This is a genomic window from Pseudomonas sp. F9001, assembly GCF_013385435.1.
In the GTDB taxonomy this organism is placed as follows: domain Bacteria; phylum Pseudomonadota; class Gammaproteobacteria; order Pseudomonadales; family Pseudomonadaceae; genus Aquipseudomonas.
On the sequence record NZ_JACAPX010000036.1, the window covers coordinates 114,613 to 159,560 of the forward strand.

Consider the following 44,948-nt stretch of genomic DNA (forward strand, 5'->3'; position numbering starts at 1 on the left):
GCTTATTCAGGGTGGCGTTCGGCAACATGAGCCGGTTTACCCCACCTGACAGGCTGAATAATGGATCAACACAATCGCTTTCGAATGGAATCGCTGGGTATTTTCCTTATCGCCTTGCTGCTGTTCACCCTGGGCATCTGGGACCAGCAGCCACAGGGCTTCGACGGCCGCTGGGCCGTGTTCATGCAAGAGATGTTTCGCCACGGTGCGAGCCTGTTTCCTACCACCTACGGTGAGCCTTACCCGGACTATCCGGGCACCGCGACCTACCTCAGCTATCTCTTTGCCCGTTTATTCGGCGCGCCCAACGACCTGGCTAACGTGATGCCCACCGCCCTGGCGTCTGCCGGGGTCATGGCGCTGGTCTACCGCTTGCTGGTGCCGTCCGGTCGGGCGTGGGCATTGCTGACGGTGCTGCTCACCGCATTGACTGCCCAGTTGCTGGAGAAGTCGCGCTCGGTGTGCCTGGACCAGATGATCTCGTTGTTGTGCCTGGGGTGTTTCTACCTGCTGCATAGCGGTGAGCGCCTGGGCTCGCGTCTGCGCCAATATGCGATCTTTCCGTTGTTCGTGGTGGCGTTTGCCATTCGCGGGCCGCTGGGGTTGATCGAGGTGTGCGGGGTGGCCTGTGTCTACTGGGCGCTGGGCACCGCTCGTACGCGGCAAGAGCGGATTGCACTGCTGAAAAAGGTGATTGCCCACGGCGTGGTCGGTTTGATCCTGCTGGCCGGCTGTTGGTGGGCGCTGTTGAAACTGGCGCGGATCAGCGGGGGCGATGCTTTCGTCGATGATGTGCTGCGGATGCAATTCACCGGGCGCCTTGATGAAACCGGTGAGGCGTTCTACTTCTACTTCAAGCTGAGCCTGTACCGCTATTTCCCGGTGGTGCCGCTGGCCCTGGCGACGATGATTGCCCTGCGCCACAAATGGTCGGCCCGCCACGACGATGCCGATGTGCAGTTGATGCTGCGCTTGGCCGCCTGCGGCCTGATGATTTTGCTGGGCTTGTCGGTGCCGCACTTCAAGCGCGCCTACTACATCGTGCCCATGGTCCCGATGTTTGCCGCGGTGGCCGCCTATGGCTTGCTCCAGGCCCAGGGCTGGTTGCTCGGCGTGCGGCGTGGCTATGAGTGGCTGGTGGCGGTCCTGCCGGTGCTGGGCATTGTCGTGGTGTTTGTCTGTCGGCATCTGTGGCACAAGCACGGCTACTGGCCGGACGTTTCAGTGCCGGCGCTGGTGGGTGTGCTGATCGTGCTGCAACTCGCAGCCGTGATTGCCTGGCGCCGTTTGCGGGGCAACGTCGGCCAGCGCCTGGTGGTGCTCAGCCTGATTGCGCTGGCCACCCAATGGCTGGTGCTGGTGAAGGTTGTGGAGCCGGCCAAGGATCTGCAATTCGACACCAGGAACTTCGTAAGCGCGGTGGAAAAGCTGCGTGCCGATAATCCCGGGACCCTGGTGTTCGTCGATCTGGCCAAGGACACCTGGGCGATTCGCTACATCATGAACCTGGATCACGACGAGCAGCCGCTGTTCATCGGGCGCAACCAACCCTTGCTGGTGGATACACTGCCGCGCCCCGCATGGGTGATTGTGGAGCGCAAGCAAACCGCACTGCTCAGCGGCACGCCGCTGGAACACATGGCGCCGGTGTTCAATGGGCGGTTGAATGACAACCCGCTGCTGGTGTTCCTGGTGAAGTGACTCAGTCGCCTTGACATGCTTGTCGGTGGTGACGCCGACAAGAGTGGCGATCACTGGGGAATTAAGGATGGAGCAATGGGGTCGGAATGAGGTGTTGATAACCGGCGCTTTGGATCGTCTTACTGTATGGTCGCCGCCTGGATGACCGGTTGGTCTGATTGGAGCGCTTTGCAGCCTGCCGCAAAACAGGCGCCTGCCAGGCTTGGGTACTTTCGTGGTGATGAGTTTGGGTGCGACATGGAAGCAGTAAAAATGGATTTTGAGTATGCCGGTGCCGAGAGCGTCGGTAGTGCCCACGTGATCGGCCGTTCCTGGCTTGGCGGCCTCAGCATCTGTTTTGACGGAGGCTGCAGCTACCCCTCGATGATCAGCGTGCTGGAGGCTGTGTTCAGGCGCTACGGACGCCTGGTGCGTTTTGGCGAGTCGCTCTCGGCGCAGGATTGGATTGCGCGCGTGGAGGAGAGTGGTTTTCACATCTCCGAGCAGGAGCGGGTTGCGGTGTTGACGTTGATGCGGGGCGGGGGCTGAAGGAGTCAAAAACGCCAGGCAACAAAAAACCCGCACCAGGCGGGTTTTTTGTGTGTTTCAGATGACATTTGCACCACCTGAAACTAATTAGTGGTGCCCAGAGACGGAATCGAACCGCCGACACGGGGATTTTCAATCCCCTGCTCTACCGACTGAGCTATCTGGGCAACGGGGCGCATTAAACGGGTTTTTCAGGGGGTCGTCAAGCAAGTTTTCAAAAAATATTTAATTATTACCGTCGCTTACGGGCCAACCCCCAAATTTGATCAATTATTCAGCAGGTGGCACGTAGCCGTCGGCCTTGGCGTAATCCTCGCCGGAAAAGTACTTGTCCATCTCGCCCTGCAGGTATTTGCGGTCTTCGGCGTTCATCATGTTCAGGCGCTTTTCGTTGATCAACAGGGTCTGGTGCTTTTGCCAGTCAGCCCAGGCCTTGGCGGAGACGTTGTCGAAAATGTCCTGGCCCTTGGTGCCAGGGAACGGGGCGCGCTCCAGGGCGGGCAGTTCTTCGTGGTACTTGCGGCAGATGATGGTGCGGGTCATGACGGAACTCCTGCGTTCAATACTTCAGCCGCGCGCTTCAGCAGTTTTTTCACCGGGGCGGCAAGGCCCAGGCGCGGCGGGGTGGCGAGGTTATACCAGAGCCAGTCAGCCTCGGCCACGTGATGGGCAGACTCCTGGACCTGGACCAGCCAGGGTTCGATAGCCAGTTGGAAGTGGCTGAAGGTGTGGATCAGGCTCGGCAGCTCCTGGTGTTTGCCCAGCGCCAGCGAGTGCTGGTTGGCCAGGTGTTCCAGGTCTGCCAGGTCATCCAGCTCCGGCAGGCTCCACAAACCGCCCCACAGGCCCGTGGAGGGGCGACGGTAAAGCAGGATCGCGCCCTCGCCATTGGCCAGCAACGGCATCAGCGTGCGCTTCTGGGGCACGGTCTTGCGTGGCTTGGGGATCGGGTAGCGGGTTTCCAGGCCGAGCAGGTGCGCTTCGCAGCCCTTTTCCAGCGGGCACAGCAGGCAGCTGGGCTTGCTGCGGGTGCAGAGGGTGGCGCCCATGTCCATCATGGCCTGGGTGTAGGCGTTGACGCGGTCATGGGGCGTAAAGCGCTCTGCGGTGGCCCACAGCTGTTTGGCGACCTTCGGCTCGCCCGGGTAACCCTCTTGCGCGGTAAAGCGCGCCAGCACGCGCTTGACGTTGCCATCGAGGATCGGCGCTCGCAGGCCCATGCTAAGGCTGGCAATCGCACCCGCGGTGGACAGGCCAATGCCGGGCAGTTCGGTGAGTTTTTCGACATCACGGGGAAACTCGCCGCCATATTCGGCAACGACGATCTTCGCGGTCTTTTGCAGGTTGCGCGCCCGGGTGTAGTAACCCAGCCCGGTCCACAGGTGCAGCACTTCGTCTTCCGGCGCGGCAGCCAGGGCTTCGACCGTTGGCAAGGACGCCATGAACCGGTCGAAGTAGTTCAGCACGGTGCTGACCTGGGTCTGCTGCAACATGATCTCCGAGACCCACACCCGGTAAGGCGTGATGCCCTGTTGCCAGGGCAGGTCATGGCGACCGTGGCGGTCGTACCAGTCGAGCACCGCCGTTGAAAACTGCTCGTTTCTCATCGTTTGAACAGGCCTTTAAGCGCGTCTTTCAGCTGTGGATTGACCTTGTCGAGCTTCTGTTCAAGCTTCTCGCCGAGCTTGTTGCCTGCCGCCTTGATGGCGACCTGGCTCAAGCCGTCCTTGTCCAGGCGGCAGGCCTTGGCGCCCAGTTCCAGCGGGCCACGGCAGCGCAGCGGGACTTCGATGTTCTGGAAGTTGGAGCCCACCTGGCAAGCCGGGTCCGGCACGTCGCGCTGGTCGCCTTCGACGATAATGCCGACGCGGTAGTCCATGCCCAGCACGCGCAGGTCGACGTCACCGTCGCCGTTGACGGTCAGGCCCGGGATGCGCACTTTCAGGTCGGGGTTGCTGGCCACGCCATTGCGCAAGGTCAGGTTGCCCTTGAGTTCCTGGAACGGGGTGTCCTTGCCGCGCTGGTCGCCGCTGAGGGTCTTGCGGTTGAGCAGGGCGATGCCGGTGCACAGCTGTTGCTCGATGTTGGCGTTGAGCAGCACGCCGTTGTTGATCGCGAAGCTGGCGGTACCGTTGAGGCTGTCGATCAGGGCTTTCTGGCTATTGCCGCGGCCGTTGAGGTTGCTGTCGAGGGTGAGCTGGCCCTTCACCGGCGGGTTCTGCCCCTGGGCTTGCAGGATGCGTTCGACCGGTACCTGCTTGATGCGGGTTTGCAGCGCCAGCAGCGGGATGTCCTGGCGCACGTCAAGGTTGCCGTTGGCCTGGAAGGTGCCGTTGTAGAGGCCGCCGCTCAAGGTTTCGAGCTTGAGCTGGCCATCGAGGCCGGAGGCTTTCAGGGCGGCATTCTGGATCGGCAGCTTGCTCAGGGTCAGTTGGCCAAAGGACAGGTCGGCGTTTACGTCCAGGGTGCGCAGGCGGGTCAGCGGCAGCAGCTTGTCGGTACTCCACGCGGCTTTGGTCGGGGCGTCCGGCAACGGTGTGGTGCCACCGGCCGCCATGGCGCCGGCTTCGCTGTTCTGCACTTCAGCCTGGCGCGCGGCCGCAGCGCCCTTGGCGGCTTCGGACTTGGCCGGCAGGTAGTTGTCGGCGTTGAACGTATCGGCCTTGAGCTGCACCCGCAGGGATTGCCTGGCGAAATCATCCACGGCCACGCGACCGGTGAAGGTGCTGTCGTCGAGTTTCAGGTTGAGGTCTTCAAGCGCCAGGCTGGTCGGCGTGCCCTTGAGGCGGCTGACCAGTTCGACCTTGCTCAGGCTGCCGGCGGCCATCGGTGGCAGCGGGTTGCCGACGCTGTCGAGGAACTTGGCCAGGTCAAACTGGGCAATCGACAGGGCGCCGCTGAGCTGTGGAGTCTTGTCCAGGTCGTTGACCTTCAGCTCGCCCAGGGCGCGCAGTTGGTTCAGCGACAACTTCATGCCGGTCCATTCGGCGATATTCGCAGACTGGTCCACCAGCAATTGGCCCTGGGTCGAAAAGGTCACAGTCTTGCCTTGCAGCGGCTCGCCGGTGGCTTCACCAGTGACCTTCATGTCTTCGAACTGGTAGCGCTTGAGGGCGCGCTGAATGCGCAGGTTGCCGTTGACCTCGGTCTTGACGCGCATCAGCGGCTGGTTGGTGCCGAAGAACGCGGTGAGTTTGACCGGGATGCTTGCACCTTCGTGCACGGCGCCGGCGCTCAGCTGGATGCTTTCGGCGCTGAACTGCTTGCCGGTCTGCTCGTCGTTGTATTCGACGCGGGCGTTGTTGATGGTCAGGCTGTCGATGTCCAGGCGGATCGGCTGCGGCGGCTTTTCAGGCTTGGGCGGTATGGCCGCTTCAGCCACGGCAGGCGTGGTGGCGGCGGTAGCCGGGTCCGGCACATTCTTGCCGATGTCTTCCCAGTTGCCGTGGCCATGCACGTCTTTGTTCAGGCGCAGGTTCAGGCCTTCGACACGTACATCGCTCATCTGCACTTCACGGCGCAGCAGCGGCAGCACGCGCACCGACAGGCCGAGCATCTGCAGATCGGCAAACGGTTGGCTCGGATTGGTCAGGGTCGCAACGCTGGCCTCGTGCAATTCAAGACCGAGCCAGGGGAACAGGCTCCAGCCGATGTCGCCATTGAGCGTCAGCTCGATGTGGGCCTTGTCGCGGGCAATCTGGCGAATCTCGTCTTTGTAGTCGTTGGGATCGAAGAGATGGGTCAGGGCAAAGCCTAGAGCCACAATGATCAGCAACAGCCCGAGAAGTACCAGACCCAGGATTTTGCCGAACGCTTTCATGGGCGAGTCCTTGTATGTCGATTTTAAAATTTAGCCGAAGAGTATAACGCTCGTAGCCCTATGGCTGTTTAGGGATCGTTACATGGCGTCAAACAAATCAGATAACTCCAGAAAGGTGATATCAGTTTGGTTTTTCTGTCATCCACAGATGCTAATCTGCGCATGTTCGTCTGCCGTCTGCGACTAAACGTCGCGTTTAAAAGGAGCTTTACTCAACAAAACGGCCACGCCTTGCGTGTAAGGCCGAGGGAGAGAGCGCCCGACGGACACATACTAATAACTGGGGGAAACACCAATGAGCACTAGCACTGCGGCGGGTAATACTGCTGCACAGCCTGCGTTCCTGTCCAAGGAACGCATTATCGCCAAGCCCGGGTTCAACCGTTGGCTGGTACCACCGGCCGCCCTGGCGATCCACCTGTGTATCGGCATGGCCTACGGTTTTTCGGTGTTCTGGCTGCCGTTGTCCAAGGCGCTGGGGATCACCGCACCGGTCGCCTGCGCGCCGGACATGAGCTTCATCAGCCAGGTCTTCTCGTCGCAATGCGACTGGCCCATCTCCATGCTGGGCTGGATCTACACCCTGTTCTTCATCTTCCTCGGCTGCTCTGCGGCGATCTGGGGCGGCTGGCTGGAACACGCCGGGCCACGCAAGGCTGGTGTCGTTTCGGCCTTGTGCTGGTGTGGCGGCCTGCTGATCTCCGCGCTGGGGATCTACACCCACCAGATCTGGCTGATGTGGATCGGCTCCGGGGTCATTGGCGGTATCGGCCTGGGCCTGGGCTATATCTCGCCGGTCTCGACCCTGATCAAGTGGTTCCCGGACAAGCGCGGCATGGCCACCGGCATGGCGATCATGGGCTTCGGCGGCGGCGCGATGGTGGGTGCCCCGCTGGCAGCCGCCCTGATGGGCCACTTCGCTTCGCCGACCAGCGTGGGCGTGTGGCAGAGCTTCGTGGTCATGGCCGTGATCTACTTCGTGTTCATGATCGGCGGCGCCTTGTCCTACCGTGTTCCGCCTACCGGCTGGAAGCCTGAGGGCTGGACTGCCCCGGCGAAAAAAGCCAGCAATGCGATGATCACCCATCGTCACGTGCACGTGAACGTGGCCTGGAAAACCCCGCAATTCCGCCTGGTGTGGCTGGTGCTGTGCCTGAACGTGTCTGCCGGCATCGGCATCCTCGGCATGGCTTCGCCGCTGCTGCAGGAAGTGTTCGGCGGCAAGTTGCTGGGTAACGGCCTGGCATTTGGCCAACTGGATGCCGGCCAACTGGCTTCCATCGCGGCCATCGCAGCCGGCTTTACCGGTCTGTTGAGCCTGTTCAACATCGGTGGCCGGTTCTTCTGGGCATCGTTCTCCGACTACCTGGGCCGTAAAAACACCTACTTCGTGTTCTTCGCATTGGGCTTTGCCCTGTACGCGCTGATCCCGAACCTGGGTCACCTGGGCAACGTCGCGCTGTTCGTGGCGGCGTTCTGCATCATCCTGTCGATGTACGGCGGTGGTTTTGCGACGGTGCCGGCTTACCTGGCGGACCTGTTCGGTACGCAAATGGTAGGTGCGATCCATGGTCGCCTGCTGACCGCTTGGGCGGCGGCGGGCGTACTGGGCCCGGTGCTGGTGAACTACCTGCGTGAGTATCAGTTGAGCATCGGCGTTGAACGCGCTGCCGCCTACGACATCACCTTGTACATCCTCGCCGGCCTGCTGGTGCTGGGCTTTATCTGCAACCTGCTGGTACGGCCGGTGGCAGACAAGTACTTCATGACCGACGCCGAACTGGCTGCCGAGCAGGCGCTGGGCCATGACAAGGGCGCCGATTCCAGCACCGTGCTGGAGTGGAAAGCCTCCTCCGGCAGCGTGCCATTGGCGGTGGCTGCCTGGCTGGCGGTGGGCATTCCGTTGGCGTGGGGCGTGTGGGTCACCCTGCAGAAAACTGCGGTACTGTTCCACTAACACCGCGTAACCCTTGTGGGAGCGGGCTTGTGTGGGAGCGGGCTTGCTCGCGAATGCGATGGATCAGTCAGCACATGTATTGGCTGACCCACCGCCTTCGCGAGCAAGCCCGCTCCCACGCAAAGCTGCTCCCACACTTGTACTGACATGTCTATCCCCGACACTCCATCAGTCTTATCCCCTCCGATGTTTCTGTTTAGCGCCCGCGCCCCTATAATGGCTGCCTTTTTCGCCCAATGATTTTGCGGAGCTGGTGATGGCCGAACGTAAGGCGTCCGTCGAGCGCGACACTCTGGAAACCCAGATCAAAGCCTCGATCAACCTGGATGGCACCGGAAAGGCCCGATTTGATATCGGTGTACCTTTTCTTGAGCACATGCTGGACCAGATCGCCCGTCACGGGCTGATCGACCTGGATATCGTCAGCAAGGGCGACCTGCATATCGACGACCACCACACGGTGGAAGACGTCGGTATCACGTTGGGCCAGGCATTTGCCAAAGCCATCGGCGACAAGAAAGGCATCCGTCGCTACGGCCACGCCTATGTCCCGCTGGATGAAGCGCTGTCGCGTGTGGTCATCGACTTCTCCGGCCGCCCGGGCCTGCAGATGCACGTGCCGTACACCCGCGCCACCGTGGGCGGCTTCGACGTCGACCTGTTCCAGGAATTCTTCCAGGGTTTCGTCAACCACGCCCTGGTCAGCCTGCACATCGACAACCTGCGTGGCACCAACACCCACCACCAGATCGAGACCGTGTTCAAGGCTTTCGGCCGTGCCCTGCGCATGGCCGTGGAGCTGGATGACCGCATGGCCGGGCAAATGCCGTCGACCAAGGGCGTCCTGTAATGCAGACGGTCGCGGTTATCGACTACGGCATGGGTAACCTGCACTCGGTGGCCAAGGCCCTCGAGCACGTAGGTGCCGGCAAGGTGCTGATCACCAGCGATGCCGACGTGATTCGCGAAGCCGACCGGGTGGTGTTCCCGGGGGTTGGCGCGATTCGCGACTGCATGGCCGAGATTCGCCGCCTGGGCTTCGACAGCCTGGTGCGTGAAGTCAGCCAGGACCGGCCGTTCCTCGGCATCTGCGTGGGCATGCAAGCCTTGCTCGACAGCAGTGAAGAGAACGACGGCGTCGACTGCATCGGTCTGTTTCCGGGCCAGGTGAAGTTTTTCGGCAAGGACCTGCACGAAGACGGCGAGCACCTGAAGGTGCCGCACATGGGCTGGAACGAAGTGCGCCAGACCGTGGATCACCCGCTGTGGCACGAAGTGCCGGACCTGGCGCGTTTCTATTTCGTGCACAGCTATTACATCGCCGCCGGTAACCCGCGCCAGGTGGTGGGTGGCGGGCACTATGGCGTCGACTTCGCCGCGGCCCTGGCCGACGGTTCGCGCTTTGCCGTGCAATTCCACCCGGAGAAGAGCCATACCCATGGCCTGCAATTGCTGCAGAACTTCGCCGCGTGGGACGGGCGCTGGTAATGGCCAAGAAGGTCAAGCCGCCGATCTTGAACCTCACTCCCCAGCAGGAGAGTGAGGCCACCGACAAGATCAAGCGTTTCATGGAAGACCGCTTCGAGCTCAAGCTCGGCTCGTTCGAGGTCGCAGAAATCCTCGAACTGTTCACCACTGAAATTGCTCCGCACTATTACAACAGGGCGATTTTCGATGTGCAGACGCACCTTAAAGAAAGGTTCGAAAGCATCGAAAGCGACTTGTGGGCGCTCGAGAAACCCTGATTTCCCGAGCAACGCTGAATATCGAATAAGGTTTGCCAGATGCTGATTATTCCCGCTATCGATCTCAAGGACGGCGCCTGCGTACGTCTGCGCCAGGGCCGCATGGAAGATTCCACGGTGTTCTCCGATGACCCGGTGAGCATGGCTGCCAAGTGGGTGGAAGGCGGTTGCCGTCGTCTGCATCTGGTGGACTTGAACGGTGCGTTCGAAGGCCAGCCGGTCAACGGTGAAGTCGTCACGGCGATCGCCAAGCGCTACCCGAACCTGCCGATCCAGATCGGCGGCGGTATCCGCTCCCTGGAAACCATCGAGCACTACGTGAAAGCGGGCGTGAGCTACGTGATCATCGGCACCAAGGCCGTGAAAGACCCGGCCTTCGTCGCCGAAGCCTGCCGTGCGTTCCCCGGCAAAGTGATCGTGGGCCTGGACGCCAAGGACGGCTTCGTCGCCACCGACGGCTGGGCCGAGATCAGCACCGTCCAGGTGATCGACCTCGCCAAGCAGTTTGAAGCCGACGGCGTCTCCGCCATCGTTTATACCGACATCGCCAAAGACGGCATGATGCAGGGCTGCAACGTACCGTTCACCGCTGCGCTGGCCGCCGCCACCAGGATCCCGGTGATCGCTTCCGGCGGTATCCACAACCTGGGCGACATCAAGTCGCTGCTGGACGCGAAGGCGCCGGGGATCATCGGCGCGATCACCGGCCGGGCGATCTATGAAGGCACCCTGGACGTCGCTGAAGCCCAGGCTTACTGCGACGCCTACAACGGCTGAGGACTGACCATGGCGCTGGCCAAACGCATCATCCCTTGCCTGGACGTCGACAACGGTCGCGTGGTCAAGGGCGTCAAGTTCGAGAACATCCGTGACGCCGGCGACCCGGTGGAGATCGCCCGTCGCTACGACGAACAGGGTGCTGACGAGATTACCTTTCTCGACATCACCGCCAGCGTCGATGGTCGCGACACCACGCTGCATACCGTGGAGCGCATGGCCAGCCAGGTGTTTATCCCGCTGACCGTGGGCGGTGGCGTGCGTACCGTGCAGGACATTCGCAACCTGCTGAATGCCGGCGCGGACAAGGTTTCGATCAACACCGCGGCGGTGTTCAACCCGGAATTTGTCGGCGAAGCCGCACAGCACTTCGGTTCGCAATGCATCGTGGTTGCCATCGACGCCAAGAAAGTCTCCGGCCCGGGCGAAACCCCGCGCTGGGAGATCTTCACCCACGGCGGGCGCAAGCCGACCGGGCTGGATGCCGTGCAGTGGGCGATGAAGATGGAAGCCCTGGGTGCCGGTGAAATCCTGCTGACCAGCATGGACCAGGACGGCATGAAAAACGGCTTCGACCTGGGCGTGACCCGCGCCATCAGCGACGCACTGGGCATCCCGGTGATTGCTTCCGGCGGCGTCGGCAACCTGCAGCACCTGGCCGACGGCGTGATCGAAGGCCACGCCAGCGCAGTGCTGGCGGCGAGTATTTTCCACTTTGGCGAATACACCGTGCCTGAGGCCAAGGCCTACATGGCGGCGCGCGGTATCGTCGTACGCTAAACGTCACTGGACACCATGGCAGGCTCGCGGCACTCTCTGGGCTTGCCATGGATTCCGGTAACTTTCATGTTCAAAGACCTGCTGCTCGCCCTCGCCAGTACCACCGTTCTGCTGACGGGTTCGGCTTACGCTGATGAACCGTCCGACGGCGCTTCCCTGGTGTTGCTGACGGAAAACTTCCCGCCGTACAACATGGCGAAAAACGGCAAGAACTTCGCCAAGGAAGAGAACATCGAAGGCATTGCCGTGGACATCGTCCGCGAGACGTTCCAGCGTGCCGGTATTTCCTACAACCTGACCCTGCGGTTCCCTTGGGACCGGATCTACAAACTCGCCCTGGAAAAACCCGGTTACGGCGTGTTCGTGATGGCGCGCTTGCCGGACCGTGAGGCGCTGTTCAAATGGGTCGGCCCCATCGGCCCGGACGATTGGGTGCTGCTGGCCAAGGCTGACAGCAAGATCCAGCTGAGCGACCTTGAGCAGGCGCGGCGCTACAAGATCGGCGCCTACAAGGGCGACGCCATCGCCGAGAGCCTGGAGAAGCAGGGGCTCAAGCCGGTGATCGTGTTGCGGGATCAGGACAACGCGAAAAAGCTGGTGGATGGCCAGATCGACCTGTGGGCCACCGGGGACCCGGCGGGCCGTTATCTGGCACGCCAGGTCGGGGTGACCGGGCTCAAGACTGTGTTGCGTTTCAACAGCGCGGAGCTGTACCTGGCGCTGAACAAAAACGTGCCGGATGACGTAGTGGCGAAACTCCAGGCGGCCCTCGATCAGTTACGGCAGGAGGGTGTCGTCGATGAAATCATGGGGCGTTATCTCTAGGTTGTTTTCTGTGGGCTCGGGCACCTCTGCTGGTACTTCCTCTGGCTCCTCAACAGCAGTAACCGCCGCTTCAGGTTGCAGCAGCTCGCTGAAGTAGACGTTATCTCCGCTGGCATAGGTCAGGGTTGGCCCGAGCTGGCTGCCGTCAGCCCGCAATAGCTCGTATCGGCTTTTGACCAGGTAGGCAGCGATGGATTTATTCGCCGGGATGTAAGCCATCACATCCGCCACGCCCTCCCGTTCCCAGCCTTGTGCGGTCAAGCCCGTATGCGTGAAGTCGCGATTGAGGTTGGCACTGATACTCAACGGATGCCGGGGTGCCCAGGCAGCCTTTATATCGACGCCGGTCAAGGAGCGCAGGCCCATGGAGAAGTCACTGATCTCTCCTTTTGCGAATACCCAACTGAAGGTTTGGCTTGCTGGCGTGGTGTTTTGACCGCTGGCCACCAAGCTGTACTGGTCGATTCTTTTCAACCGATATACCGGGCAGGTTTGCAGTTTTTCCAGGGGCGTCAGGGTCGGGTCGTTCACGGTAAACCAGGGCAGTTCGCACACATGAATGCCCTCTGTTACCTGCTCCGGCATCGTGCGTCCTGGTGCCATTTCGGGTGAAAGTGGCGGCAAATCTTCGGAATGAAGCGCAAGGTCCAGCCGCAGGGCGTGCACCGGGCTTTGCCTGGTTGGCTTGGCATAGCCCTCGGCGCCGGTAAAGGTGCCCGGTGCCAGGTAGGCTTGGCCAGGAGCTGCTTGCGACGGGGAGACACCCCAGGCGCTGAAGTCCCGGTGGGCGCCGCTGCCTTGGTCGCTCCAGATCAATTGGTCGACATAGGCCTGAGTCACCAGGTCTTCTCTGACACAGCGGATGGTACTGCGTGGTGGTTTGTCGTTACCGAGGCCACAGACCAGCCCCATCGCCACATAACCTTCTGGAGCGGTGGGCCGCCAGATTGAGAAATTGGCGCGTGCCCTTGGTCCCGAGTGTTCCCAGACTCTCTCGAAGTCGACGGGGGGACGCAAGGCGGTGCCATTCTCCCGGTCAACTTCGCTGACAACAGCGACGATGTTCAGTTGATTGATGTTGTGGTAGCCCGCTACCGCCACATCACCCAGCGGGACGAAGTTGCCCAGCGCGTCGGAGGATGTGCTCGGGCGCCAGAAGGTCACGGGTTTCTCGGCGCGAGTGCCTTTGTCGTTCCATACAGGAACGAACTCGGTGGTGAAGTTGATCAGCAGGTCTTTGTATTGCAGTGAGTTCATCTACAGACTCTCCAGTGGATACGAAGATCCACTATCGAAGAGTCCGCTCGGTCAGGCGCGGTAGCTATATAGCACTAGCGGTAAGTGCCGTTTTTTCCGTGCCCGGCCATGGCCTGGTTGCTGCGCAGGCTGATCATCAACTTGATATCGATCCACTCGACGCCCTGGGCCTTGAGCTTGGGCAGCTCACGTTCGAGTACCGCCAGGGTCTGTGGATAAGGGTGGCCGATCATCACCGCCGAACCCTGTTTGTGGGCCAGCTTGATCGCGGTCTGCAGCTGGGTGGTGATGGCCGCTTCGGTGCGTTCGTCGTCGAGGAACACATCCCGCGAGACGCTGGCCAGGCCAATCTTTTGCGCCTCGGCGGCGGCGACGGTTTTAGCGCTGGTGCGGCTGTCGACGAAGAACTTGTGGCGTCGTTGCAGCTCACCCATCAACCAGGCCATGGCCTCCGGCTGGGCGGTCATGCGGCTGCCCATGTGGTTGTTGATGCCGGCGGTGTAGGGCACTGCCTTGAAGGCCGCGTCCAGGCGTTTGCCCAGCTCTTCGATAGGCAGGTCGGGGTGCCAGGCGAACGGGCCGGTGGCCGGGTCCATGGGCATGTGCAGGATGACGATCTTGCCGGCCTTGTGGGCTTCGCGGGCGAATTCGGCGGCGTGGGGGGTGTCGGGCATGATCGCCGTGGTCACCGGGCCGGGCAGGGCGAGCACACGACGATCCCGGGGCAGGTTTTGCCCGAGGTCGTCGATGATCAGGGTCAGGTAGGCTTTGTGTTCAGCGGGGGCTGCACTGGCGGGGTTGCCTTGGGCGACACCCGCCAGACAGCACAGCAAAGCGATGATCAGTCCACGGCGCATATCAACGGCTGCGCGTAATGCTCAGGCCCTTGAGCAGGCTCAGCGCCTGGGCCAACTGATAATCGTCGTCCTGCGGCATCGGCTTGGCTTTCGAGCCGCTGCCGGTCGGCTGGTCGGCGCCGCCGTTGCCATTGCCCAGGTGGCCTTGCAGGTCCGCTTCCTTGTAGAACTCGCTGTCGGCTTCGTTGGTGATCTTGGCCTTGCGCACTTCGATGTCCGGCACGATGCCCTGGGCCTGGATCGAGCGACCGTTCGGCGTGTAGTACAGCGCCGTGGTGATCTTCAAGGCACGCTCGTTGTTCAGCGGCAGCACGGTTTGCACCGAGCCTTTGCCGAAGCTGGTGGTGCCCATCAGCACGCCGCGTTTCTGGTCTTGCAGGGCGCCGGCGACGATTTCCGAAGCCGAGGCGCTGCCGCCGTTGATCAGCACAACCATCGGCACGCCTTCGCTGAGGTCGTTGCCGGTGGCCGAGAAGCGCAGCTCGGAGTTGGCGATACGGCCCTTGGTGTAGACGATCAGGCCCTTGGTGATGAAGTGGTCGACCACTTCCACAGCGGCCTGCAACACGCCGCCCGGGTTGTTACGCAGGTCGAGCACGATGCCGCTGAGTTTCTTGCCGTTGTCTTTGCGCAGCTTGGCGAGGGCCTTGGCCACTTCGTCGCCGGTCTTGACCTGGAACTGGGTGATACGGATGTAGCCGTAGCCCGACTCCAGCAGCTGGCTCTTCACGCTCTTGACCGTGATGGTGGCGCGGGTCAGGGTCACGTCGAACGGCGTGCCGCCGTCGCGAACCAGGGTCAGGGTGATTTTCTGGCCGATCTTGCCGCGCATCTTGTCGACGGCTTCGGTCATGGTCTGGCCGCGGGTCGGCTGGCCGTTGATCTTGACGATAAAGTCACCGGCCTGGATGCCGGCCTTGGACGCAGGGGTGTCATCGATCGGCGAAACGACCTTGATGTTGCCGTCGTCGGCGCCGACTTCAATGCCCAGGCCACCGAATTCACCACTGGTGCTCTCCTGCAGCTCGGCGAAATCTTCCGGGCCCAGGTAGGCGGAGTGCGGGTCAAGGTTGCTGAGCATGCCCTTGATGGCATTTTCCAGCAGGGTCTTGTCGTCCACAGGTTCGACATAAGCGGCCTTGATCCGGTCCATGACCTCGGCAAAGGTGCGCAACTCGTCCAGCGGCAGCGGGGCCTTGGTGGTCGCGGCCGTGGCCGACTGGGCGGTCTGGTCGGCGAATGCCAAAGGCGCGCCGATCACCAGAGCGATCGTCAGGGCCAGCGATGTGAGGCGGGACAAATGCAGCATGTCGAACGAACTCCTAATGTAGATGCGACCCTTATCCTTGGGTACGGCACCATTGTGCCGGGTCGCTCGGGCGGCCCTGCTGACGAATAGCGAAGTACAGCGCCGGGGTGTCCTGGCCACCACTGTTACCGACAGTGGAGATGGATTCACCGGCTTTTACAACATCACCTGCCGCTTTAAGCAAAGTTTGATTGTGGCCGTAAAGGCTCAAATAGCCATTACCGTGGTCAAGAATCACCAACAAACCTGCGCCACGCAGCCAATCGGCGAATACCACACGGCCGCCGTGGATAGCGTGGACCTGGGTGCCGGCACCGGCACTGATCATCACACCGTCCCACTTGGCGCGGGTGTCATCGCCACGGGTTTCACCAAAGCGTGCCAGTAATCGACCATCAACTGGCCATGGAAGTTTGCCCCGAGCTGAAGCAAAAGGTCCGCCGAAGGATTCGCCGGCGCTGGAAACCAGCGGGCCAGGCGCTGCACGCGCCGGTTTACGCGGGGCCGGGGCGTCGGTAGTGGCGCTGGCGACTGCCTCGGCGGCTTCACGCTCGCGCTTTTTTTCGGCTTCCTGCTGGGCAAGCAGCGCTTTTTGCCGCGCCTGCTCTGCCTCACGGGCCTGGCGAGCGAGGGTTTCCTCGATGGTTTTCAGGACTTTGCCCAGGTCGGCCTGGTCTTGCTCGCGGGCCTGGAGCTTGGCGTCACGGGCCTTCACGTCGTCATTCAGCTTGGCCAGCGCCTGCTGGCGCTCCTTGCGGACCTTGTCCAGTTCGTCGCGCTGGCTGTCGAGGGCGGTTTTCTGGTCGAGCAGCTGCGACTGCTGGTTGGCGATTTCCTGCTCGACGTTGGCCAGCTGGCGCAGGGTCTCGTTGAAGCTTTTCAGTTGCTCCAGGCGGGCCTTGCTCAGGTAGTCGTAATAGGTAAGGGTGCGGGCGAACTTTTCCGGGTTCTGCTGGTTGAGCAGCAGCTTGAGGTATTCCTGGCGGCCGTTCTGGTAAGCGGCGCGGGCCTGGATCGCGATCAGGCGTTGCTGTTCAACGCGGGCGCTCTGGAGTTTTTTTTTCTCAGCGTCGAGTCGCTCCAGTTCCGACTCGCTCTTCTTTAGTTCTTTTTGCAGCTCCTGGACCTGCTTCTCCAGCTTGCCCATCTCGGTTTCCGTGCCGCGCAGGTCTTTCTGCACGCCGGACTTCTCTTCCTGGAGCTTGCCGAGCAGCTTCTTCAGCTCGGTAATGTCCTGACGCGTAGCGTCCAACTGTTGTTGGGTTTGTGCGCGCTCATCGGCAAACGCCGGTTGGAGCAGGCAGACAAGAGCAAGGGTAATCAAGGCGCGAAGCATAGAGGCGGGCGACACCAGGGAAAGGGACGGCCTAGTATGCCCGCCAAGCGCTGCAAAAAAAACGCCCAATTCGGCTTGGCAGGCAAGTTAGGTGCCCAGTGGCCGCATTCTGCAAGCAATTGTGGGCAAGTCCCATAGCCCTTTGAAGGCGACGAGCGGTAGAGAGCGTCGTGTCGTGCTTCTGCAGTTGTTTTGTGTGCTTCGCGAAATGCCTTGAAATGCTCCACCCTGAAGGTGCATTTGCGCTCGGAATAGACTCTTCGGCCCTGTTAATCCGACGGTCGGCATAGTCAGTAATGCCTTGTATTCACGAGTCAAAAGGCCAGCAAACGTGGCTTGATTATGGGCTTCCCGACCTTCGTAGTCTGGATCGGGCCTTGCGAGCGCGTCCACTTGAGGAAGTGGCCGCCGGCAACGATGTCGAAGCGGCCATCGATATAGTCGCAATGCATTTTGGCATTGCCCATTCGAGCTGTTCGGAAGTGGAAGTTGCCTCGCCTTTGGGGCAAATAGCGATCAGGCGCAGTTGTCTGCAGCACATTGTTGAAAAGCGGCAGGACGCCAGAGAGCGTTATGTCAGGTTCGCCTTGGACACATTGACGGGGCCTCTGGAAATATGGCGTGTTGCTTATAGCGATTGCTCCGCTCGTTTAGCATTCATTGGGGCTTATGAATCCAGGAGGCAGATGCTGGTGGTGGTCAATATTCAGGCTGGCAATGTGCTGTGGAACTTCATGCAGACAGACGCCAAGGCCTTGAACAAGCATCGTCATGGTGAGTTGCTCTACAAGCGTTACGAGCTTTTGTGACGCCCAAAGAAAAGGGCAGCTCTTTCGAACTGCCCTAAGTAGTGCTTGCTTGATATTCATATACACACCCTCAAGCAGGGGTGTGGAGGTCTCACCCTACGCGGATATCCAGCCATCTGCGGGGTTCCTACGCCAGTTATCGCCGCTGGAGGCAACTGGTTTCGCGCTCGAGTCCATTATTGACGGGCTGCCTGTTTTGAGCAACCCCTGAACTGTGTCAGACCAGAATCGAAGTGCCAGTCATCTCTTTCGGCTTCTCCAGCCCCATCAGCATCAACATGGTCGGTGCCACGTCGGCCAGCACGCCGCCATCACGTACTTTAAAGTCACGTTTGCCGACGTAGATGAACGGCACCGGCTCGGTGGTGTGGGCGGTGTGGGCCTGGCCGGTGGATTCGTCGGACATTTGCTCGCAGTTGCCGTGGTCAGCGGTGATCAGCGCTTCGCCGCCCACCTTTTCCAGCGCGTCGACGATGCGGCCGACGCACAGGTCCAGGCATTCCACGGCTTTTACCGCCGCTTCCAGGTTGCCGCTGTGGCCCACCATGTCACCGTTGGCGTAGTTGACCACGATCACGTCGTAGCGCTGGTGTTCGATGGCGTCGACGATCTTGTCCGTGACTTCCGGGGCACTCATCTCCGGCTGCAGGTCGTAGGTGGCGACTTTCGGCGACGGGATCAGGATGCGTTCTTCACCCGGGAACGGTTCTTCACGACCGCCGGAGAAGAAGAAGGTCACGTGGGCGTATTTCTCGGTTTCGGCAATGCGCAGTTGGGTCTTGCCGTTTTTCGCCAGGTAATCCCCCAGCACGTTTTCCAGGCTGCCCGGGGCGAATGCCGACGGGGCCGGGATGTTGGCGGCGTATTGGGTCAGCATCACGAATTCGACTTTCGGCTGGCGGGCGCGCTCGAAGTCCTTGAAGCCGGCATCGACGAATACGTGGCTCAGCTCGCGGGCACGGTCGGCGCGGAAGTTCATGAACACAACGGCGTCGCCATCTTCGACCTTGACCGGTTCGCCGATGGTGGTGGCCTTGACGAACTCGTCACTCTCGCCACGGGCGTAGGCGGCTTCCAGGCCTTCCTGGGCGGTGGCGGCGTTGAATTCGGCCTGGCCGTCGACGATCAGGTTGTAGGCCTGTGCCACGCGGTCCCAGCGGTTGTCGCGGTCCATGGCGAAGTAGCGGCCAACCAGGCTGGCGATGCGGCCTTTGCCGAGGGTCTTGAAGGTTTCATCCAGCAGTTCGATGGAGGACTGGGCACTTTTCGGCGGGGTGTCGCGGCCGTCGAGGAACGCGTGCAGGTAGATCTTCTCGGCGCCGCGCTTGAAGGCCAGTTCGGCCATGGCGATCAGGTGGTCCTGGTGGCTGTGGACGCCGCCGTCCGACAGCAGGCCCATGAAGTGCACGGCCTTGCCGGCCTTGACCGCTTTATCCACTGCCGCGCAGATGTTTGGGTTCTCGAAAAACTCACCGTCGCGGATCGCTTTGGTCACGCGGGTGAAGTCTTGATAGACCACTCGTCCGGCACCGAGATTCATATGGCCGACTTCCGAGTTGCCCATTTGGCCGTCCGGCAGGCCAACATCCATGCCCGAGCCCGAGATCAGGCCGTTCGGAACGGTAGCGCTCAGACGGTCCAGTACTGGCTTGCTGGCCGAGTACACGGCGTTGTCGTGGTGGCTTTCACTGTGTCCGAAGCCATCGAGAATTATCAGGACCAAAGGTTTAGGCGTAGTAGTCATAGATCCTCTCGCGGCGGTAATGAATGAAGGGAATAGAAAAGGGAGTGGCAGTTTAAAGCGAAGTTCCGACCACGTCACCGCTTTACGGGGGTTGGCCGACCATGACGGCTGTGTATACTTACCGCCATTTTAACGCCCTGGAACCTCCTTGATGGTTGATCACCTGATTGCATTTGCCACTACCCACTATTTGCTCGCTGGTGCGTTCGTCGTACTGCTGGCGCTGCTGATCGCTCACGAATTGAGCCGCGGTGGCCGCAGCCTCAGCACGTCCGAGCTGACCGCCCTGGTCAACAAGGATGAGGCCGTAGTGGTGGACATTCGTCCCGCCAAGGATTTCGCCGCCGGTCACATTGTCGGCGCGCTGAACATTCCCCAGGACAAACTGATTTCGCGCCTGGCCGAGCTGGAAAAGCACAAGGCCAAGACCATTATCCTGGTCGACGCCCAGGGCCAGCACTCCGGCACCCACGCCCGCGAGATGCTGAAAACCGGCTTCAACGCCGCCAAACTGTCGGGTGGTATTTCCAGCTGGCGTGGCGATAACCTGCCGCTGGTGAAGTGATATGAGCCAGGTTGTCGTTTATTCCAGCGATTATTGCCCTTATTGCATGCGGGCCAAGGCCCTGCTTGTGAAAAAGGGCGTTGTCTTCGAAGAGATCAAGGTTGATGGCAAGCCCCAGGTGCGCGCCGAGATGACCAAGAAAGCGGGACGCACGTCCGTGCCGCAGATCTGGATCGGTGACAAGCATGTCGGTGGTTGCGATGACCTGTTCGCACTCGAGCGCGCCGGTAAACTGGATGCGCTGCTTCACGTCTGACTCCTAACCCCTAAAAGACCCCAAGATCACGAAGGATCTGCGATGACTGACCAACAGAACACCGAAGCGGCAGCAGAAGAAGCTCAAGGCCCACAATTTTCCCTGCAGCGTATTTACGTACGTGACTTGTCGTTCGAAGCGCCGAAAAGCCCGGCCATCTTCCGTCAGGAATGGACCCCGAGCGTTGCGCTGGACCTGAACACCCGTCAGAAGGCCCTGGAAGGTGACTTCCACGAGGTCGTGCTGACCCTGTCGGTCACCGTCAAGAACGGCGAAGAAGTGGCCTTCATCGCTGAAGTGCAACAGGCCGGTATCTTCCTGATCCAGGGCCTGGACGAAGCGTCCATGAGCCACACCCTGGGCGCGTTTTGCCCGAACATCCTGTTCCCGTATGCCCGTGAGACCCTGGACAGCCTGGTCACCCGTGGCTCGTTCCCGGCGCTGATGCTGGCTCCAGTGAACTTCGATGCCCTGTATGCGCAAGAGCTGCAGCGCATGCAACAGGAAGGCTCGCCAACGGTTCAGTAAGCTGTTCTGAGCAACGACGCCGATCCAATGTGGGAGCGGGCTTGCTCGCGAAAGCGGTACTTCAGTCGATATCTTCGTTGACTGGCACTCCGCTTTCGCGAGCAAGCCCGCTCCCACATTCGTTATGCAGTGTTACTTGAACCCCAGTTGCCGCCAACCTTCGTAAACCGCGACGGCCACGGTATTGGACAGGTTCAGGCTGCGGCAGCCTTCGCGCATCGGCAGGCGCAGGCGGTGGCCGTCTGGCAGGGCGTCCAGCACGTCTGCCGGCAAGCCGCGGCTTTCCGGACCGAACAGGAAGGCGTCGCCTTCGGCAAAGCTGGCATCATGGAACGGCCGCGAACCCTTGGTGGTAAACGCGAACAACCGTGGGTGGTTCAGGCTTTCCAGGCAGCTGGCAAGGTCGGCGTGGCGTTGCAGGGTGGCGTACTCGTGGTAGTCCAGCCCGGCGCGGCGCAGGCGCTTGTCGTCCATGTCGAAACCCAAGGGCTCGATCAAATGCAGGTGGCAGCCACTGTTGGCGCACAGCCTGATAACGTTGCCGGTATTCGGCGGAATTTCTGGTTGAAAAAGGATGACGTGAAACATGCACGGCTCCGAAGGCAAAGATGCGCTGCATTCTACCCCTGAAGAAGACCCCAGGCCGAAGCTATTGCCACGGGTTTTAGGCTCGTTGGCGATTGTCGGCTTGATGGTAGGCCTGATGATCGGCCGGCTGACCACGCCAGACCCGGTTGAGCTGCAGCAGGTAGAGCCCGCCGCCGATGGCCTGGTGGTGTGGTTCAACAGCGAACCCAAGCTGCACGGCGAGCATATCGACGGCACCGTGGCGCTGCTGTTCGATGCGCTTGGCAAGGCCCAGGGCGGCCAATTGAAGGTCAATGACAAGGATGTGAACTGGCGCGTACGCAAGACCGATGGCGGCTTGCTGCTGAACCTGGTGGCGGCTCGGCCGTTGCGCGGGGAGTGGTCGGGAGAGAAGGCCGATGGACGCTGGCGGGTGGAGATCCATCTCCAGGAGCAATAAAAGAGGGAATCCCCGGCCTGCCTGTACCAAGGTTCCCAAAACGGGCTGGGGCTATGGGCGCGTTGCCTCATAAGCCCCGGGTGTAAAGAAGGGAGTTCCCGGCCTGCCTGTACCAGGGCTCCCAAAACGGGGTGAAGCCAAAGGCTTCGGTGTTAAAGAGGGAATCCCCGGCCTGCCTGTACCGAGGTTCCCGAAACGGGTGTGGGGCGCGACGCAATCCGCATCAAGCACCCCGGGTGTTAAAGAGGGGATTCTCGGCCTGCCTGTACCAAGGTCCCCGAAACTGGGTAGTGACAGGGTTATTGCAGGGCGCGTGCCAGAATTGCGAAGTGGCGCCAAAAAATTTCTTCAGAAAGCGCAAAGCCCCGGAATACGGGGCTTTGGCTTTTTTGGGTTTTAATATTTTCTTAACAAGGCATGTGTTTCAGGCGTTGGATAAGTGCGCGATGCCGGTTCGTGGTGCATTGAAGCGGTGCACGGTCGTTAGTCTGGTACAAAACAAATGTGGGAGCTGGCTTGCCTGCGATGGCGCTGTGTCAGTCGATAAATCCAGTGACTGACACAGCGCCATCGCGGGCAAGCCCGGCTCCCACATTAGATCTTCAGTGGATCAGGCCTCATCACCTTCATCATCATCCCCACCGTCGACCTTCATCCCCAGCTCCTTGATCTTGCGTGTCAGCGTATTGCGGCCCCAGCCCAGCAGCACGGCGGCGTCGCGACGACGTCCAGCGGTATGCTTGAGGGCGGTTTCGATCATGATCCGCTCGAAAGCCGGCACAGCGCTGTCCAGCAGGTTCGACTGGCCACGTGCCAGGGCCTGGTCGGCCCATTGGCGCAGTGCCTGCTCCCAGTTGGTCACCGGTGCCGAATCCTGCGGCAGGCTCAGCAGCTCAGGCGGCAGGTCGCTGATATGCACTTCGCGCCCCGAAGCCATCACCGTGATCCAGCGGCAGGTGTTCTCCAGCTGACGCACGTTGCCCGGCCATGGCAGGTTCTTCAGGTATTCCTCGGTCTCGCTTTTCAGCAGCTTCGGCTCGACGGCCAGCTCCTGGGCGGCGCGGCTGAGGAAGTGACGGGCCAGGGTCGGGATGTCCTCGCGACGGTCCGACATCCGTGGGATGTGGATGCGGATCACGTTCAGGCGGTGGAACAAGTCTTCACGGAATTTCCCGGCGTGCACCAGGGTTTCCAGGTTCTGGTGCGTCGCCGCGATGATACGTACGTCGACCTTGACTGGCGTGTGCCCGCCTACCCGATAAAACTCGCCGTCGGCCAGGACCCGCAGCAAGCGCGTCTGGGTGTCGGCCGGCATGTCGCCGATTTCATCGAGGAACAGCGTGCCGCCGTCGGCCTGTTCAAAACGGCCACGGCGCAGGTTGGCCGCACCGGTGAACGCGCCTTTTTCATGGCCGAACAGTTCCGACTCCATCAAGTCTTTCGGAATCGCCGCCATGTTCAGCGCAATGAACGGCGACGCCGCCCGTGGGCTGTGACGGTGCAGGGCGTGGGCCACCAGCTCTTTACCGGTACCCGACTCGCCGTTGATCAGCACGGTGATGTTGGAGTGGCTCAAACGCCCGATGGCGCGAAACACTTCCTGCATCGCCGGCGCTTCGCCGATGATTTCCGGGGTACGGGTCAGGGCCGGCGGGGCTTCCTGGTTCTGCTGTTCCTGGGCGTGCTGGTTGGCGCGTTTTACCAGCGCCACCGCTTCGTCCACGTCGAACGGTTTTGGCAGGTATTCAAAGGCGCCGCCCTGATAGGACGCGACAGCGCTGTCCAGGTCCGAGTGCGCGGTCATGATGATCACCGGCAGGCGCGGGTGCTGCTCGCGAATCCGCGCCAGCAAGTCCAGGCCGCTGGCGCCGGGCATGCGGATGTCGGAGATGATCACATCGGGCTGCTGGCGAGCCAGGCGGCTCATCACCCCGTCGGCGCTGTCGAAGCTCTGGGTGGTCATGCCTTCCTGTTGCAAGGCTTTCTCCAGGACCCAGCGGATAGAACGGTCGTCATCGACGATCCAGACAGTTTCACTACGGCTCATGTCGATGGGGCTCCTTGTTCCAGTGGCAGAAAGATCGAGAAGGTGGTGTGACCGGGATGGCTCTCACATTCGATCAAACCCTGGTGCTGGCTGATGATGTTCTGGGTAATGGCCAGGCCGAGCCCGGTACCGTCCGGGCGGCCGCTGACCATTGGGAAAAAGATGGTTTCCTGCAGTTCTGCAGGGATGCCGGGGCCGTTGTCGATGATCTCGACCTTAGTTACCAGGCGATGGCGCACGTGGCCAATGGTGAACTGGCGCAGGGCACGGGTGCGCAGGCTGATGCGGCCCAGGCGCAGCTCGTTCTGGCTGCTGATGGCCTGCATGGCGTTACGCACGATATTGAGCACCGCCTGGATCATCTGCTCGCGGTCGATCAATACGTCGGGAATGCTCGGGTCGTAGTCGCGCACCAAGGTGATGCAGCCCTGGCTTTCGGCCTCCACCAACTGGCAAACCCGCTCCAGCACTTCGTGCACGTTGGTCATTGCCAGCGACGGCAGCTTGTTGGAGCCGAGCATGCGGTCTACCAGGTTACGCAGGCGGTCGGCTTCTTCGATGATGACGTTGGTGTAGTCCTTGAGGTTTTCGTCCGGCAGCTCGCGGGCCAGCAGCTGTGCGGCACCGCGAATCCCGCCCAGGGGGTTCTTGATCTCATGGGCCAGGCCGCGCACCAGCATCTTGCTGGTTTCCTGCTTGGACAGCTGCGCCTCTTCCTTGGTGATGCGCAGCAGGCGATCGCGGGGATGCACCTCCAGCAGCAACAAGGTGGCGCCGTGGCTGAGGATCGGTGTTACCGCGTAGTCGACGGTGAGGGTCTGGCCGGTGAGGGCGGTGAGCATCGCTTCGCGCTTGGTGAACGGGTGCGCCTGCTCCACGGCCTGGCGCAACGAGCTCAAGGCCTCGGCCGACTCAGTGAACAGCTCACTGATGAATTGCCCATGGCTGCGCTGCCCGCTGATGGCCAGCAGCATCTCCGCCGCCGGGTTCATGTACTCAAGGCGCAGTTCGTCATTGAGCAGAATGGTCGCGGTGGTCAGGTTGTCGAGTAACAGGCGGTGCAGTGCGTCGCTGATGGTCATTAGGACCTCTTTTGGAGCAAGGCGCGGGCTTGAGGCACACGCTGATACAAGGAAAATGCAAAAACCAAACCAAAGCTCCGAAAAGAAGCGTTAAAGCCCTGAAATGGGGGCTTAAGGCGCGAAACTGTGGCGTTCTGCCAGCTTGGACGGGAAGTTTCGAACCAAAATGGGTTGCGTAAGTGGGAAGGGTGCAGCGTATCGCACCAATATAGTGCGGTTTTGAAAAGTCTGTTCAGGAAGCTGGTGGCAGCGACTGATTGGCTGAATGGGTCGGATCTAAATTGTGGGAGCGGGCTTGCTCGCGAAGGCGGCGTGTCAGTCATGCATATATCAACTGACACACCGCCTTCGCGAGCAAGCCCGCTCCCACATTTTGATGGGGTTCGCAATTTTAGATTTTATAGAGGCACAGCTCGGCGGTGGCGCGGATCATTGCCAGCTGGTGCAGCGCGTCTTTGGCAGGTGCGTGATTGGCCTGGGCCAGCCATTGCGGGCATTGCGGGTTGGTGCGCTCCGGGGTGAAGTCCGCCAGCTGTTGCAGCAGGCGTTTTTGCAGCAGGTCCAGTTTAGGGCGGATCTGGCCGACCAGATCCGGGCGTGGGTCATTCGGCGCCTTGCCTTGCAGCTGCCAGTCGGAAAGGTGGGCGTACTGCACCAGTTTGTTCGCCTCGATCTGGGCCGAGAAAAACTGCTCGGCCTGTGCCGGTGCCAGTTTGTAGCTCGGCGCCTGGGCGACGACGCTGGCGATCACGTCCTGCTCCCGTGGGCGGTCCTCGACGGGCTTGTGGCTGTCCCATTTGCTCAGGGCCACCTGGTCGGCAATCGCCAGGCGTTCGGCAATGCTGTCGAGCAGCGGGGCGAGGGTGGGTGGTGCTGCGAATACATTGGCGCTGATGGCCAGCAAGATGAACCCAATTTTGAGTTTCAAGGCAGATCCCTCTTCTGTAGGGGCGAGCTTGCTCGCGAAGGTCGTTAACGATAACGCGTAAATATTGAAGAAATGCGGCGCCTTTGAATTTTTCGCGGGCAAGCCCGCTCCCACAGGGTTTTGCGGGCAAAAAAAAGACCTCCCGAAGGAGGCCTTTTTCATCACGCCACGTTACGCAGCGCTACCGGATCAGCAGCTGTAGTACAGCTCGTATTCCAGTGGGTGTACGAAGGTGCGGACCTTGATTTCTTCTTCGCTTTTCAGGGCGATGTAGGCATCGATAAAGTCGTCGCTGAACACGCCGCCTTTGGTCAGGAACGCACGGCCCTTGTCCAGCTCTTCCAGGGCTTCTTTCAGGCTGCCGCATACTTGTGGGATCTCTTTGGCCTCTTCAGGCGGCAGGTCGTACAAGTTTTTGTCGGCGGCATCGCCAGGGTGGATCTTGTTCTGGATACCGTCCAGGCCGGCCATGACCAGAGCAGCGAAGGCCAGGTACGGGTTGGCTGCCGGATCCGGGAAACGGGCTTCGATACGGCGAGCGCGAGGGCTGGACACGTAAGGAATACGGATCGAAGCGGAACGGTTGCGAGCCGAGTAGGCGAGCATTACCGGAGCTTCGAAACCTGGGACCAGACGCTTGTAGGAGTTGGTCGACGGGTTGGTGAAGCCGTTCAGGGCCTTACCGTGCTTGATGATACCGCCGATGAAGTACAGGGCAGTGTCGGACAGGCCGGCATAACCTTCGCCAGCGAAGGTGTTCTTGCCTTCTTTGGCGATGGACAGGTGAACGTGCATACCCGAACCGTTATCGCCGTACAGAGGCTTAGGCATGAAGGTAGCGGTACGGCCGTAGGCATCAGCCACGTTGTGTACGCAGTACTTCAGGGTCTGAACTTCGTCAGCCTTGGCAACCAGGGTGTTGAACTTCACGCCGATTTCGTTCTGGCCGGCAGTCGCCACTTCGTGGTGGTGAACTTCGATGACCAGGCCCATCTCTTCCATGGCGTTGCACATGGAGGTACGGATTTCGTGGTCGTGGTCGAACGGAGGAACCGGGAAGTAGCCGCCTTTGATACCTGGACGGTGGCCTTTGTTGCCGCCTTCCACGTCCTGGTCGGACATCCACGAACCTTGTTCGGAGAAGATCTTGAACATGGAGCCAGAGATGTCGGACTTGAACTTGACCGAATCAAAGATGAAGAATTCTGGTTCCGGACCTACGAATACGGTGTCGCCGATACCGGTCGACTTCAGGTATTCCTCGGCACGCTTGGCGATCGCACGTGGGTCACGGTCGTAGCCCTGCATGGTCGAAGGCTCGATCACGTCGCAGACGATGATCAAGGTTGGGTCTTCGGTGAACGGGTCGAGTACGGCAGTGCTGTCGTCCGGCATCAGGATCATGTCGGACGCTTCGATGCCTTTCCAGCCGGCAATGGAGGAACCGTCGAACATTTTGCCTTCTTCGAAGAAGGCGTCATCCAGCGCGTCGCGAGCCGGCATGGTCACGTGGTGCTGAGTGCCTTTGGTGTCCGTGAAGCGCAGATCAATCCATTTGACGTCATGATCTTTGATGAGTTGAACCGACTTCGACATAGTGTCCTCCGGGTGGCTTCGGGCTGGGGTAGTGGAGTAGCCCTTAGAATGTGGGTGATGCCGGCGCGAATACTCGACCAAGGCAACCTGCCTCACAAGAGAGCAAATTGCATGCCAGTGCCCCGACATGGGTTTTTTGCCACAAAAACGCCCCTATAAAGGTGCAATCCGCTGAAACGGAAGAAATTGCGCACCGCAATGTAGCGCTTATTTTGGTTTATGACCCGTTTTGGTGCGCGAAAGGTCAGTTGCATATTAACTGGTTAAACCTTGAGCGATTTCCGCTATAATCCGCGCCCCCCTTTTTCGGCTGGGCCTGCGCGCGCTGTTTTCATGAAATTAATCGTTAAAGTCTTCCCCGAGATCACCATCAAGAGCCGACCGGTACGGATGCGTTTCATCCGTCAATTGGCCAAGAACATCCGTGCCGTGCTCCGCGATCTGGACCCGGCTGTGGTGGTGAATGGTGTGTGGGACAATCTCGAGCTGGAAACCCGCCTCACAGACCCCAAGGCCCTGAAGGACATGACCGAGCGCCTGAGCTGCGTGCCGGGCATCGCGCATTTCCTGCAGGTCGACGAGTACCCGCTGGGCGACTTCGACGACATCACCGAAAAGTGCAAGCAGCACTACGGCGATGTGCTGGCAGGCAAGGTGTTTTCAGTGCGTTGCAAACGCGCCGGCAAGCACCCGTTCAGCTCCATGGATGTCGAGAAATATGTGGGCAGCAAGCTGCGTCGCGAGTGCGGCGCTGCCGGAATTTCCCTGAAAGAGCCGCAAATTGAAGTGCGGATGGAAATTCGCGACCAACGGTTGTTTGTGATCCACAGCCAGCACGACAGCATCGGCGGCTACCCGCTGGGTGCCCTGGAACAGACCCTGGTATTGATGTCCGGCGGTTTCGATTCCACTGTCGCGGCCTACCAGATCATGCGCCGCGGGCTGATGAGCCACTTCTGCTTCTTCAACCTGGGCGGGCGTGCACACGAACTGGGCGTGATGGAAGTCGCGCATTACATCTGGAAGAAGTACGGCAGCTCGCAACGGGTGCTGTTTGTCAGCGTACCGTTCGAGGAAGTCCTGGGAGAAATTCTCGGGAAAGTCGATAACAGTCATATGGGCGTAGTATTGAAGCGTATGATGTTACGCGCTGCGTCCCGAATCGCGGATCGGCTGGAAATCGACGCACTGGTCACCGGTGAAGCGATTTCCCAGGTGTCCAGCCAGACTCTGCCGAACCTGTCGTTGATCGACTCTGTGACCGAGAAGCTGGTACTGCGCCCGCTGATCGCCAGTCACAAGCAAGACATCATCGACCTGGCGACCCAGATCGGCACGGCGGATTTCGCCAAGCACATGCCGGAATATTGCGGGGTCATCTCGGTGAACCCCAAGACCCACGCCAAGCGCAACCGCGTGGAGTACGAAGAACAACAGTTCGATATGGCGGTGCTCGAGCGTGCGCTTGAGAACGCCAAGCTGGTGCCGATCGATCGGGTTATCGACGAATTGGGCCAGGATTTGCAGATCGAAGAAGTCAGCGAGGCTCTGGCCGGTCAGATCATCATCGACATCCGTCACCCGGATGCCGCTGAAGACGAGCCGCTGGAAATTGCTGGCATCGACGTACAAACGCTGCCGTTCTATGCATTGAATGCGCGTTTCAAGGAACTGGATGACAGCCGTCAGTACCTGTTGTATTGCGACAAAGGCGTGATGAGTCGCCTGCATGCCCACCATTTGCTCAGTGAGGGGCATGCCAATGTGCGCGTTTATCGACCGAGCTAAGAGCCCGGGGCTGTTTGCCTGTGGCCTGCGTCACCGGCCCCCCGACTCTGCCGTCAAGCTGTAACGGCAAGGCCTGACTCTACTGTTAATCGCTGCCACGACCTGTCAGCACACCGAATCCTCTGATCGAGATACACAAGTGATCGAAAATCTACGCAACATCGCCATCATTGCTCACGTTGACCATGGTAAGACCACCCTGGTAGACAAACTCTTGCGTCAATCCGGCACCCTGGAGCGCAACGAGCTCAACGACGAGCGCGTGATGGACTCCAACGACCAGGAGAAAGAGCGCGGTATTACCATTCTGGCGAAAAACACCGCCATCAACTGGAACGGCTACCACATCAACATCGTGGATACCCCGGGCCACGCCGACTTCGGCGGCGAAGTTGAACGCGTAATGTCGATGGTTGACTCCGTTCTGCTGCTGGTTGACGCTCAAGACGGCCCTATGCCGCAAACCCGTTTCGTGACCAAGAAGGCTTTCGAAGCCGGCCTGCGTCCGATCGTGTGCATCAACAAGGTTGACCGTCCAGGCGCGCGTCCGGACTGGGTTCTGGACCAGATCTTCGACCTGTTCGACAACCTGGGTGCCACCGAAGAACAGCTGGACTTCAAAGTCGTCTACGCCTCGGCCCTGAACGGCATTGCCGGTCTGGAACACACCGACATGGCTGAAGACATGACCCCGCTGTACCAGTCGATCGTCGACAACGTACCGGCTCCGAAAGTTGACCGTGAAGGCCCGTTCCAGATGCAAATCTCGGCACTGGACTACAACAGCTTCCTGGGTGTTATCGGTGTTGGCCGTATCGCTCGTGGTAGCGTCAAGCCGAACACTCCGGTGGTCGCCATCGGCGCCGACGGCAAGAAGCGCAACGGTCGTATCCTGAAGCTGATGGGTCACCACGGCCTGCACCGCATCGACGTTGAAGAAGCGTTTGCCGGTGACATCGTGTGTGTGAGCGGTATGGACTCGCTGTTCATCTCCGACACCCTGTGCCAGCCGGACAACGTCGAGGCGATGAAGCCTCTGACCGTTGACGAGCCAACCGTTTCCATGACCTTCCAGGTAAACGACTCGCCTTTCTGCGGTAAAGAAGGCAAGTTCGTGACTTCCCGTAACATCAAGGAACGTCTGGACAAAGAGCTGCTGTACAACGTTGCTCTGCGCGTTGAAGAAGGCGACTCGGCTGACAAGTTCAAGGTTTCCGGCCGTGGTGAGCTGCACCTCTCGGTACTGATCGAAACCATGCGTCGCGAAGGCTTCGAAATGGGCGTTGGTCGTCCTGAAGTGATCATCCGTCAGGTTGACGGCGTGAAGCAGGAACCGTTTGAAAACGTCACCATCGACACCCCTGAAGAATCCCAGGGCAAGGTCATGGAAGAGATGGGCCTGCGTAAGGGCGACCTGACCAACATGGTGCCGGATGGCAAAGGCCGTGTGCGTCTGGAATACAACATCCCTGCTCGTGGTCTGATCGGTTTCCGTAACCAGTTCCTGACCCTGACCAACGGTGCTGGCATCCTGACCTCGATCTTCGATCGCTACGACACCATGAAGTCCGGCGACATGTCCGGTCGTCAGAACGGTGTTCTGGTATCGGTAGAAACCGGCAAGGCGCTGACCTACTCCCTGGAAACCCTCCAGGCGCGTGGCAAGCTGTTCGTTGAACACGGTCAAGAGATCTACAACGGTCAGATCGTTGGCCTGAACAGCCGTGACAACGACATGGGCGTCAACCCAACCAAAGGCAAGAAGCTCGACAACATGCGTGCTTCGGGTAAAGACGAAACCATCGCTCTGGTTCCACCTGTTCGCTTCACCCTGGAACAGGCTCTGGAATTCATCCAGGACGACGAGCTGTGCGAAGTTACGCCTAAGTCGATCCGCCTGCGTAAGAAGATCCTGGACGAAGGCGAGCGTACCCGCGCTGCCAAGAAAGCCAAGAACTGAGTTAACTCAGGCTGAATGAAAAACGCCCCCGGTCGAAAGGCCGGGGGCGTTTTTTTATGCCTGCAATATCTGTAGTGACTGTGCGGGCCCCTTCGCGAGCAAGCCCGCTCCCACATTCGACCGCGTTTTTTCAGGATGAGTGAGGTCAAGTGTGGGAGCGGGCTTGCTCGCGAAAGCGGTAGTTCAAGCAATAAAGAATCTGGATCAGAACTTGTCGAGGGTCTTGAGCCTGGTCTCGCGCACCACTTCCTTCGGCTTGTACGCGCAATACCCCGGGCGCGGCCCGATTTTCGGGTGATTGCGGCAAGTATCCGGGCGCTTGTCATAAATAGTGCAGAAGCGGCTCTTACGATCCAGGTACAGGCAATCGTTGTTGCTCATGCGCTGCAGGGTGAAGATCTCGGATTTGGCGTTGAAGCGCTCGACGATGCCTTCCTTCTGCAAGCGCTTGGCGATGTTCTTCGGCGGGTCGCCACGCTCGAACTCATCGACGATGCCGATGCGGATCAGGTCCTTGATCTTCACCTCAACCGGCAGGGTGCAGCAGCTCGACACACAGCCGCCACACATATGGCTTGAGTATTTCTGCCAGGTCTCGAGACGGTCGAGTTCCGCGGCGGCGATCAGTTGAGGCTTCATCAGGTTTCCAAGAGGGGTGTTATCCGGCGCGGGATCATACCGGAACTGGTGGTTTTTTGAACAATATCTTCCAGCTTTCAGCTCGAAGGCTGTGCCGGGCCACAAACGGGCACGGCCCCTGCATCAAATTCCCGCAAAGGTGAATGAGTTAAAAAACTGCCGAACCAGAGCGTCTACCGTCTGTCAGACCGTCTAGGCTCTAGCAACTCCTTCTATCTCGCCCGAGGTCGCATCGATGTCTCAGGAACCGCTTGTACGAGAAGCAGAGGTAGCCGCATTTCGCGATGCCGTCTTGACCAAACTTACCTATGCGGTGGGCAAGGACCCCGACCACGCCTTCGACCACGATTGGTTTGAAGCCATCGCACTGGCCGCCCGCGACCACATGGTCGACCACTGGATGGACCACACGCGGCACATCTACCGCAAGGGACAGAAGCGGGTCTATTACCTCTCGCTGGAATTCCTGATCGGCCGTCTGCTCTACGACAGCCTGAGCAACCTTGGCTTGCTGGACGTGGCCCGTGAGGCCATGAGCGAGTTGGGTGTGGACATGGAGCGCATTCGCCTGCTGGAGCCCGACGCGGCCCTGGGCAACGGTGGCCTTGGCCGCCTGGCAGCCTGCTTCATGGAAAGCATGTCGACCCTGGGCATCGCCGGCCATGGCTATGGCATTCGGTATGAGCACGGGCTGTTTCGCCAGGCGATTGTCGATGGCTGGCAGCAGGAGCAAACCGAACGCTGGCTGGATTTCGGCAACCCCTGGGAGTTCGAGCGCGCCGAAGTGATCTACCCGATCGGCTTTGGCGGTGGTGTGGAAACCGTGCTGGATGCGTCCGGCAAGTCGATCCAGGTCTGGTCGCCGAATGAAACCGTACGCGCGGTGGCGTATGACACCCCGGTCGTCGGCTGGCGCGGCGCCAGCGTCAACACCCTGCGCTTGTGGCGCGCCCGGGCCGTCGAAGACCTGCACCTGGAACGCTTCAACGCCGGTGACCACCTGGGCGCCGTCGCCGAAGTGGCCCGCGCCGAAAGCATCTCCCGAGTGCTTTACCCGGCCGACAGCACCGAAGCAGGGCAGGAGCTGCGCCTGCGCCAGGAGTACTTCTTCGTCTCCGCCTCGTTGCAGGATCTGCTGCGTCGCCACAAGAACATGCACGGCTCGGTATTGAGCCTGGGCGAGCACGCGGCCATTCAACTCAACGACACTCACCCGTCGATCGCGGTGGCCGAGTTGATGCGTCAGTTGGTGGACCTGCACGACATCCCGTGGGATGCCGCCTGGGACGTCACCGTCGAAACCCTTTCGTACACCAACCACACCTTGCTCCCCGAGGCGTTGGAAACCTGGCCAGTCGGCCTGATGGAGCGCATGCTGCCGCGGCACATGCAGATCATCTACCTGATCAACGCCCAGCATATCGACTCGCTGCGGGCCAAGGGCATCCATGACTTCGACGTGCTGCGTGCCGTCTCGCTGATCGAAGAAGACAACGGTCGCCGCGTACGCATGGGCAACCTGGCGTTCCTCGGCTCCCACAGTGTCAACGGCGTATCCGGCCTGCACACGCAACTGATGCGCAGCACGGTGTTCTCCGAACTGCACAAGCTCTACCCGGACCGCATCAACAACAAAACCAACGGCATTACCTTCCGCCGCTGGCTGTACCAGGCCAACCCCAAGCTCACGGCGATGCTGGTGGAGGCACTGGGCCCGGACGTGCTGGATAACCCCGAACAGCGCCTGGCAGACCTGGAACCGTTTGCCGAGAAGCAAGCCTTTCGCAAGGCCTTCGCCGAACAGCGCCTGCACAGTAAGCGGGCACTGGCCGACATCATTCACGAGCGCCTGGGGATTTCGGTCAACCCGGCGGCGATGTTCGATGTGCAGGTCAAGCGGATCCACGAGTACAAGCGCCAGCTGCTGAACCTGATGCACACCGTCGCGCTGTACCAGGCGATCCGGGCCGAGCCGGGCACCGACTGGGTGCCGCGGGTGAAGATCTTCGCCGGCAAGGCCGCGGCCAGCTATCACCAGGCCAAGCTGATCATCAAGCTGACTAACGACATCGCCCGTACCGTCAACAACGACCCTACCGTGCGCGGGTTGCTCAAGGTGGTATTCCTGCCCAACTACAACGTCAGCCTGGCGGAAAGCATCATTCCGGCGGCCGACTTGTCGGAGCAGATTTCCACCGCCGGCTTTGAAGCCTCGGGCACCAGCAACATGAAATTCGGCCTCAACGGCGCGCTGACGATCGGCACCATGGACGGCGCCAACGTCGAGATGCACGAGCGCGTGGGTGCCGACCACATGTTCATCTTCGGCCTCAGTGCCCAGCAGGTGGAAGCGCGCAAACACGCGGGCGAGTTCAACGCCGGGCCAGAGATCGCCGCGTCCCATCGCTTGAATGATGTGCTGCAAGCGATTCGTGGCGGGGTGTTCTCACCGGATGATCCGGGCCGTTATGCCGGGTTGGTGGATTCGCTGATCGACTACGACCGCTTCCTGGTCTGTGCCGACTTCGATTCCTACTGGGATGCCCAGGCGCGGGTCGAGGCCCATTGGCACGACTCCAAGGAATGGTGGCGTTCGGCGGTGCTCAATACTGCGCGCATGGGCTGGTTCTCGTCGGACCGGACCATCCGCGAATACGCGACGGAAATCTGGAAAGCGTTGGATTAGAGACCGCAATACAAAATGTGGGAGCGGCGGTGCGACGATTCGACTTGCTCGCGAAGGCGGTGGATCAGTCACAAATTTTTTGACTGATCCACCGCCTTCGCGAGCAAGCCCGCTCCCACATGGGGTCCGTGTCGATATACTGAGCATCGCCTTTGCCCGCTTCGGGCTGCTTAGGGATATCGACCATGCAATGGATTTTCATGCTGATTGGCCTGGTGCTCGGCTGGACACTCGACGAGTCGTTCAGTGATGCGGGCATTGGTGCGCTGCTCGGTTTGGGCATTGGCCAGGCGATTCGCCTGTCGATGCTCGCCTCGCGTACGGAGGAACAAGGCCGTCAGCTGGAGTCTGCCCGCAACGCCCTGAAAGTGGTCGAGCAACGCCTGGCCTTGCTGGAAAGCCCTGCCGCCGTTGAAACCGCCGGACCTGTGTTTGTCGAAGAGCCGCTGCCGGTAGCGGCGCCGCCTGAACTCGTCTGGGAATTACCCGCCGAACTGGAACCTGCCTACTCAAGCGTGGTGGCCGAACCCAGCCAGCCATTGCCGGCTGATGTGTGGCGGGCCGAACCGAGCGCGAAAATCCCTGAACAACCTGCCGCGCCTGCGGTGCCTCGCGGCCCCAACTTTATCGAGCGCGCAATCAGCGGTGCCCGCAACTGGCTGTTCGGTGGCAACACCGTGCTGCGGGTCGGCGTGGTGTTGTTGTTCCTCGGCCTGGCCTTCCTGCTGCGCTATGCCACTGAAGGCATGGTGGTGCCAATCGAGTTGCGTTACGCAGGTGTCGCCGGTTGCGCATTGGCACTGCTGGGCCTGGGTTGGTGGCTGCGGCTGCGCAACAGTAATTATGGGTTGATGCTGCAAGGCACCGGCATTGCGGTGTTGTACCTCACGGTGTTCGCCGCGATGCGCCTGCACCCGCTGCTCGACCCCGGCGCGGCACTCGGCTTGCTGGTGGCGGTCACCGTTTTCTCGGCGATCCTGGCGATTACCCAGGACGCCCTCGGCCTGGCCTGCGCCGCTGCACTCGGCGGTTTTGCGGCACCGATCCTCACGTCCACCGGCGCCGGCAACCATGTGGCGCTGTTCAGCTATTTCGCCCTGCTCAACGCAGGCATTCTCGCCATCGCCTGGTTCAAGGCCTGGCGCCTGCTCAATTTGATCGGTTTTGTCGGCACCTTCGGCATCGGCTTCGCCTGGGGCATGCGCTCCTATACACCGGAGCTGCTGTGGAGCACCGAGCCGTTCCTGATTCTATTTTTCCTGATGTACCTGGGCATCGGCCTGTTGTTCGCCCGGCGCAAGTTGCTGGAGATGCGCGACGCGCCGGACGATGACAGCCGTGGCGCGTTGCTGCGCTGGTCGGCGACCAAGGGCGATTATGTCGACGGCAGCATGCTGTTCGGTCCGCCGCTGGTGGGCTTCGGTTTGCAGTTTGCGCTGGTGCAGCACCTGGAATTTGCCGCTGCGTTCAGCGCGCTGGCCCTGGGCATTATCTATATGGGCCTGGCTCGTCTGCTGAGTGGCGGGCGCGCCTTGCTGCTGGCGGAAACCTGCCTGGCGCTGGGTGTGATCTTCGCCAGCCTGGCGATTCCGTTGGGCCTCGACGCACGCTGGACCGCGGCGGCCTGGGCCGTGGAAGGCGCCGGGATTTTCTGGCTCGGCCTGCGTCAGCAGCGGCCTTTGGCGCGGGCGTTTGGCTTGCTGTTGCAAGTCGGTTCGGCGCTGGCGTTCCTCAGCGAATTGCGGATTGGCGAGACCAGCCTGCTGGACGGTGCACCCTTGGGTGCGTTGTTGCTGGGGGCGGCCTTGCTGTTCAGTTTCGACCAATTGCGCAAGGCGCCGGTGGAGCACGCGGCGCAATGGGAGCGTCGAGGCTTGCCGGTATTGGCCAGTGTGGGCCTGGGCTTCTTGTACCTGCTCGCACCGTTGCTGCTGTGGACCCAGGGCACGGCCATCAGTTGGGCGCTTGCCGGTCTTGCGACCTTGCTGGTGGGTCTACGCATCGGCTCGCGCACGTTCCTCTTCACCGCGTTTGCCGTGCAACTGCTGGGTGGTGCGCTGTTCCTGCTGCGCCTGCAAGCGGGTGGTGATTCAGGCGCGGTGTTCAGTGCGGGCTGGAGCGGCTTGCTCACCGCATCGCTGATTGGCCTGGCATTGATCGGCGGCATGCTGCTGGCCGCGCGAGACGCCATGGTGCGCAGCGATGTGCGGTTGTTGCGTGGCCTGTCGGTGGTGTTGCTCGCCGGGTTGGTGCTGATCAACCTGGCGGTGCTGTTTGTGCTGCCGTGGGAGACCGCCAGCGGCGTGTGGGCGGCCAGTGGTTTGTTGATCATCTGGCTGAGCCTGTACCTGCAACAGCGCGTCAGTTTTGTCTTCGGGTTGTCGCTGCAAGTGATCGGCGGCGCTTCGTTCCTGATCGCGGTGCCGGACCTGCTCGGGCCGCTGGCCAGCGAGGGTTTGCGTCCTTTGGGCCATAGCGGTTTCTGGACGCCAATGGTGCTCGGGCTGGCGGCGCTGGTCGGTGCCTGGCGCTTGCAGCGCAGGCCTCATGCGCCGGTGTTCGAGGCGTTGAGTTTGCAGCGGCTGTCCGATGTGCTGCTGGTGTGGGGTGCGGGTTGGTGGACGCTGGCGTTGGTCAGCGAAGTGCTGCGTTTTGCACCATCGATGCTGCAAGGCACCTGGCTGTTGGCGGTAGCGGCGGTGAGTGTGGCGATCTGGGCGGTATTGGCCCTGAGGCTGCAATGGGCGTCGCTGGGCTTGCTGTGCGCGCTGTTGATGCCGGCGGTGGGCGTGGTGTTGCTGGGCGCGTGGGGCTCGCGTTATCACCCGGCGGCGAACTTCGCCTGGCTGGCCTGGGCGGCGGTGTTTGCGGTGCACTTCGTGTCGCTGCGACGCCTGGCTTCGGTCATTCCGGAGAAAGCCCTGAGCGCCGCGCATGTGCTTGGTTGCTGGCTGCTGATCGGCGTGCTGGCGCTGGAGCTGCGCTACGGCCTGTTGTTGCTGTCCGAGGAATACAACGCCTGGCGCTGGCTGGGCTGGGCGATTCTGCCAAGCCTTTACCTGGTGCTGGCCGCCGCGCCGCGCAGTTGGCCGTGGCCGGTGTCGGCGTACCCGCGCGAGTACCGGTTGTATGCCGTGTTGCCGCTGGCGGTGTTGATGCTCGGCTGGTTCTGGCTGGCGAATATCTTCAGCGACGGCACCGCCGAGCCGCTGCCGTATGTGCCGCTGCTTAACCCGCTGGATATTGGATTGCTATTCGCGCTGCTGGGTGTGTACCTGTGGTCCCGCAGTGCCGCACCGCAACGCGGGCCGCGCGCCGAACTGGTCGCCCAGGCGGTCGCCGGTGTCTCGTTGTTCGCCTTCTTCACCGCGCTGGTGATGCGCACGGCTCATCACTGGGGTGGCGTGCCGTTCCATCTGGATGCGTTGCTGGAGTCGATGCTGGTGCAGGCCGGGCTGTCGATCGTGTGGACCCTGATTGCCCTGAGCCTGATGATCGGCGGCCATCTGCGTCATCGGCGTGAGGTGTGGCTGATCGGTGCGGCATTGATTGCCGTGGTGGTGGCCAAATTGTTCTTCGTCGAATTGAGCAACCGTGGCGGGCTGGCGCGGATCGTATCGTTTATCGGTGTGGGCGGGCTGTTGCTGGTGGTGGGCTATTTCGCCCCGCTGCCCCCCAAGCGCCCCGAGCCGGTGGTTGAAACTGAAGGAGTGGCCTCTTGATGGGCAAGCTGAGTGTGGCGCTGTTGGGGTTGTGCACGACGTTATCGGCCTGGGCCCAGGAGACGCCCGCCGATTTCACCACGCGCGTGCCGCTGACGGTCAGTGGCGAAGGCCCGTGGTACCGCCTGGAACTGCCGCTGGCGGTGCAATTGAGCGCCCGTCAGGCCGACCTGGGTGATGTGCGGGTGTTCAACGCCGCTGGCGAGCCCCAGGCTTACGCGCTGGCGCGGCAGTCGGCGCAAAGCACCGAAAGCCGCAGCCTGTCCAACGTGAAGTGGTTCCCGTTGTACGCTGCGGCTGACTCCTCCGAAGCCGTGCCCAGCGTGCGTGTGCAATCCACGTCCACCGGCACGCTGGTGCAAGTGCAGCCGCCGAGCCAACTGGAGGCCGGCGAAGAAGTGCTGCGCGGCTGGTTGCTCGACGCGAGTGCGATCAAGGCCCCGTTGCAGCAACTGATCCTCGACTGGACGAGCGAGCGCGACGGCTTCCAGCGTTTCAGCATCGAAGCCAGCGACGACTTGCAGCACTGGCGCGCCTGGGGCGAAGGGCAGGTGGCGCGGTTGTCGTTTGCCGATGAGCGCGTCGAGCAGCATGAAGTGAGTTTGCCGGGGCAGTCGGCGCGGTATCTGCGTCTGCTGTGGAAAGGCCAGGCGGCACCGGCGCTGACGTCGGCGCAGTTGGAGAGTGTCAGCGCCCACAACCTGCCGTTGCCGCTGGTGTGGTCGCAGCCGTTGTCGGGCAGCCGGCTCAAGGCCGGGGAATACAGCTGGCAGTTGCCCAACGCACTGAACGTCGAACGCTTGCGAATCGACTTGAGCCAACCCAACAGCCTGGCGCCGGTCACCTTGTCGGGCCGCCGGGAAAGTAATCAGGCCTGGCAGCCCATGAGCAGCGGTTTGCTCTACCGGTTGACGCAAAATGGCCAGGACGTTTTACAGAACGAACTGCAGTTGCCGGGCCAGGCTGTTGCGCAGCTCAAGCTCGACGTGGACGAGCGTGGTGGTGGCCTGGGCGTGGAGGCGCCGACCTTGAGCTTTGCGGTGCGGGCCACGCAGTTGGTGTTCCTGGCGCGGGGCGAGCCACCGTTCACCCTTGTGCTCGGCAATCCGTCGGTGAAAGGCGCGAACTTGCCGCTGTCGACCCTGATTCCGGACTACAGCGCCGAACGCCACGCGGGGCTTGGGCAGGCCAAGGTGGCGGGCGAGGCGGTGGTCACATCGCCTGCGGTCGCGGCCCCGGTTGATGCCGGGCCGAACTGGAAAAAGCTCGGTCTTTGGGCCGTGCTGCTGCTCGGTGTGGCGGCCCTGGGCGCCATGGCCTACAGTTTGCTGCGCAAGCCACCGGTGGCACGTTAAATAAAGTCCATGAACTCTATTGGGTTTAAATCCTCTGATAGGAGGAAATACGCCCCGACTCGCGTTAAACTGCGCGGGTTTTTAGCCCCCCATTTCCGGAGCCTTCCATGTCCCGCGTTACCCTGAGTCGCTATTTGATCGAGCAGACCCGCAGCAACAACACGCCTGCCGATCTGCGCTTCCTTATCGAAGTGGTGGCGCGTGCTTGCAAGGAAATCAGCCACGCCGTGTCCAAAGGCGCGCTGGGTGGTGTCCTGGGCAGCATGGGCACTGAAAACGTACAAGGCGAAGTGCAGAAGAAGCTTGACGTGATCTCCAACGAAATCCTGCTCGAAGCCAACGAGTGGGGCGGTCACCTGGCCGGCATGGCGTCCGAAGAAATGGACAATGCCTACCAGATCCCGGGCAAATACCCGAAAGGCGCGTACCTGCTGGTATTCGACCCACTGGACGGTTCGTCGAACATCGACATCAACGCGCCAGTCGGCACCATCTTCTCGGTACTGCGTTGCCCGAACGAATACCTGAGCCAGAACGAAGCCCTGAACGAAAAGGCCTTCCTGCAGCCGGGCACCGAGCAGGTAGCTGCCGGTTACGCGATCTACGGCCCACAGACCATGCTGGTGCTGACCCTGGGCGACGGCGTCAAGGGCTTCACCCTGGACCGCGAAATGGGCAGCTTCGTGCTCACCCACGAAGACATCACCATTCCTGCGTCCACCCAGGAATTTGCAATCAACATGTCCAACCAGCGTCACTGGGAAGAGCCGGTTACCCGCTACGTGGGCGAGTTGATGGCCGGCGAGGAAGGCCCGCTGAAGAAGAACTTCAACATGCGCTGGGTGGCTGCGATGGTTGCCGACGTGCACCGCATCCTGACGCGTGGTGGCCTGTTCATGTACCCACGCGACAGCCGCGAGCCGTCCAAGCCAGGCAAGCTGCGCCTGATGTACGAAGCCAACCCGATGTCGTTCCTGGTTGAGCAGGCGGGCGGTGCGTCCACCGACGGCCACCAGCGCATCCTCGACATCCAGCCTGAAGGCCTGCACCAGCGCGTAGCGGTGTTCCTGGGTTCGAAGGAAGAAGTTGAGCGTGTGACCGGCTACCACAAGGCGTAAGTCCTTGCGGTAAGCAAAAGCCCCGAAACGTTTCAGCGTTTTCGGGGCTTTTTTGTTTTCGCTCGTCGGGAACCAGACACCTCTTTTCCCTTCTAAGCTTCTGGCAGACCCCCAAGCTGCTTCGTCTCTCCAGGAGTTTTTCCATGTCGTTACGCCGTCTCGCCCTGTTGTCGTTTTGCGTGCTTCTGGCCGCTTGCAGCAAGGTCACTCAAGAAAATTACGCAAAACTGTCGGCCGGCATGCCAAAGGCCGAGGTGGAGTCGTTGTTGGGCAAGCCGACTGATTGTTCTGGCGCGCTGGGTATGTCCAGTTGCACCTGGGGCGATAAAAACAGCTTTATCAGCGTGCAATATGCCGGTGACAAAGTACTGATTTTTTCCGGGCAAGGCCTGAAGTAAACCGGGGCGAAAGCCTGCGGGAGAAAAACAACATGATGCGTTTCGTTCTATACCTCTGCGCCAGCCTGTTTTTGGCGGGCTGCGCCAGCCATTCTGGCGATGATCTGCAACCCAAGACTGTTGGCAGCGTCAACCTCAAGCGTTACCAGGGCACCTGGTATGAGTTGGCCCGTTTGCCGATGTACTTCCAGCGCAATTGTGCGCAGTCCGAAGCCCGCTACACGCTGTTGCCCGATGGCAACATGTCGGTGTTCAACCGCTGCCTGACCCCTGAGTGGAAGTGGCAGGAAGCCAAGGGCACCGCAACGCCGCAGGTCGCCGGCAAGACCGACAAACTGTGGGTCGAATTCAATAACTGGTTCACCTCGCTGTTGCCGGGCGTGGCCAAGGGCGATTACTGGGTGCTGTACGTCAGCGATGACTACAAGACCGCCATTGTCGGCAGCCCGAGCCGGCGCTACATGTGGTTGCTGTCGCGCACGCCGACGGTCAGCGCCGACACCCGCGAAGACCTGCTGAGCAGGGCGCGGCAGCAGGGGTATGACACCACGCGTTTGATCTGGCGTACGTCGGACAAGCAGATGGCGAAGACCTCGCAGTAATACGAAACAGCGCCAATCCAATGTGGGAGCGGGCTTGCTCGCGAAGGCGGTGTGACAGTCACCAGATGTATTGACTGATCCACTGCTTTCGCGAGCAAGCCCGCTCCCACATTTGTTATGTGTCGTCTGTCAGCCCAGCAAATCCCGCAGGACCTGGGTAAACGCCCGGCTGCTGTCTTCTTCGGCGGCGTGATGCCCGTCGCGCACCACCCACTTCCCGTTGACCAGCACATCGCGCACCTGGCGATCACCACCGGCAAACAACCAGCGATTGAGGATCCCGTCTTCGTTCGCTGTCGCCAGGTACGGATCGTTGCCGTCCAGCACCAGCCAGTCCGCACGCTTGCCAACTTCCAGGCGCCCAATCGGCTGCCCCAACGCTTCGGCACCGCCGTCCAGCGCGGCATCGAACAGCGTACGCCCAACCATCGGCTGATCGCTGCGATACAGCCGGTTGCGCCGCTGGTCCCGCAGCCGCTGCCCATATTCCAGCCAGCGCAATTCTTCCACCACGCTCAGTGACACATGGCTGTCGGAACCAATCCCCATGCGCCCGCCCTGGGCCAGGAAGTCCACCGCCGGGAAAATCCCGTCGCCCAGGTTGGCTTCAGTGGTCAGGCACAACCCGGCAATCGCCCGGCTCCTGGCCATCAACGTCACTTCTTCCGGATTGGCGTGAGTGGCGTGCACCAGGCACCAGCGCTGATCCACTTCAACATGGTCATACAACCATTGCAGCGGGCGCTGGCCGCTCCAGGCCAGGCAGTCGTCGACTTCTTTCTGCTGCTCGGCGATGTGGATATGCACCGGGCACGCCTTGTCGCTGGCGGCCAGCACTTCGCTGATCTGTTGCGGTGTGACGGCGCGCAGCGAGTGAAAACACAGGCCCAGCCGTTGTGCCGGTTGCGCGGCCAGAATCGGTTGCAGGCGTGATTGCAGGCTCAGGTAATTTTCGGTGCTGTTGATAAAGCGGCGCTGGCCTTCATTGGGTGCCTGGCCGCCGAAACCGGAGTGGCTGTAGAGCACCGGCAACAACGTCAGGCCGATACCGCTGCTGGCGGCGGCCTGGCTGATTTGCCGCGACAGCTCCGCAGGGTCCGCATAGGGCTGGCCGCTGACGTCGTGGTGCACGTAGTGAAATTCGGCCACCGAGGTGTAGCCGGCCTTGAGCATTTCGATATACAACTGGCGCGCGATGACCTGCAACTGGTCGGGGCGGATCTTGCCGACCATCCGATACATCAGGTCGCGCCAGGTCCAGAAACTGTCATTCGGGTTGCCGGCCACTTCCGCCAGCCCGGCCATCGCGCGCTGGAAAGCGTGGGAATGCAGGTTCGGCATGCCCGCCAGCACGGGGCCCCTGAGCCGTTCGGCACCGTCTGCACTGGTGTTGGGCTCAACCTTGGTCAGCAGGCCATCGGCGCTGACTTCAAGACGTACATCGTTGGCCCATCCATTAGGCAGCAGCGCGCGTTCGGCAAAGAAAGCGGACATGATTCAGGCACCCCAGTCGTGTGTTTATTTGTATATACATATACAGACGTTTGCCTGCTCGGTAAACTCCGGCAAGCTATGCTTCTTTTTCACCTACAAGGATTTCCTGTGTCGACTCCGCCCGCCAAGTCTCCACTGGCTGCCCACATGGACGAAAGTCCGGCGCCCTTGTATGCCCGCGTCAAACAGATGATCAGCCAGCAGATTCTCAACGGCAACTGGCCGCCGCATTATCGCGTGCCTTCGGAAAGCGAACTGGTCAACCAGTTGGGCTTCAGCCGCATGACCATCAACCGCGCCCTGCGCGAGTTGACTGCCGAAGGCCTGCTGGTACGTATGCAAGGTGTGGGCACCTTTGTCGCCGAGCCCAAGAGCCAGTCGGCGCTGTTTGAAGTGCACAACATTGCCGATGAGATCGCCTCCCGCGGTCATCGCCATACGTGCAAGGTCATTACCCTCGGTGAAGAAGCCGCCGGCTCCGAGCGCGCCGTCGCGCTGGAAATGCGCGAAGGCGGGCGGGTGTTCCACTCGTTGATCGTGCACTACGAAAACGACATTCCGGTGCAAATCGAAGACCGTTTCGTCAACGCCCTGGTAGCACCGGAATACCTGCAGCAGGATTTCACCCAGCAAACGCCCTATGCCTACCTCAACCAGGTGGCGCCGCTGACCGAAGGCGAGCACGTGGTCGAGGCGATCCTGGCCGACGCCGACGAATGCAAGCTGCTGCAAATCGAAACCAGCGAGCCGTGCCTGCTGATTCGCCGCCGCACCTGGTCTGGCCGCCAACCGGTCACGGCCGCACGTTTGATCCACCCCGGTTCCCGTCATAGCCTGGAAGGACGTTTCAGTAAATGAGTTCGATGAAAGTCTGGCGCGCTACCGATTACATTCGCATGCCGTGGAAAAACGGCGGCGGCAGCACTGAAGAAATCACCCGTGACGCGGGGGAGGGCCTTGACGGTTTCGGCTGGCGCCTGTCGATTGCCGATATCGCCGAGTCGGGCGGATTCTCCACCTTTGCCGGGTACCAGCGCATTATCACCGTGCTGCAAGGCTCGGGCATGGTGCTGACGGTGGATGGCGAGGAACAGCTCGGGTTGTTACCGCTGCAGCCATTCCCGTTCAAGGGTGACAGCCAGGTGTCCTGCCGCTTGATCGGCGGGCCGATCCGCGATTTCAACCTCATCTATTCGCCGCAGCGCTATCAAGCGCGGTTGCAATGGATGGACGGCACGCAGCGTTTCTTCAGTGCCGCGCACACCGTGCTGGTGTTCAGCGTGGCCGATGAAGTGAAGGTGCTCGGTGAGCGGCTGAACCGTCACGACTGCCTGCAACTGGACGGTAACACCGGCCTGCTGGACGTCAGCGTGACTGGCCGTTGCTGCGTTATCGAATTGACTGCCGCCGCCTGAACAGGTGGGGGTTTCTTCCCCCACATTTTGTTTCCCTCTTCCCGCACCAACTTGTTACCGAACGCCCCAGCATGGCGCAAAGCCCTGCCTCGATGACAAGTCTCCCGCACTGTAAAAATCCCCCGTAAGAAAATTCATCATGCTGCGAAGCCTTGTTTTCCAAGGCTTCCACCCTCGTCCCGGAAAAATCTTCAAACCTTGCGCGCAAAGTTGGCCGCTTGATTGCATATGCTTGTATGTACAAGTAAAGATGTGTGCGTAAGAGTCCGTGAACTTCCTCTTCGCACCCATCAATGT

The 44,948-nt window shown here is 60.9% G+C and carries 39 protein-coding genes and 1 tRNA gene; 24 read left to right on the forward strand and 16 right to left on the reverse strand.

Going from position 1 to position 44,948, the window contains the following annotated elements; translation table 11 throughout:
* Positions 1 to 60 precede the first annotated feature (60 nt).
* Together HX818_RS26895 and HX818_RS26900 are read left to right on the forward strand one after the other, a co-directional pair.
* Positions 61 to 1,701: a glycosyltransferase family 39 protein gene (locus HX818_RS26895; protein ID WP_177021040.1), complete on the forward strand. Its 1,641-nt coding sequence runs from the start codon at positions 61 to 63 to the stop codon at positions 1,699 to 1,701.
* Between the two features lie 126 nt (positions 1,702 to 1,827).
* Positions 1,828 to 2,229 (forward strand): hypothetical protein, encoded by a 402-nt coding sequence (locus tag HX818_RS26900; RefSeq protein WP_003218048.1) that lies wholly within the window; start codon positions 1,828 to 1,830, stop codon positions 2,227 to 2,229.
* A 91-nt stretch (positions 2,230 to 2,320) separates the two neighbouring features.
* Here the strand turns inward: HX818_RS26900 and HX818_RS26905 are convergent.
* From HX818_RS26905 to HX818_RS26920, 4 genes are all read right to left on the reverse strand, one after another.
* Positions 2,321 to 2,396, reverse strand: a tRNA-Phe gene (locus HX818_RS26905).
* Positions 2,397 to 2,499: 103 nt separating this feature from the next.
* Entirely contained in the window at positions 2,500 to 2,772 is a 273-nt protein-coding gene (locus HX818_RS26910) for an oxidative damage protection protein (protein WP_177021041.1), read from the reverse strand.
* On the reverse strand, positions 2,769 to 3,836 hold the full coding sequence (gene mutY, locus HX818_RS26915) for an A/G-specific adenine glycosylase (protein ID WP_177021042.1): 1,068 nt from the start codon (positions 3,834 to 3,836) through the stop codon (positions 2,769 to 2,771). The genes HX818_RS26910 and mutY overlap by 4 nt, the downstream gene beginning before the upstream one ends.
* Entirely contained in the window at positions 3,833 to 6,049 is a 2,217-nt protein-coding gene (locus tag HX818_RS26920; RefSeq protein WP_177021043.1) for an AsmA family protein, read from the reverse strand. The genes mutY and HX818_RS26920 overlap by 4 nt, the downstream gene beginning before the upstream one ends.
* A 295-nt stretch (positions 6,050 to 6,344) precedes the next feature.
* Here HX818_RS26920 and HX818_RS26925 point away from each other — a divergent pair, with 295 nt between their 5' ends.
* The 7 genes from HX818_RS26925 to HX818_RS26955 all read left to right on the forward strand — a co-directional run bounded on the left by HX818_RS26925 (position 6,345) and on the right by HX818_RS26955 (position 12,133).
* Positions 6,345 to 8,006 carry an OFA family MFS transporter gene (locus HX818_RS26925; protein WP_003218039.1) on the forward strand — a complete coding sequence of 554 codons (1,662 nt, stop codon included), beginning with the start codon at positions 6,345 to 6,347 and terminating at the stop codon, positions 8,004 to 8,006.
* Positions 8,007 to 8,262: 256 nt separating this feature from the next.
* The gene (gene hisB / locus HX818_RS26930) at positions 8,263 to 8,856 is read left to right on the forward strand and encodes an imidazoleglycerol-phosphate dehydratase HisB (protein WP_003218037.1); all 594 of its coding nucleotides are present in this window, start codon (positions 8,263 to 8,265) and stop codon (positions 8,854 to 8,856) included.
* A complete protein-coding gene (hisH, locus tag HX818_RS26935) occupies positions 8,856 to 9,494 on the forward strand; it encodes an imidazole glycerol phosphate synthase subunit HisH (protein WP_003218034.1) in 639 nt (212 codons plus the stop codon). Before hisB ends, hisH begins: the two co-directional genes overlap by 1 nt.
* The gene (locus HX818_RS26940; protein WP_003218033.1) at positions 9,494 to 9,751 is read left to right on the forward strand and encodes a DUF2164 domain-containing protein; all 258 of its coding nucleotides are present in this window, start codon (positions 9,494 to 9,496) and stop codon (positions 9,749 to 9,751) included. The genes hisH and HX818_RS26940 overlap by 1 nt, the downstream gene beginning before the upstream one ends.
* 39 nt (positions 9,752 to 9,790) lie before the next feature.
* A complete protein-coding gene (gene hisA, locus HX818_RS26945; protein ID WP_008435688.1) occupies positions 9,791 to 10,528 on the forward strand; it encodes a 1-(5-phosphoribosyl)-5-[(5-phosphoribosylamino)methylideneamino]imidazole-4-carboxamide isomerase in 738 nt (245 codons plus the stop codon).
* Between the two features lie 9 nt (positions 10,529 to 10,537).
* The gene (hisF, locus tag HX818_RS26950; RefSeq protein ID WP_003218030.1) at positions 10,538 to 11,308 is read left to right on the forward strand and encodes an imidazole glycerol phosphate synthase subunit HisF; all 771 of its coding nucleotides are present in this window, start codon (positions 10,538 to 10,540) and stop codon (positions 11,306 to 11,308) included.
* A 66-nt stretch (positions 11,309 to 11,374) separates the two neighbouring features.
* On the forward strand, positions 11,375 to 12,133 hold the full coding sequence (locus tag HX818_RS26955; protein WP_003218028.1) for an ABC transporter substrate-binding protein: 759 nt from the start codon (positions 11,375 to 11,377) through the stop codon (positions 12,131 to 12,133).
* On the opposite strand, the gene HX818_RS26960 is transcribed toward HX818_RS26955, so the two are convergent.
* The 4 genes from HX818_RS26960 to HX818_RS26975 form a co-directional block, all read right to left on the reverse strand.
* Positions 12,086 to 13,390: a Vps62-related protein gene (locus HX818_RS26960; protein WP_177021044.1), complete on the reverse strand. Its 1,305-nt coding sequence runs from the start codon at positions 13,388 to 13,390 to the stop codon at positions 12,086 to 12,088. The two genes, HX818_RS26955 and HX818_RS26960, sit on opposite strands and share 48 nt — an antisense overlap.
* Before the next feature lie 74 nt (positions 13,391 to 13,464).
* A complete protein-coding gene (locus tag HX818_RS26965; RefSeq protein ID WP_008435686.1) occupies positions 13,465 to 14,247 on the reverse strand; it encodes a divergent polysaccharide deacetylase family protein in 783 nt (260 codons plus the stop codon).
* Position 14,248: 1 nt separating this feature from the next.
* A complete protein-coding gene (locus HX818_RS26970; RefSeq protein WP_003218023.1) occupies positions 14,249 to 15,556 on the reverse strand; it encodes a S41 family peptidase in 1,308 nt (435 codons plus the stop codon).
* A 31-nt stretch (positions 15,557 to 15,587) separates the two neighbouring features.
* Positions 15,588 to 16,892, reverse strand: coding sequence for a murein hydrolase activator EnvC (locus tag HX818_RS26975; protein WP_003218021.1), 1,305 nt, complete (start codon positions 16,890 to 16,892; stop codon positions 15,588 to 15,590).
* 377 nt (positions 16,893 to 17,269) lie between these two features.
* On the opposite strand from HX818_RS26975, the gene HX818_RS26980 reads away from it, so the two are divergent.
* Positions 17,270 to 17,701 carry a PBECR2 nuclease fold domain-containing protein gene (locus HX818_RS26980; RefSeq protein WP_256344182.1) on the forward strand — a complete coding sequence of 144 codons (432 nt, stop codon included), beginning with the start codon at positions 17,270 to 17,272 and terminating at the stop codon, positions 17,699 to 17,701.
* Positions 17,702 to 17,918: 217 nt separating this feature from the next.
* Here the strand turns inward: HX818_RS26980 and gpmI are convergent, their stop codons facing one another.
* Positions 17,919 to 19,445, reverse strand: coding sequence for a 2,3-bisphosphoglycerate-independent phosphoglycerate mutase (gene gpmI, locus HX818_RS26985; protein ID WP_003218015.1), 1,527 nt, complete (start codon positions 19,443 to 19,445; stop codon positions 17,919 to 17,921).
* A 151-nt stretch (positions 19,446 to 19,596) separates the two neighbouring features.
* Between gpmI and HX818_RS26990 the strand changes: the two genes are divergently transcribed.
* The 3 genes from HX818_RS26990 to secB are packed head-to-tail and all read left to right on the forward strand — an operon-like array spanning position 19,597 to position 20,794.
* Positions 19,597 to 20,010 (forward strand): rhodanese-like domain-containing protein, encoded by a 414-nt coding sequence (locus HX818_RS26990; protein WP_003218014.1) that lies wholly within the window; start codon positions 19,597 to 19,599, stop codon positions 20,008 to 20,010.
* A 1-nt stretch (position 20,011) separates the two neighbouring features.
* Positions 20,012 to 20,266, forward strand: coding sequence for a glutaredoxin 3 (grxC, locus tag HX818_RS26995; protein WP_003218011.1), 255 nt, complete (start codon positions 20,012 to 20,014; stop codon positions 20,264 to 20,266).
* A gap of 42 nt (positions 20,267 to 20,308) precedes the next feature.
* On the forward strand, positions 20,309 to 20,794 hold the full coding sequence (secB, locus tag HX818_RS27000; RefSeq protein ID WP_003218009.1) for a protein-export chaperone SecB: 486 nt from the start codon (positions 20,309 to 20,311) through the stop codon (positions 20,792 to 20,794).
* A gap of 132 nt (positions 20,795 to 20,926) precedes the next feature.
* Here the strand turns inward: secB and HX818_RS27005 are convergent, their stop codons facing one another.
* A complete protein-coding gene (locus HX818_RS27005; RefSeq protein WP_003218007.1) occupies positions 20,927 to 21,382 on the reverse strand; it encodes a tRNA (cytidine(34)-2'-O)-methyltransferase in 456 nt (151 codons plus the stop codon).
* On the opposite strand from HX818_RS27005, the gene HX818_RS27010 reads away from it, so the two are divergent.
* Complete coding sequence (locus tag HX818_RS27010) at positions 21,381 to 21,821, forward strand: hypothetical protein (RefSeq protein WP_003218005.1); 441 nt, start codon at positions 21,381 to 21,383, stop codon at positions 21,819 to 21,821. The genes HX818_RS27005 and HX818_RS27010 overlap by 2 nt on opposite strands.
* A 610-nt stretch (positions 21,822 to 22,431) precedes the next feature.
* Here HX818_RS27010 and ntrC read toward each other — a convergent pair.
* From ntrC to glnA, 4 genes are all read right to left on the reverse strand, one after another.
* Positions 22,432 to 23,868, reverse strand: a complete 1,437-nt coding sequence (gene ntrC / locus HX818_RS27015) for a nitrogen regulation protein NR(I) (RefSeq protein ID WP_008435682.1) — start codon at positions 23,866 to 23,868, stop codon at positions 22,432 to 22,434.
* A complete protein-coding gene (gene glnL / locus HX818_RS27020) occupies positions 23,865 to 24,950 on the reverse strand; it encodes a nitrogen regulation protein NR(II) (RefSeq protein WP_003218001.1) in 1,086 nt (361 codons plus the stop codon). The genes ntrC and glnL overlap by 4 nt, the downstream gene beginning before the upstream one ends.
* Before the next feature lie 391 nt (positions 24,951 to 25,341).
* A complete protein-coding gene (locus HX818_RS27025; RefSeq protein WP_102367926.1) occupies positions 25,342 to 25,878 on the reverse strand; it encodes a chorismate mutase in 537 nt (178 codons plus the stop codon).
* A gap of 189 nt (positions 25,879 to 26,067) precedes the next feature.
* On the reverse strand, positions 26,068 to 27,474 hold the full coding sequence (gene glnA / locus HX818_RS27030; protein WP_003217999.1) for a glutamate--ammonia ligase: 1,407 nt from the start codon (positions 27,472 to 27,474) through the stop codon (positions 26,068 to 26,070).
* A gap of 333 nt (positions 27,475 to 27,807) precedes the next feature.
* Here glnA and thiI point away from each other — a divergent pair, with 333 nt between their 5' ends.
* Positions 27,808 to 29,262: a tRNA uracil 4-sulfurtransferase ThiI gene (gene thiI / locus HX818_RS27035; protein WP_023659343.1), complete on the forward strand. Its 1,455-nt coding sequence runs from the start codon at positions 27,808 to 27,810 to the stop codon at positions 29,260 to 29,262.
* A 139-nt stretch (positions 29,263 to 29,401) separates the two neighbouring features.
* Positions 29,402 to 31,222, forward strand: coding sequence for a translational GTPase TypA (gene typA, locus HX818_RS27040; protein WP_003217997.1), 1,821 nt, complete (start codon positions 29,402 to 29,404; stop codon positions 31,220 to 31,222).
* A 204-nt stretch (positions 31,223 to 31,426) separates the two neighbouring features.
* Here the strand turns inward: typA and HX818_RS27045 are convergent, their stop codons facing one another.
* Complete coding sequence (locus tag HX818_RS27045; RefSeq protein ID WP_177021045.1) at positions 31,427 to 31,861, reverse strand: YkgJ family cysteine cluster protein; 435 nt, start codon at positions 31,859 to 31,861, stop codon at positions 31,427 to 31,429.
* A 235-nt stretch (positions 31,862 to 32,096) separates the two neighbouring features.
* Between HX818_RS27045 and HX818_RS27050 the strand changes: the two genes are divergently transcribed.
* The 6 genes from HX818_RS27050 (at position 32,097) to HX818_RS27075 (ending at position 41,742) form a co-directional block, all read left to right on the forward strand.
* Positions 32,097 to 34,547, forward strand: a complete 2,451-nt coding sequence (locus HX818_RS27050; RefSeq protein ID WP_003217995.1) for a glycogen/starch/alpha-glucan phosphorylase — start codon at positions 32,097 to 32,099, stop codon at positions 34,545 to 34,547.
* Positions 34,548 to 34,732: 185 nt separating this feature from the next.
* Entirely contained in the window at positions 34,733 to 38,269 is a 3,537-nt protein-coding gene (locus tag HX818_RS27055) for a DUF2339 domain-containing protein (protein WP_177021046.1), read from the forward strand.
* On the forward strand, positions 38,269 to 39,624 hold the full coding sequence (locus HX818_RS27060) for a DUF3999 domain-containing protein (protein WP_177021047.1): 1,356 nt from the start codon (positions 38,269 to 38,271) through the stop codon (positions 39,622 to 39,624). The genes HX818_RS27055 and HX818_RS27060 overlap by 1 nt, the downstream gene beginning before the upstream one ends.
* Before the next feature lie 107 nt (positions 39,625 to 39,731).
* Entirely contained in the window at positions 39,732 to 40,742 is a 1,011-nt protein-coding gene (locus HX818_RS27065; RefSeq protein WP_003217989.1) for a class 1 fructose-bisphosphatase, read from the forward strand.
* A 143-nt stretch (positions 40,743 to 40,885) separates the two neighbouring features.
* On the forward strand, positions 40,886 to 41,140 hold the full coding sequence (locus HX818_RS27070; protein ID WP_003217986.1) for a hypothetical protein: 255 nt from the start codon (positions 40,886 to 40,888) through the stop codon (positions 41,138 to 41,140).
* Between the two features lie 32 nt (positions 41,141 to 41,172).
* A complete protein-coding gene (locus HX818_RS27075) occupies positions 41,173 to 41,742 on the forward strand; it encodes a lipocalin family protein (RefSeq protein WP_003217984.1) in 570 nt (189 codons plus the stop codon).
* A gap of 129 nt (positions 41,743 to 41,871) precedes the next feature.
* On the opposite strand, the gene HX818_RS27080 is transcribed toward HX818_RS27075, so the two are convergent.
* Positions 41,872 to 43,236, reverse strand: a complete 1,365-nt coding sequence (locus HX818_RS27080; RefSeq protein ID WP_177021048.1) for a formimidoylglutamate deiminase — start codon at positions 43,234 to 43,236, stop codon at positions 41,872 to 41,874.
* A 78-nt stretch (positions 43,237 to 43,314) separates the two neighbouring features.
* On the opposite strand from HX818_RS27080, the gene hutC reads away from it, so the two are divergent.
* On the forward strand, positions 43,315 to 44,094 hold the full coding sequence (gene hutC / locus HX818_RS27085) for a histidine utilization repressor (protein ID WP_173406113.1): 780 nt from the start codon (positions 43,315 to 43,317) through the stop codon (positions 44,092 to 44,094).
* On the forward strand, positions 44,091 to 44,651 hold the full coding sequence (locus HX818_RS27090) for a HutD family protein (RefSeq protein ID WP_003217978.1): 561 nt from the start codon (positions 44,091 to 44,093) through the stop codon (positions 44,649 to 44,651). The genes hutC and HX818_RS27090 overlap by 4 nt, the downstream gene beginning before the upstream one ends.
* Positions 44,652 to 44,948 lie beyond the last annotated feature (297 nt).

Excerpts from the sequence above, each read along its gene's own strand:
- HX818_RS27070 (WP_003217986.1), top strand. The coding sequence starts at position 40,886 with ATGTCGTTACGCCGTCTCGCCCTGTTGTCGTTTTGCGTGCTTCTGGCC.
- HX818_RS27080 (WP_177021048.1), bottom strand. The coding sequence starts at position 43,236 with ATGTCCGCTTTCTTTGCCGAACGCGCGCTGCTGCCTAATGGATGGGCC.
- HX818_RS26920 (WP_177021043.1), bottom strand. The coding sequence starts at position 6,049 with ATGAAAGCGTTCGGCAAAATCCTGGGTCTGGTACTTCTCGGGCTGTTG.
- hisB (WP_003218037.1), top strand. The coding sequence starts at position 8,263 with ATGGCCGAACGTAAGGCGTCCGTCGAGCGCGACACTCTGGAAACCCAG.
- gpmI (WP_003218015.1), bottom strand. The coding sequence starts at position 19,445 with ATGACTACTACGCCTAAACCTTTGGTCCTGATAATTCTCGATGGCTTC.
- HX818_RS27010 (WP_003218005.1), top strand. The coding sequence starts at position 21,381 with ATGCACGGCTCCGAAGGCAAAGATGCGCTGCATTCTACCCCTGAAGAA.
- grxC (WP_003218011.1), top strand. The coding sequence starts at position 20,012 with ATGAGCCAGGTTGTCGTTTATTCCAGCGATTATTGCCCTTATTGCATG.
- hisH (WP_003218034.1), top strand. The coding sequence starts at position 8,856 with ATGCAGACGGTCGCGGTTATCGACTACGGCATGGGTAACCTGCACTCG.
- HX818_RS26940 (WP_003218033.1), top strand. The coding sequence starts at position 9,494 with ATGGCCAAGAAGGTCAAGCCGCCGATCTTGAACCTCACTCCCCAGCAG.
- HX818_RS27005 (WP_003218007.1), bottom strand. The coding sequence starts at position 21,382 with ATGTTTCACGTCATCCTTTTTCAACCAGAAATTCCGCCGAATACCGGC.
- HX818_RS27090 (WP_003217978.1), top strand. The coding sequence starts at position 44,091 with ATGAGTTCGATGAAAGTCTGGCGCGCTACCGATTACATTCGCATGCCG.
- HX818_RS27060 (WP_177021047.1), top strand. The coding sequence starts at position 38,269 with ATGGGCAAGCTGAGTGTGGCGCTGTTGGGGTTGTGCACGACGTTATCG.
- mutY (WP_177021042.1), bottom strand. The coding sequence starts at position 3,836 with ATGAGAAACGAGCAGTTTTCAACGGCGGTGCTCGACTGGTACGACCGC.
- secB (WP_003218009.1), top strand. The coding sequence starts at position 20,309 with ATGACTGACCAACAGAACACCGAAGCGGCAGCAGAAGAAGCTCAAGGC.
- HX818_RS26925 (WP_003218039.1), top strand. The coding sequence starts at position 6,345 with ATGAGCACTAGCACTGCGGCGGGTAATACTGCTGCACAGCCTGCGTTC.
- ntrC (WP_008435682.1), bottom strand. The coding sequence starts at position 23,868 with ATGAGCCGTAGTGAAACTGTCTGGATCGTCGATGACGACCGTTCTATC.
- HX818_RS27045 (WP_177021045.1), bottom strand. The coding sequence starts at position 31,861 with ATGAAGCCTCAACTGATCGCCGCCGCGGAACTCGACCGTCTCGAGACC.
- HX818_RS27075 (WP_003217984.1), top strand. The coding sequence starts at position 41,173 with ATGATGCGTTTCGTTCTATACCTCTGCGCCAGCCTGTTTTTGGCGGGC.
- HX818_RS27050 (WP_003217995.1), top strand. The coding sequence starts at position 32,097 with ATGTCTCAGGAACCGCTTGTACGAGAAGCAGAGGTAGCCGCATTTCGC.
- HX818_RS26960 (WP_177021044.1), bottom strand. The coding sequence starts at position 13,390 with ATGAACTCACTGCAATACAAAGACCTGCTGATCAACTTCACCACCGAG.
- hisF (WP_003218030.1), top strand. The coding sequence starts at position 10,538 with ATGGCGCTGGCCAAACGCATCATCCCTTGCCTGGACGTCGACAACGGT.
- HX818_RS26990 (WP_003218014.1), top strand. The coding sequence starts at position 19,597 with ATGGTTGATCACCTGATTGCATTTGCCACTACCCACTATTTGCTCGCT.
- HX818_RS26895 (WP_177021040.1), top strand. The coding sequence starts at position 61 with ATGGATCAACACAATCGCTTTCGAATGGAATCGCTGGGTATTTTCCTT.
- HX818_RS27055 (WP_177021046.1), top strand. The coding sequence starts at position 34,733 with ATGCAATGGATTTTCATGCTGATTGGCCTGGTGCTCGGCTGGACACTC.
- HX818_RS26970 (WP_003218023.1), bottom strand. The coding sequence starts at position 15,556 with ATGCTGCATTTGTCCCGCCTCACATCGCTGGCCCTGACGATCGCTCTG.
- hutC (WP_173406113.1), top strand. The coding sequence starts at position 43,315 with ATGCTTCTTTTTCACCTACAAGGATTTCCTGTGTCGACTCCGCCCGCC.
- glnA (WP_003217999.1), bottom strand. The coding sequence starts at position 27,474 with ATGTCGAAGTCGGTTCAACTCATCAAAGATCATGACGTCAAATGGATT.
- hisA (WP_008435688.1), top strand. The coding sequence starts at position 9,791 with ATGCTGATTATTCCCGCTATCGATCTCAAGGACGGCGCCTGCGTACGT.
- thiI (WP_023659343.1), top strand. The coding sequence starts at position 27,808 with ATGAAATTAATCGTTAAAGTCTTCCCCGAGATCACCATCAAGAGCCGA.
- glnL (WP_003218001.1), bottom strand. The coding sequence starts at position 24,950 with ATGACCATCAGCGACGCACTGCACCGCCTGTTACTCGACAACCTGACC.
- HX818_RS26975 (WP_003218021.1), bottom strand. The coding sequence starts at position 16,892 with ATGCTTCGCGCCTTGATTACCCTTGCTCTTGTCTGCCTGCTCCAACCG.
- HX818_RS26910 (WP_177021041.1), bottom strand. The coding sequence starts at position 2,772 with ATGACCCGCACCATCATCTGCCGCAAGTACCACGAAGAACTGCCCGCC.
- HX818_RS26965 (WP_008435686.1), bottom strand. The coding sequence starts at position 14,247 with ATGCGCCGTGGACTGATCATCGCTTTGCTGTGCTGTCTGGCGGGTGTC.
- HX818_RS26955 (WP_003218028.1), top strand. The coding sequence starts at position 11,375 with ATGTTCAAAGACCTGCTGCTCGCCCTCGCCAGTACCACCGTTCTGCTG.
- HX818_RS27065 (WP_003217989.1), top strand. The coding sequence starts at position 39,732 with ATGTCCCGCGTTACCCTGAGTCGCTATTTGATCGAGCAGACCCGCAGC.
- HX818_RS26900 (WP_003218048.1), top strand. The coding sequence starts at position 1,828 with ATGGTCGCCGCCTGGATGACCGGTTGGTCTGATTGGAGCGCTTTGCAG.